This is a genomic window from Roseateles sp. FW305-36, assembly GCF_058787015.1.
This window is the reverse complement of record NZ_JBYSZK010000008.1, coordinates 179,641-234,382: the sequence shown is the minus strand read 5'-3', so window position 1 is coordinate 234,382 and position 54,742 is coordinate 179,641. Positions and strand designations below refer to the sequence as shown.

General features: G+C 69.0%; 55 protein-coding genes and 1 pseudogene (2 of these 56 running past the window's edge). 32 read left to right on the top strand and 24 right to left on the bottom strand.

Annotated elements, in window-relative coordinates:
- The 7 genes from AC3WOE_RS16865 to AC3WOE_RS16835 all read left to right on the top strand — a co-directional run.
- Positions 1–513, top strand: the final stretch of a protein-coding gene (locus tag AC3WOE_RS16865) for an alpha-galactosidase (protein WP_492692014.1). Its footprint begins 1,632 nt before the window's first position; 513 of the gene's 2,145 nt are visible here — the last part of the coding sequence; the start codon falls outside the window, past its left edge; it ends in the stop codon at positions 511–513.
- A complete protein-coding gene (locus AC3WOE_RS16860; RefSeq protein WP_492692013.1) occupies positions 510–1,544 on the top strand; it encodes a UDP-glucose--hexose-1-phosphate uridylyltransferase in 1,035 nt (344 codons plus the stop codon). Before AC3WOE_RS16865 ends, AC3WOE_RS16860 begins: the two co-directional genes overlap by 4 nt.
- Positions 1,541–2,689 (top strand): galactokinase, encoded by a 1,149-nt coding sequence (galK, locus tag AC3WOE_RS16855; RefSeq protein WP_492692012.1) that lies wholly within the window; start codon positions 1,541–1,543, stop codon positions 2,687–2,689. The genes AC3WOE_RS16860 and galK overlap by 4 nt, the downstream gene beginning before the upstream one ends.
- Before the next feature lie 120 nt (positions 2,690–2,809).
- Entirely contained in the window at positions 2,810–3,733 is a 924-nt protein-coding gene (locus AC3WOE_RS16850) for a carbohydrate kinase family protein (RefSeq protein WP_492692011.1), read from the top strand.
- On the top strand, positions 3,730–5,061 hold the full coding sequence (locus tag AC3WOE_RS16845) for an MFS transporter (protein ID WP_492692010.1): 1,332 nt from the start codon (positions 3,730–3,732) through the stop codon (positions 5,059–5,061). The genes AC3WOE_RS16850 and AC3WOE_RS16845 overlap by 4 nt, the downstream gene beginning before the upstream one ends.
- Entirely contained in the window at positions 5,058–6,554 is a 1,497-nt protein-coding gene (gtfA, locus tag AC3WOE_RS16840; protein WP_492692008.1) for a sucrose phosphorylase, read from the top strand. The genes AC3WOE_RS16845 and gtfA overlap by 4 nt, the downstream gene beginning before the upstream one ends.
- A gap of 55 nt (positions 6,555–6,609) precedes the next feature.
- Positions 6,610–6,810, top strand: a complete 201-nt coding sequence (locus AC3WOE_RS16835; protein ID WP_492692007.1) for a hypothetical protein — start codon at positions 6,610–6,612, stop codon at positions 6,808–6,810.
- On the opposite strand, the gene AC3WOE_RS16830 is transcribed toward AC3WOE_RS16835, so the two are convergent.
- Positions 6,804–8,438 carry a sensor histidine kinase gene (locus AC3WOE_RS16830; RefSeq protein ID WP_492692005.1) on the bottom strand — a complete coding sequence of 545 codons (1,635 nt, stop codon included), beginning with the start codon at positions 8,436–8,438 and terminating at the stop codon, positions 6,804–6,806. The genes AC3WOE_RS16835 and AC3WOE_RS16830 overlap by 7 nt on opposite strands.
- A 190-nt stretch (positions 8,439–8,628) precedes the next feature.
- Between AC3WOE_RS16830 and AC3WOE_RS16825 the strand changes: the two genes are divergently transcribed.
- The 6 genes from AC3WOE_RS16825 (at position 8,629) to AC3WOE_RS16800 (ending at position 15,091) form a co-directional block, all read left to right on the top strand.
- Positions 8,629–9,741, top strand: coding sequence for an ABC transporter substrate-binding protein (locus AC3WOE_RS16825; RefSeq protein ID WP_492692003.1), 1,113 nt, complete (start codon positions 8,629–8,631; stop codon positions 9,739–9,741).
- A gap of 76 nt (positions 9,742–9,817) precedes the next feature.
- Positions 9,818–10,606: an SDR family oxidoreductase gene (locus AC3WOE_RS16820; protein ID WP_492692001.1), complete on the top strand. Its 789-nt coding sequence runs from the start codon at positions 9,818–9,820 to the stop codon at positions 10,604–10,606.
- Entirely contained in the window at positions 10,606–12,966 is a 2,361-nt protein-coding gene (locus AC3WOE_RS16815; RefSeq protein ID WP_492691999.1) for a penicillin acylase family protein, read from the top strand. Before AC3WOE_RS16820 ends, AC3WOE_RS16815 begins: the two co-directional genes overlap by 1 nt.
- A gap of 95 nt (positions 12,967–13,061) precedes the next feature.
- On the top strand, positions 13,062–14,018 hold the full coding sequence (locus AC3WOE_RS16810) for a CsgG/HfaB family protein (RefSeq protein WP_492691998.1): 957 nt from the start codon (positions 13,062–13,064) through the stop codon (positions 14,016–14,018).
- Positions 14,018–14,746 (top strand): SDR family oxidoreductase, encoded by a 729-nt coding sequence (locus tag AC3WOE_RS16805; protein WP_492691996.1) that lies wholly within the window; start codon positions 14,018–14,020, stop codon positions 14,744–14,746. The genes AC3WOE_RS16810 and AC3WOE_RS16805 overlap by 1 nt, the downstream gene beginning before the upstream one ends.
- Before the next feature lie 84 nt (positions 14,747–14,830).
- On the top strand, positions 14,831–15,091 hold the full coding sequence (locus tag AC3WOE_RS16800; RefSeq protein ID WP_492691995.1) for a hypothetical protein: 261 nt from the start codon (positions 14,831–14,833) through the stop codon (positions 15,089–15,091).
- 1 nt (position 15,092) lies between these two features.
- Here the strand turns inward: AC3WOE_RS16800 and AC3WOE_RS16795 are convergent, their stop codons facing one another.
- Genes AC3WOE_RS16795 through AC3WOE_RS16780 form a run of 4 tightly spaced genes read right to left on the bottom strand, consistent with a single transcriptional unit; the run spans position 15,093 to position 18,284 of the window.
- Positions 15,093–15,785, bottom strand: coding sequence for a DUF3047 domain-containing protein (locus tag AC3WOE_RS16795; RefSeq protein ID WP_492691993.1), 693 nt, complete (start codon positions 15,783–15,785; stop codon positions 15,093–15,095).
- Positions 15,782–16,684, bottom strand: coding sequence for a ribosome small subunit-dependent GTPase A (gene rsgA, locus AC3WOE_RS16790; protein ID WP_492691991.1), 903 nt, complete (start codon positions 16,682–16,684; stop codon positions 15,782–15,784). Before rsgA ends, AC3WOE_RS16795 begins: the two co-directional genes overlap by 4 nt.
- Entirely contained in the window at positions 16,681–17,016 is a 336-nt protein-coding gene (locus AC3WOE_RS16785; RefSeq protein WP_492691990.1) for a 4a-hydroxytetrahydrobiopterin dehydratase, read from the bottom strand. The genes rsgA and AC3WOE_RS16785 overlap by 4 nt, the downstream gene beginning before the upstream one ends.
- On the bottom strand, positions 17,013–18,284 hold the full coding sequence (locus AC3WOE_RS16780) for a M48 family metallopeptidase (protein WP_492691988.1): 1,272 nt from the start codon (positions 18,282–18,284) through the stop codon (positions 17,013–17,015). Before AC3WOE_RS16780 ends, AC3WOE_RS16785 begins: the two co-directional genes overlap by 4 nt.
- A 49-nt stretch (positions 18,285–18,333) precedes the next feature.
- Here AC3WOE_RS16780 and orn point away from each other — a divergent pair, with 49 nt between their 5' ends.
- From orn to AC3WOE_RS16755, 5 genes are all read left to right on the top strand, one after another.
- On the top strand, positions 18,334–18,894 hold the full coding sequence (gene orn, locus AC3WOE_RS16775; RefSeq protein WP_492691987.1) for an oligoribonuclease: 561 nt from the start codon (positions 18,334–18,336) through the stop codon (positions 18,892–18,894).
- Positions 18,891–19,271, top strand: coding sequence for a hypothetical protein (locus AC3WOE_RS16770; protein WP_492691985.1), 381 nt, complete (start codon positions 18,891–18,893; stop codon positions 19,269–19,271). Before orn ends, AC3WOE_RS16770 begins: the two co-directional genes overlap by 4 nt.
- A gap of 11 nt (positions 19,272–19,282) precedes the next feature.
- Complete coding sequence (locus AC3WOE_RS16765; RefSeq protein ID WP_492691983.1) at positions 19,283–21,037, top strand: chorismate-binding protein; 1,755 nt, start codon at positions 19,283–19,285, stop codon at positions 21,035–21,037.
- Between the two features lie 353 nt (positions 21,038–21,390).
- Positions 21,391–23,058: a DEAD/DEAH box helicase gene (locus AC3WOE_RS16760; RefSeq protein ID WP_492691981.1), complete on the top strand. Its 1,668-nt coding sequence runs from the start codon at positions 21,391–21,393 to the stop codon at positions 23,056–23,058.
- 64 nt (positions 23,059–23,122) lie between these two features.
- Positions 23,123–23,719 carry a DUF1294 domain-containing protein gene (locus tag AC3WOE_RS16755; RefSeq protein ID WP_492691979.1) on the top strand — a complete coding sequence of 199 codons (597 nt, stop codon included), beginning with the start codon at positions 23,123–23,125 and terminating at the stop codon, positions 23,717–23,719.
- Here AC3WOE_RS16755 and AC3WOE_RS16750 read toward each other — a convergent pair.
- The 3 genes from AC3WOE_RS16750 to AC3WOE_RS16740 are packed head-to-tail and all read right to left on the bottom strand — an operon-like array spanning position 23,697 to position 25,343.
- Entirely contained in the window at positions 23,697–24,371 is a 675-nt protein-coding gene (locus AC3WOE_RS16750; protein WP_492691977.1) for a 2-keto-4-pentenoate hydratase, read from the bottom strand. The genes AC3WOE_RS16755 and AC3WOE_RS16750 overlap by 23 nt on opposite strands.
- A gap of 31 nt (positions 24,372–24,402) precedes the next feature.
- Positions 24,403–24,933: a MerR family transcriptional regulator gene (locus AC3WOE_RS16745; RefSeq protein ID WP_492691975.1), complete on the bottom strand. Its 531-nt coding sequence runs from the start codon at positions 24,931–24,933 to the stop codon at positions 24,403–24,405.
- The gene (locus AC3WOE_RS16740; protein WP_492691974.1) at positions 24,930–25,343 is read right to left on the bottom strand and encodes a hypothetical protein; all 414 of its coding nucleotides are present in this window, start codon (positions 25,341–25,343) and stop codon (positions 24,930–24,932) included. Before AC3WOE_RS16740 ends, AC3WOE_RS16745 begins: the two co-directional genes overlap by 4 nt.
- 300 nt (positions 25,344–25,643) lie before the next feature.
- On the opposite strand from AC3WOE_RS16740, the gene AC3WOE_RS16735 reads away from it, so the two are divergent.
- The 3 genes from AC3WOE_RS16735 to AC3WOE_RS16725 all read left to right on the top strand — a co-directional run bounded on the left by AC3WOE_RS16735 (position 25,644) and on the right by AC3WOE_RS16725 (position 27,569).
- Positions 25,644–26,495 (top strand): hypothetical protein, encoded by an 852-nt coding sequence (locus AC3WOE_RS16735; protein ID WP_492691973.1) that lies wholly within the window; start codon positions 25,644–25,646, stop codon positions 26,493–26,495.
- Between the two features lie 12 nt (positions 26,496–26,507).
- A complete protein-coding gene (locus AC3WOE_RS16730) occupies positions 26,508–27,035 on the top strand; it encodes a hypothetical protein (protein ID WP_492691972.1) in 528 nt (175 codons plus the stop codon).
- 117 nt (positions 27,036–27,152) lie between these two features.
- Positions 27,153–27,569 carry a hypothetical protein gene (locus tag AC3WOE_RS16725; protein WP_492691971.1) on the top strand — a complete coding sequence of 139 codons (417 nt, stop codon included), beginning with the start codon at positions 27,153–27,155 and terminating at the stop codon, positions 27,567–27,569.
- Between the two features lie 5 nt (positions 27,570–27,574).
- On the opposite strand, the gene AC3WOE_RS16720 is transcribed toward AC3WOE_RS16725, so the two are convergent.
- A complete protein-coding gene (locus AC3WOE_RS16720) occupies positions 27,575–28,375 on the bottom strand; it encodes a DODA-type extradiol aromatic ring-opening family dioxygenase (protein WP_492691969.1) in 801 nt (266 codons plus the stop codon).
- A gap of 78 nt (positions 28,376–28,453) precedes the next feature.
- Positions 28,454–29,326: an L-type lectin-domain containing protein gene (locus AC3WOE_RS16715; RefSeq protein ID WP_492691967.1), complete on the bottom strand. Its 873-nt coding sequence runs from the start codon at positions 29,324–29,326 to the stop codon at positions 28,454–28,456.
- 165 nt (positions 29,327–29,491) lie between these two features.
- Here AC3WOE_RS16715 and AC3WOE_RS16710 point away from each other — a divergent pair, with 165 nt between their 5' ends.
- The 4 genes from AC3WOE_RS16710 to AC3WOE_RS16695 are packed head-to-tail and all read left to right on the top strand — an operon-like array spanning position 29,492 to position 34,728.
- Entirely contained in the window at positions 29,492–30,793 is a 1,302-nt protein-coding gene (locus AC3WOE_RS16710) for a hypothetical protein (RefSeq protein WP_492691965.1), read from the top strand.
- Complete coding sequence (locus AC3WOE_RS16705; protein ID WP_492691964.1) at positions 30,790–31,473, top strand: hypothetical protein; 684 nt, start codon at positions 30,790–30,792, stop codon at positions 31,471–31,473. Before AC3WOE_RS16710 ends, AC3WOE_RS16705 begins: the two co-directional genes overlap by 4 nt.
- On the top strand, positions 31,473–34,289 hold the full coding sequence (locus tag AC3WOE_RS16700; protein WP_492691962.1) for an ATP-binding protein: 2,817 nt from the start codon (positions 31,473–31,475) through the stop codon (positions 34,287–34,289). The genes AC3WOE_RS16705 and AC3WOE_RS16700 overlap by 1 nt, the downstream gene beginning before the upstream one ends.
- Positions 34,282–34,728, top strand: a complete 447-nt coding sequence (locus AC3WOE_RS16695; protein WP_492691961.1) for an acyl-CoA thioesterase — start codon at positions 34,282–34,284, stop codon at positions 34,726–34,728. The genes AC3WOE_RS16700 and AC3WOE_RS16695 overlap by 8 nt, the downstream gene beginning before the upstream one ends.
- A gap of 38 nt (positions 34,729–34,766) precedes the next feature.
- On the opposite strand, the gene AC3WOE_RS16690 is transcribed toward AC3WOE_RS16695, so the two are convergent.
- Entirely contained in the window at positions 34,767–35,576 is an 810-nt protein-coding gene (locus tag AC3WOE_RS16690; RefSeq protein ID WP_492691959.1) for an endo alpha-1,4 polygalactosaminidase, read from the bottom strand.
- Positions 35,577–35,646: 70 nt separating this feature from the next.
- The gene (locus AC3WOE_RS16685; RefSeq protein WP_492691958.1) at positions 35,647–38,406 is read right to left on the bottom strand and encodes a TonB-dependent receptor; all 2,760 of its coding nucleotides are present in this window, start codon (positions 38,404–38,406) and stop codon (positions 35,647–35,649) included.
- Positions 38,407–38,760: 354 nt separating this feature from the next.
- Here AC3WOE_RS16685 and AC3WOE_RS16680 point away from each other — a divergent pair, with 354 nt between their 5' ends.
- The 3 genes from AC3WOE_RS16680 to AC3WOE_RS16670 are packed head-to-tail and all read left to right on the top strand — an operon-like array spanning position 38,761 to position 40,311.
- Complete coding sequence (locus tag AC3WOE_RS16680) at positions 38,761–39,009, top strand: ParD-like family protein (RefSeq protein WP_492691956.1); 249 nt, start codon at positions 38,761–38,763, stop codon at positions 39,007–39,009.
- Positions 39,006–39,797, top strand: coding sequence for a type I methionyl aminopeptidase (map, locus tag AC3WOE_RS16675; protein WP_492691955.1), 792 nt, complete (start codon positions 39,006–39,008; stop codon positions 39,795–39,797). The genes AC3WOE_RS16680 and map overlap by 4 nt, the downstream gene beginning before the upstream one ends.
- A gap of 13 nt (positions 39,798–39,810) precedes the next feature.
- Positions 39,811–40,311, top strand: a complete 501-nt coding sequence (locus AC3WOE_RS16670) for an endonuclease V (RefSeq protein ID WP_492691953.1) — start codon at positions 39,811–39,813, stop codon at positions 40,309–40,311.
- Between the two features lie 28 nt (positions 40,312–40,339).
- On the opposite strand, the gene metE is transcribed toward AC3WOE_RS16670, so the two are convergent.
- Complete coding sequence (gene metE / locus AC3WOE_RS16665) at positions 40,340–42,667, bottom strand: 5-methyltetrahydropteroyltriglutamate--homocysteine S-methyltransferase (protein WP_492691952.1); 2,328 nt, start codon at positions 42,665–42,667, stop codon at positions 40,340–40,342.
- A 96-nt stretch (positions 42,668–42,763) separates the two neighbouring features.
- Here metE and AC3WOE_RS16660 point away from each other — a divergent pair, with 96 nt between their 5' ends.
- Positions 42,764–43,687: a LysR family transcriptional regulator gene (locus AC3WOE_RS16660; RefSeq protein WP_492691950.1), complete on the top strand. Its 924-nt coding sequence runs from the start codon at positions 42,764–42,766 to the stop codon at positions 43,685–43,687.
- On the opposite strand, the gene AC3WOE_RS16655 is transcribed toward AC3WOE_RS16660, so the two are convergent.
- The 5 genes and pseudogenes from AC3WOE_RS16655 to AC3WOE_RS16635 form a co-directional block, all read right to left on the bottom strand.
- Positions 43,684–44,436 carry an MgtC/SapB family protein gene (locus AC3WOE_RS16655; protein ID WP_492691949.1) on the bottom strand — a complete coding sequence of 251 codons (753 nt, stop codon included), beginning with the start codon at positions 44,434–44,436 and terminating at the stop codon, positions 43,684–43,686. The two genes, AC3WOE_RS16660 and AC3WOE_RS16655, sit on opposite strands and share 4 nt — an antisense overlap.
- Positions 44,437–44,521: 85 nt before the next feature.
- Positions 44,522–45,430, bottom strand: coding sequence for a S1/P1 nuclease (locus AC3WOE_RS16650; RefSeq protein ID WP_492691948.1), 909 nt, complete (start codon positions 45,428–45,430; stop codon positions 44,522–44,524).
- Between the two features lie 101 nt (positions 45,431–45,531).
- A complete protein-coding gene (locus tag AC3WOE_RS16645; protein ID WP_492691946.1) occupies positions 45,532–45,948 on the bottom strand; it encodes a PilZ domain-containing protein in 417 nt (138 codons plus the stop codon).
- 93 nt (positions 45,949–46,041) lie between these two features.
- Complete coding sequence (locus AC3WOE_RS16640; RefSeq protein ID WP_492692120.1) at positions 46,042–46,389, bottom strand: FKBP-type peptidyl-prolyl cis-trans isomerase; 348 nt, start codon at positions 46,387–46,389, stop codon at positions 46,042–46,044.
- Between the two features lie 30 nt (positions 46,390–46,419).
- Positions 46,420–46,764, bottom strand: a pseudogene (locus AC3WOE_RS16635) (FKBP-type peptidyl-prolyl cis-trans isomerase); the annotation flags it as partial.
- Between the two features lie 146 nt (positions 46,765–46,910).
- Here AC3WOE_RS16635 and AC3WOE_RS16630 point away from each other — a divergent pair.
- A complete protein-coding gene (locus AC3WOE_RS16630) occupies positions 46,911–47,321 on the top strand; it encodes a hypothetical protein (RefSeq protein ID WP_492691944.1) in 411 nt (136 codons plus the stop codon).
- A gap of 16 nt (positions 47,322–47,337) precedes the next feature.
- Here AC3WOE_RS16630 and gluQRS read toward each other — a convergent pair whose 3' ends face one another.
- Together gluQRS and AC3WOE_RS16620 are read right to left on the bottom strand one after the other, a co-directional pair.
- Positions 47,338–48,222, bottom strand: coding sequence for a tRNA glutamyl-Q(34) synthetase GluQRS (gluQRS, locus tag AC3WOE_RS16625; protein ID WP_492691942.1), 885 nt, complete (start codon positions 48,220–48,222; stop codon positions 47,338–47,340).
- The gene (locus AC3WOE_RS16620) at positions 48,222–49,190 is read right to left on the bottom strand and encodes a LysR family transcriptional regulator (RefSeq protein WP_492691941.1); all 969 of its coding nucleotides are present in this window, start codon (positions 49,188–49,190) and stop codon (positions 48,222–48,224) included. Before AC3WOE_RS16620 ends, gluQRS begins: the two co-directional genes overlap by 1 nt.
- A 100-nt stretch (positions 49,191–49,290) precedes the next feature.
- Here AC3WOE_RS16620 and AC3WOE_RS16615 point away from each other — a divergent pair, with 100 nt between their 5' ends.
- Both AC3WOE_RS16615 and AC3WOE_RS16610 read left to right on the top strand, forming a co-directional pair.
- Positions 49,291–50,028, top strand: coding sequence for a pirin family protein (locus AC3WOE_RS16615; RefSeq protein ID WP_492691940.1), 738 nt, complete (start codon positions 49,291–49,293; stop codon positions 50,026–50,028).
- Between the two features lie 39 nt (positions 50,029–50,067).
- Entirely contained in the window at positions 50,068–50,628 is a 561-nt protein-coding gene (locus tag AC3WOE_RS16610; protein ID WP_492691939.1) for a flavodoxin family protein, read from the top strand.
- Between the two features lie 10 nt (positions 50,629–50,638).
- On the opposite strand, the gene AC3WOE_RS16605 is transcribed toward AC3WOE_RS16610, so the two are convergent.
- The 4 genes from AC3WOE_RS16605 to AC3WOE_RS16590 all read right to left on the bottom strand — a co-directional run.
- Entirely contained in the window at positions 50,639–51,817 is a 1,179-nt protein-coding gene (locus AC3WOE_RS16605) for a DUF1501 domain-containing protein (RefSeq protein WP_492691937.1), read from the bottom strand.
- 4 nt (positions 51,818–51,821) lie between these two features.
- Positions 51,822–53,345, bottom strand: coding sequence for a DUF1800 domain-containing protein (locus tag AC3WOE_RS16600; RefSeq protein ID WP_492691936.1), 1,524 nt, complete (start codon positions 53,343–53,345; stop codon positions 51,822–51,824).
- A gap of 234 nt (positions 53,346–53,579) precedes the next feature.
- The gene (locus tag AC3WOE_RS16595) at positions 53,580–54,572 is read right to left on the bottom strand and encodes a sulfate ABC transporter substrate-binding protein (RefSeq protein WP_492691934.1); all 993 of its coding nucleotides are present in this window, start codon (positions 54,570–54,572) and stop codon (positions 53,580–53,582) included.
- A 75-nt stretch (positions 54,573–54,647) separates the two neighbouring features.
- Positions 54,648–54,742, bottom strand: the 3' portion of a protein-coding gene (locus AC3WOE_RS16590) for a CysB family HTH-type transcriptional regulator (protein ID WP_492691933.1). It continues 871 nt past the right edge of the window; only the last 95 of its 966 coding nucleotides appear in the window; the start codon falls outside the window, past its right edge; it ends in the stop codon at positions 54,648–54,650.

The following is a 54,742-nucleotide window of genomic DNA, read 5'->3' as shown; positions in this document are numbered from 1 at the left end:
CCGGCCCACACGACCGGCCGCACGCAGAGCATGGCCTTCCGCGCCGCCGTCGCGCTGCCGGGCCACCTCGGCGTCGAGCTGGACGCGCGTCTCTTCGACGACGCCACGCGCACCGAGGTGTCGCAGTGGATCGCGCTCTACAAGCGCTGGCGCGAGCGCCTGCACCACGGCCGCGTATGGCTGGGCGAGGCTGGCGACGGGCTGGTGTGGCAGGCCCATGGCGACGAGGCGGCCGATGAGCTGCTGCTGATGGTCTACCGCACCGAGCCGAGCAGCTTCAAGTACAACCCCGCCGCCCGCCTGCCCATGCTGGACGCCGGCGCCCGCTACCGCGTCACGCGCGTGCGCCAGGCACCGCCCACCGGCCACGACGGTTTCGGCCCTTCGGCGCCTTTCTTCGACGCGCTGGAGCAGGGCGTCGAGCTCGACGGCGCCTGGCTGGCCCAGGCCGGCCTGCCGCTGCCGCGCTCGGTCGCCGAGACCTGCTTCGTCGTGCACCTGGAACGGCTATGAGCTTCGACCCCGCCGAGCATTCCCACCGCCGCCGCAACCCGCTGACTGGCCAGTGGGTGCTCGTCTCGCCCCATCGCGCCAAGCGGCCCTGGCAGGGGCGGGAAGAGGCCCGCTCGGACGTCCAGCTGCCGCGCCATGACCCGGCCTGCTACCTCTGTGCCGGCAACACCCGCGTCAATGGCCAAGTCAACCCGGACTACCGTGGCACCTTCGTCTTCACGAACGACCATGCGGCGCTGATGCCCGAGGTGCCCGAGGCGCCGGCCGGCGACGCACTGTTGCAGACCCAGGCCGCGCGCGGCACCAGCCGCGTCATCTGCTTCTCGCCCGACCACTCGCGCACCCTGCCCGAGCTGTCGCAGGCCGAGATCGTCGCCGTCGTCGACACCTGGTGCGCCCAGAGCTCCGAGCTCGGCCGCGACCACGCCTGGGTGCAGGTGTTCGAGAACAAGGGCGAGATCATGGGCTGCTCCCAGCCCCATCCGCACGGTCAGATCTGGGCCACCGGCTTCCTGCCCAACGAGGCGGCCACCGAGGACGTCCACCAGCGCGGCTATTTCGCCGCCGAGGGGCGCCCGCTGTTGCTCGACGTGGCCGAGCGCGAGGCCGGCGGCGAGCGCGTGGTGGTGCAGAACGAGGACTGGCTGGCGGTGGTGCCCTTCTGGGCCACCTGGCCCTTCGAGACCCTGTTGCTGCCGCGCTTCGCCGTGCAGTGCCTGCCGCAGCTCACGCCGGCGCAGCGCACCAGCCTCGCCGATGCGCTCAAGCGCCTGACCTCGCGCTACGACAACCTGTTCCGCTGCGCCTTCCCGTACTCGATGGGCTGGCACGGCGCACCCTTCGACACCGGCGATGCACGACCCTGGCAGTTGCACGCCCACTTCTACCCGCCGCTGCTGCGCTCGGCCACGGTGCGCAAGTTCATGGTCGGCTTCGAGATGCTGGCCGAGGCCCAGCGCGACCTGACGCCCGAGCAGGCGGCCGAGCGGCTGCGGGCTGTCAGCGATGTCCACTATCGGGAGCTGGCATGACACCCCGCGAACGCGCGGACGAGGCCTTCCGTGCCGCCTTTGGCGTCGAGCCCACGCTGCGCGTGCAGGCGCCGGGTCGGGTCAACCTGATCGGCGAGCACACCGACTACAACGATGGCTTCGTGCTGCCCTGCGCCATCGATTTCGGCACCCGCATCGCCGCGCGGCCGCGCAAGGACGACCAGGTGCAGATCGTCGCGGCCGACTATGACGGCGCCATCGACCGCTTCCGCATCGGCACGGCCATCCCGCACCGCGAGGACGCCGCCTGGGCCAACTACGCCCGTGGCATGGTGCAGATGCTGGCAGCCCGCGGCCTGCCGCTGCGCGGGGCCGACCTCGCCGTGGCCGGCGACGTGCCGCAGGGGGCAGGCCTGTCCTCGTCGGCCTCCTTCGAGGTGGCCGTCGGCCAGGCTTTCAAGTCGCTGCACGGCCTGGACCTCGACCCGACGACGCTGGCTTTGACCGCCCAGCGCGCCGAGAACGAATTCGTCGGCTGCAACTGCGGCATCATGGACCAGCTCATCTCCGCCCGCGGCGAGGCCGGCCACGCACTGCTGATCGACTGCCGCAGCCTGGCCGCCGTTTCCGTGCCGCTGCCGCCCGATCTGGCCGTCATGATCGTGCACTCGCGCGTCCAGCGCGGCTTGGTGGAGAGCGAATACAACACCCGCCGCCGCCAGTGCGAGGCCGCCGCGCGGCACTACGGCGTGGCGGCGCTGCGGGACGTCGACCTGCAGCGGCTGCAAGCCGGCGCCGCGGGCCTGGACGACGTGGTCTACCGTCGCGCCCGGCATATCGTCACCGAGAACGCCCGCACCCAGGCGGCGGCCCAGGCCCTGGCCGCCGGCGACCTGACGGCGCTGGGCCGGCTGATGGCGGCCTCGCACGTGTCCATGCGCGACGATTTCGAGATCACCGTGCCCGCCGTCGACCGGCTCGTCGAGATCCTGCAGCAGGCCATCGGCCCGGAGGGTGGGGCGCGCATGACGGGCGGCGGCTTCGGTGGTTGCGTGGTGGGCCTGATGCCCAGCGGGCGCGTCGGCGCGGCGCGGGCGGCGGTCGAGGCCGGCTACCGCTCGCCCGGTGGCGAAGCGCCCACCGTCTGGGTCTGTCGGGCCAGTGCCGGCGCCGGCGCGTGCTGAGCTCGCGCGCTGGTTTTCCCTGATTTGCAATCGATTGCAATCGAGTCTCCAAAGATCCACAATCCGGCCATGCGCCAGTCCCCCTGGGAGAAGGCGCGGCGACAACGACAGGAGACAGCAATGCAATCGGCGCAGCCGGCAGACCGGGCCGTCCTCGTGCTTGGCGAGGCCTTGGTCGACGAGTTCAGGGACGGCGCCGTGCCGGGCGGCGCGCCCTTCAACGTGGCGCGGTCGCTGTCCTGGCTGGGCGCACCGGTGCGTTTCGTCAGCCGCATCGGTGCTGACGACGCCGCTGGCCGGCTGCTGCTGGACAGCGCCCGCCGCTACGGCCTGGACACGGCCGGCCTGCAACGCGACGCCAGCCACGCGACCGGTCGCGTCAGCGTGCATGAACAGGCCGACGGCGGCCACAGTTTCGAGATCCACGCCGACGCGGCCTGGGACCACATCGAAGCGCCGGGCGGGGTGCGCGAGGACGTCATCGTCTACTTCGGCACGCTGGCCCAGCGCAGCGCGACATCGCGGGCCAGCCTGCGGGCGGCGGTCAAGCAGGCGCGCGGCCTGGCCTTCCTCGACCTGAACCTGCGTCCGGGGCTGGAACTGCGGGAGCTGGCCGCCGAGTCGCTGATGCTGGCCGACTGGGTCAAGGTCAACGAGGACGAACTGGCCGTGCTGCTGGACTGGTTTGCCCCCGAGGGCATCGCGGCGCTGATGGGTCGCTTTGCGCTGCAGCGTCTGGTGCTGACGCGCGGCGCGGCCGGCTATGCACTGCTGGGCCCGACGGGTGACACGCTGGCGGCGGGCGAGGGCGCGGCCCTGCCGCGGCTGGTGGACACGGTCGGCGCCGGTGATGCCTTCACGGCCATGCTGCTGGCGGGCCTGGCGCTGCGGCGGCCGCTGGCCGTCACGCTGGGCCTGGCCAACCGCTACGCCGGGGCGATCTGCGGGCTGCGCGGGCCCCTGCCGGCCGATCCGGCCGCGCTGCAACCCTGGCGCGAGGCCTTGCAGGCCCTGCGCATCGAGCCCGAGGAGGCCCTGACATGAGCACCCCCTTCGTCGACAAGCCGCGCCTGTCGGTTGGCCAGATCGTCAACATGAATGTCGGCTTCCTCGGCATCCAGTTCAGCTTCGGCCTGCAGCAGGCCAGCATGAGCCCGATCTACCAGATGCTCGGCGCCGAGGGCAAGGACCTGCCCTATCTGTGGCTGGCCGGTCCCATCACGGGGCTGCTGGTGCAGCCCGTCATCGGCGCGATGAGCGACCGCACGACCCACCGCATGGGCCGGCGCACGCCTTACTTCCTGATCGGTGCGCTGCTCTGTTCCCTCGGCCTGCTGCTGATGCCCTTCAGCCCGACGCTGTGGTTCGCCGCCGGCCTGCTGTGGATCCTGGACGCCGCCAACAACGTGACGATGGAGCCCTACCGCGCCTACGTCAGCGACCGCCTGCGCGAGGAGCAGCATGCCAGCGGCTTCCTGACCCAGGCCTCCTTCACCGGCCTGGCCCAGACCCTGGCGTATCTGACGCCCAGCATCCTCGTCGGACTGGGCATGAACAAGGACGCCCTGGGCGCCAACGGCATTCCGGTGGTCACGACGCTGGCCTTCGTGGTCGGCGCGCTGCTGTCCTTCACGACGGTGTACTGGTCCATCCGCCGCGTGCCCGAGTTGCCGCTGCCGCCCGAGGAAGTGGCACGCCTGCGGGCGCTGCCGCGCGGCTTGGGGCCGGCGCTGGCCGAGATCTGGCAGGCGCTGCGCGAGATGCCGCCGACGATGCGCCGGCTGTGGTGGATGGCCCTGTTCCAGTGGTACGGCATGGTCTGCTACTGGATCTACATCGTGCCGACGCTGGCGGCCACCATCTTCGGCACCGACGACGCCAAGAGCGCCGGCTTTCGCGACGCGGCCCTGCTGAACGGCCAGGTCGGCGGCTTCTACAACGTCATTGCCTTCGTCGCCGCCTTCGCGATGGTGCCCTTCACCAAGCGCCTCGGCGCGAAATGGGTGCATGCCTTTGCCCTGGCCTGTGCGGCCGTCGGCATGTGGATGCTGCCCGGCATCCACGGGGCCGAGAACAAGGCCTGGCTCTTCCTGCCCATGGTGGGCATCGGCCTGGCCTGGGGTTCCATCATGGGCAACCCCTATGTGCTGCTGGCCGGCAGCATCCCGCCCGAGCGCGCCGGGGTCTACATGGGCATCTTCAACATGTTCATCGTGATCCCGATGCTCATCCAGTCCCTGACGCTGCCGCTGCTCTATGACGGCCTGCTCGGCGGCCGCCCCGAGAACGTCATCCGCCTGGCCGGCGTGCTGCTCGCCCTGGCCGCCCTGTGCGTGCTGCGCGTGAAAACTTCTGACTCCAACGCGAAATGAAGAACCAAGTCCAGCTCATCACCTATGTCGACCGCCTGGGTGGCCGTCGCGACGGCGCCGACCTGGCGCGGCTGAAGAACCTGCTCGGCCAGCCCGGCTCGCCGCTTGCGGGTGTGTTCGGCGGCGTGCACCTGCTGCCCTTCTTCCATGCCATCGATGGCGCGGATGCCGGCTTCGATCCCATCGACCACAGGCAAGTCGACCCGCGCCTGGGCGACTGGAGCGACATCAAGGCGCTGACCGAGGACCTGGACGTGATGGCCGACGTCATCGTCAACCACATGTCTGCTGAGTCGCCGCAGTTCCAGGACTACTCCGAGAAGGGTGAGGCGTCGGCCTATGCCGGCCTGTTCCTGACGCTGGATGCCGTCTTCCCCGAGGGCGCCGGCGAGCGCGACCTGCTGGCCGTCTACCGGCCGCGGCCCGGCCTGCCGCTGACCTATGCCACGCTGAAGCATGGTGAGCGCCGCATCCTGTGGACCACCTTCACGGCGGCGCAGATCGACATCGCCGTGCGGCATCCGCAGGGTCGTGCCTACCTCAGCAGCATCCTGAGCCGCTTTGCCGACAACGGCATCCGCATGGTTCGCCTCGACGCGGTCGGCTATGCCATCAAGAAGGCCGGCGCCAGCTGCTTCATGATGCCGGAGACCTTCGACTTCATCGCCGAGTTCGCCGGGGAGGCGAGGGCGCTGGGCATCGAGGTGCTGGTCGAGATCCATGCCTATCACCAGCGCCAGATCGAGATCGCCCGCCAGGTCGACTGGGTCTACGACTTCGCCCTGCCGCCGCTGGTGCTGCATGCCTTCAGCTTCGGCACCGCCACGGCGTTGAAGCGCTGGATCAACATCCGCCCGACCAATGCGCTGACCGTGCTCGACACCCACGACGGCATCGGCATCATCGATATCGGTGCCGATGCCGGCGACCGCATGGCCTACCCCGGCCTCGTGCCGCCCGAGGAACTGGACGCACTGGTCGACCGCATCCACGATGCCAACCAGGGCCAGAGCCGCAAGGCCACCGGGGCGGCGGCCAGCAACCTCGACCTCTACCAGGTCAACTGCAGCTTCTTCGACGCCATGGGTCGCGACGAGACCCGCTATCTGCTGGCCCGGGCCCTGCAGTTCTTCCTGCCCGGCGTGCCCCAGGTCTACTACGTCGGTCTGCTGGCCGGCCACAACGACATGGAGCTGCTGGCCCGCACCCAGGTCGGCCGCGACATCAATCGCCACTTCTACGGCGAGGACGAGATCGCCCGCGACTGCGAGCGCCCCGTCGTGCGACGTCTCATCGATCTGATCAAGCTGCGCAACCGCCACCCGGCCTTTGGCGGCAGCTTCCAACTGCTCGAGAGCGGCGCCGACGAACTGCGGCTGCGCTGGCAGCAGGGCGGCGACTGGGCGACCTTGTGCGTGAATTTCGTCACCGGGGCCCACGAGCTCAGCCACAGCGCCGAGGATGGCGGCGTCGAATGCTTCGCCTTCAGTTGAGCGTCAGCCTCGCGACCCACAATCACCGCAGTTCAACGACATCGGAGTGATGGTCATGTGGAAGATGGTGGTCGGCTTTGCCGTGTTTGCCGCGCTGGCGCTGTTCATCCTGATGAAGGGCGGCGGCAACATCGACATGGGGGGCGAGAAGCATGACGTGACGGCCGGCGCCCATGAGCCGGCGGCTTCTGCCGCATCGGCCGCCGTGGCTGCCGTCGACGCGCCCCCGGCGCCGGCTTCCGCCGCTTCTCAGTGAATCTGGGCTTCTGAGGCCGGCGTGGCGCGCTGAGGCGCCAGCAGCGGCAGCTTCATCAGCATCTGCGTGCCATGGCCGAGCGAGGAGCGCACCTCGATCTGGCCGCCCAGCACATTGGTGACGATGCTGTGCACGATGTGCATGCCCAGGCCCGAGCCGCCGGTGCCGAGCTTGGTCGTGAAGAAGGGGTCGAAGATGCGCCGCCGCACCGACTCGTCCATGCCGCGGCCATCGTCGGTCACGCTGAGCTCGACGTGCTGGTCGTCCAGCGCCGCGCAGTGGACCCGGACGCGCCCCTGCTCGGCGCCTTCGAAGCCGTGCAGCAGCGCGTTCATCAGCAGATTGGTCAACACCTGGCCCAGGGCGCCCGGATAGCTGTTCATGACCAGGCCGTGGCGCAGCTCGGTGTCGATGACGAAGGGCGTGTGCTTGAAGCTGGGCTCGACCATCACCATGACGTCCTCGACCACCTTGGCGAGGTCGAAATCGCGCCGCAGGTCGGCGGTCTGGTCGATGGCCACCTGCTTGAAGTCGCGCACCAGGTCGGCGGCCTTCTGCACATTGCGCTGCAGGATGTCCTGGCCGCGCCGCGTGTCGCGGGCCAGTTCCTCCAGCGTGCTGCGGCGCAGCTGCGTCGAACCCGACAGCATGGCCTCGAGCTGCTTGTAGCGGTCGTCGAGGGCCGACACGACGGTCAGCGCATTGCCCAGCGGCGTGTTCAGCTCGTGGGCGACGCCGGCCACCAGCCGGCCCAGTGAAGCCAGCTTTTCCGACTCGACCAGCTCGCGCTGGGCCTTCTGCAGCGTCTCGAGCGCTTCCGACAGCTCGGCATTGCTGGCCGTCAGCTCGGCCGTGCGCTGGGTCACCGTCTCTTCCAGATTCAGGTTGTGCTGGCGCAGGGCCTCGAAGGCCGACAGCAGGGCCTGGCGCATGCGCTCCATGGCCGCGCCCACGCGCGCGATCTCGTCGGCGCCTTCCACGCGCAGCGGCTGGTCCAGCCGGCCGGCCGCCAGGGCCTCGGCCGCACTGGTCAGGTCGGTCATGGGCCGCATCACGTAGCGCTGCAACACCCACAGCATCAGCACCAGGGACAGCGTCAGCGTCAGCACGCTGCGCCAGACCGTGCGCCAGACCTCGGCCTGCTTGGCCTGCAGCAGCGGGGCTGCGCTCATGCTGACCGTCAGCTTGGCGATCTCGCGGCCGTCGCGCTGGATGGGGCGGGTCTGACTCAGCACCAGGTCGGCATCGGGCTTGTCGCCGGCGCGCTGTTGCGACAGGAAGGGCGCCGAGGAAGCCGGCTCGACGACCTGCACGGACACGAAGCGTGGGTCGTCCATCTGGGCCTTGACCATGGGGTCGGCCAGGTCGGGCGACACCTGCCAGACCGGCTCGGCCAGCGACAGCGCCATCACCTCGGTGGCGCGCGACAGGTCGCGCTTGAGGTCTTCCATCGCCGTGGCGCGCGTTTTCTGCCCGTCGTAGAGCAGCACGGCCGTCGTCGGCAGCAGCAGGCCCAGCAGCAGGGCCAGCACGACGGCGAAGGTCAGGGAACTGCGCTGCCAGCCGAACGCGGGGGCAGGCGCGCGGGGCAGGGCGATGGGCGGCGGGGGCAGGGGGCTTTCCGGCATGGGCGCGTGCGGCCGGGTGGTCGCGGCGGCGGCCTGAGTGTAGGCCGGGCAAAAGCGGTGCAAATGCGCATTCGGACCCGGTGAGGGCCGGGTTTTTCCTGGGGGAGAGGGGCTGCTGGGGGGAGGGGGGCTGGCCGCACAATCCGCCGCCATAAACGCGCCCTAACGGCGCTTGTCCTGGAGAAAAACAGTGAAGCGTTGGGTTGGCCTGGCGGCCTTTTTCGCTGCCTGCATCGGAACATCGAACGTCGCTTTCGCGCAGCTGCGCATTGGCATGGTGGCCGGGTTTACCGGTCCCGTCGCCAGCGTGGTGCAGGAAAGCGCCGAGGGCGCGAAGCTCTATTTCGACTCGATCAATGCCCAGGGCGGCATCAAGGGTCAGAACATCGAGCTCGTCACGCAGGACGACAAATACGACAACGCGACCGCCGTCGCGGGTGCCAAGGCCTTGGCCAGCCAGGGCGTGCTGGCCCTGATGCTGAGCCGCGGCACCGGGACGACCGAGGCCATGCTGCCGGTGCTGAAGGAAAACAAGCTGCCGCTGCTGGCGCCTGCCACCGGCGCCGCCAGCCTGCGTGACCCCGTGCAGCCCTGGGTCTACCACCTGCGTGCCAGCTACCAGAAGGAAGCCGAGAAGGCGGTCAAGAACCTGGCCAGCATCGGCGTCAAGCGCATGACCATCGTGCAGGTCAACGATCCCTTCGGCAACGACGCCGGCAAGGGCGCCATCAAGGGCCTGGACGACATCAAGCTGCGGGCGCTGTCCAACCTGCGCTTCGACCGCAACAAGCCCGACCTGGCGCCGACCATGCAGGCCATCGCCAAGGCCGGCATCGAAGCCGTCGTGCTGATCGGCCCCGCCTACGCCGTCGTGGAAGGCGTGCAGGCGCTGCGCGCCGCCGGCTCGACGGCCCACGTGGCGACACTGTCCAACAACGCCTCGGCCGATTTCGTGAAGTCCCTGGGCAACGAAGGCCGTGGCGTCATCGTCACCCAGCTTTTCCCCTACGAGCGCTCGACCGCCAACCTGATGGTGCGGGAAGCGCTGCTGCTGGCCAAGTCCGCCGGCCGCAACGAGCTGACGCCGGCCCACATCGAGGGCTATGCCGCCGCCAAGCTCGTGGTCGAGGCGCTCAAGCGCTCACAGGGCAAGGAGATCACCCGCGAGAGCCTGGTCAAGGCGCTGGACGGTGCCCGCATCGACCTCGGCGGCCTGCAGGTGCACTACACCGACAAGGACCACAACGGCCTGGAATACACCGACGTGTCCATCATCGGCGAGGAAGGCAAGTTCAAGCGTTGAGCTTGGGGCGAAGCGCCTGCGACCGCGCGATGATGCGGGCCTGTTCAGGCCGCGCATGGCGGCCGGGGGAGCTGACATGGATCTGGGTTTGAAGGGCCATTGGGCCCTGGTCTGCGCGGCGAGCAAGGGCCTGGGGCGCGGTTGCGCCGAGGCCCTGGTGGCCGAGGGTGTCAACGTCGTCATCACGGCACGCGGCGAGGCCGACCTGCTGGCCACGGCCGAGGCGCTGCGGGCGCTGAATCCTGACGTCGAGGTGCGCGCCGTCGCCGGTGACATCGCCACCCCCGAAGGCCGCGCCGCGGCGCTGGCGGCCTGCCCGCGGGTCGACATCCTGATCAACAACGCCGGTGGTCCGCCGCCGGGCGACTTTCGCGACTGGGGTCGCGAGCAGTGGATCGCGGCGCTGGACGCCAACATGCTGGCTCCCATCGAGCTCATCAAGGCCACCGTCGACGGCATGGCCGCGCGCGGCTTCGGTCGCGTCGTCAACATCACCTCGGGCGCCGTCAAGGCGCCGATCGACGTGCTTGGCCTGTCCAACGGCGCGCGCTCGGGCCTGACCGGTTTCGTCGCCGGCCTGGCCCGCCAGCCCCGCCTGGCAGGTGCCAACGTGACCATCAACAACCTGCTGCCCGGCGCCTTCGACACCGATCGCCTGAAGAAGACCATGGCCGCCGGCGCGGCCAAGACCGGGCAGTCGGTGGATGAGGTCGCCGCCAGGCGCCGCGCCACCATCCCGGCCCAGCGCTTCGGCACGGCGGCCGAGTTCGGCGCCCTCTGCGCCATGCTGTGCAGCGCCCAGGCGGGCTATCTGACTGGCCAGAACATCCTGCTGGACGGCGGGAACTACCCGGGAAGCTTCTGATGAAGTGGCTCAAGCGAATCCTCATCGGCCTGCTGCTGCTCGTGCTGCTGCTCGGCCTCGCCCTGTGGCTGACGCTACGCAGCAGCCTCGCTCAACTCGACGGAGAGCGCGCCCTCGCCGCGCTGAGCGCGCCGGCCGAGCTGCAACGCGATGCGCGCGGCTACCTGACCATCACGGCCGAGAACCGCCTGGACGTGGCCCGGGCCCTGGGCTTCGTGCACGCCCAGGAGCGCTTCTTCCAGATGGACCTGATGCGCCGCAACGCCGCGGGTGAGCTGTCGGCCCTGGTCGGGGCCAAGGCCCTGCCGCTGGACAAGTCGCGCCGCCTGCACCGCTTCCGCCATCGCGCCGAGGTCGGCATCGCGGCCCTGCCAGCAGACGAACGGGCGCTGCTGGACGCTTATGTGAGCGGCGTCAATGCGGGCCTCCAGTCGCTGTCCGCCCGTCCGCCCGAATACCTGCTGCTGCGCCAGCAGCCCCAGCCCTGGGTGGCCGCCGACACGGTTCTCGTCGCCTACGGCATGTATCTCGACCTGCAGGGCTCGCAAGGCCGCGACGACGTTGCCACCGGCCTGCTGCACGACGCCGTGCCGGCCGACTGGTATGCCTTCCTGACCCAGCACAGCGCCGACTGGCAGGCCGCCATGGACGACAGCCGCATGACGGCCGTGCCGCTGCCGGCCAGCCCGCTGCCCGACGCCTTGCGCGCCGCCAAGACAGCCTGCAGCGACTGCAGCCTGCGCGATGCGCGCGACATCGGCAGCAACAACTTCGCCGTTGCCGCCGCCCATGGTGCCGCCGGGCGGGCCATCCTGGCGGACGACATGCATCTGGGCCTGCGCAGCCCCGGCACCTGGTTCAAGGCGCGCATGAAATGGAAGGACGGGGCCGGCAGCCATGACGTTGCCGGCGTGACCCTGCCGGGCGCGCCGCTGTTGGTCGTCGGCAGCAACGGCCATGTGGCCTGGGGTTTCACGAACACGACGTCCGACTGGGCCGATGTCGTCACCCTCAAGCTCAATGCGGCCGGTACCCACTACCTGGCTGGCGACGTCGAAAAGCCGCTGCAGAAGGCGGTCGAGCGCATCGAGGTCGCCGGCGAGCCCGCGGTCGACCATGTGGTGCTGGAAAGCGAATGGGGCCCCGTCATGCCCCAGAAAGCGCCGACGGGCCAGGCCTTCGTGCTGCGCTGGGTGGCCCACGACCCCGAAGGCATGAATCTGCGCCTGATGCATATGGAGGCGGCGACCAACGTCGACGAGGCCGTGCAGCTCGCGGCTGGTGCCGGCATGCCCGCCCAGAACCTGCTGGTGGCCGACGCCGGCGGGCGCATCGCCTGGACCGTCATCGGTGCCATGCCCAAGCGCGTCGGCAACGACGACATGGACCGTCCGCAGGACTGGAGCGACGGCCGTTCGCGCTGGCAGGGTTGGCTGACGGCGGCCGAGCAGCCGCGCATCGTCGACCCAGCCGACGGCCGGCTGTGGACGGCCAACTCGCGCATGGTGGGCGGCGAAGCCATGAAGCGCGTCGGCAACGGCGGTTGGGACCTCGGCGCCCGCGCGATGCAGATCCGCGATGGCCTGCGCGCCCAGGACAAGTTCGACGAGGCCGGCCTGCACGCCATCCAGCTCGACCACCGCGCACTCTTCCACCAGCACTGGCGCAAGCTGCTGCTCGACCAGGTGCTGACGCCCGATTTCGTTGCCGCCAACGGCCTGGCGGACTACCGAGCCGAAGTGGAGAAGAGTGCCGATGCGGCGCGGCCGGACGCGGTCGGCTATCTGCTGGTGCGTTCCTTCCGCCTGCAGGCCCTGAAGCACATCTTCGACCCGCTGGCCGGCCTGCTCGAAGCCCAGGGTGCCAAGCTCTCCGACCTCAAGATGGTGCCCGAGACGCCCGGCTGGGCGCTGATCCAGGCCGCCCGGCCCGACACCCTGCCGGCGGCCTTCAAGAGCTGGCCCGAGTTGCTGCAACGCGCGGTGCTGGACAGCCGCCAGGAACTGGTCGGCAAACACGGCAGCCTGGCCGCAGCCACCTGGGGGGCGGACAACACCACCAGCATGCGCCACCCCCTGAGCATGGCCGTGCCGGCCCTGTCCGGCTGGCTGGACCAGGCCTCGCAGGGCATGGCGGGCGACAGCCACATGCCGCGGGTGCACAACCACGGCCATGGCCAGAGCGAGCGCATGGTGGTCTCGCCCGGCCATGAGGAGAGCGGCATCCTCGTCATCCCCGGTGGTCAGAGCGGCCATCCGATGTCACCCTTCTACCGCGGCGACCACGCCGCCTGGCTGGCCGGCGAACCCTTGCCGTTCCTGCCCGGCGAGACGGCGCACCGCCTGGTGTTGCGCCCCTGATCCAGGCGACCCCGTTCCAGCGGAATGGGGACGCCGGCCAGGGCGCGTGCTGGGCACAATCCTGGCCATCCGACAACGACGACGCGAGGTTCATCATGAACAACAAGACTCTCAGCATGGCCGTGCTGGCCCTGGCCGCCGTGGCCGCCCAGGCCCAGGAGGCGGGCTCCAACGTCGAGAAGTGCCCCAAGAAGCTTGGCGTGCTGGCCGTGGCAGAGCCGCAGAACGGCTGGAACCACCTGTCGCACTACGGCCTGGGCTCGCCCGCGGCGCTGTTGCGCATGATGGTGCAGCAATCGGGCTGCTTCGACGTCGTCGAACGCGGCCAGGCCATGCAGAACATCCAGCAGGAGCGCAACCTGGCGGCGGCTGGCGAGATGCGCCAGGAATCCAATATCGGCAAGGGCCAGATGCAGGCCGCCGACTTCGTCATGACGCCCAATGTGTTGATCCCTGCCAGCAACACCGGCGGCGTCGGCGGCGCCTTGGGCGGCCTGCTCGGCGGCAAGCTGGGCGCCATCAGCTCCATCGCCGGTGGCCTGAAGTTCAAGGAAGCCACCACCAGCCTGCTGCTCGCCGACGTGCGCTCCAGCATCCAGGTCGCCGCCGCCGAAGGCAAGGCCACCAAGACCGACTTCTCCATCGGTGGCTGGGGCTATGGCGGCGGCCTGGTCGGCGCCGCGGGCGGCTACACCAGCACGCCCGAAGGCAAGCTGATCGCCGCCAGCCTGCTCGACAACTACAACAAGATCGTGCTGACCATCCGCGACCAGCAAAGCCTGATCCGCACCAGCAGCGCCGCGGGCGACGCCAATGCCGGCGCATCCACCCAGGCCGGCGCGCCCATCCCGGCGGGCCAGATGCTGATCGCCAAGATCTCCAATGTGAAGGCCTATGCCGCGCCGTCGCGCGACGCCAAGGTCGTCGCCACGCTGAACCGCAGCGACGAGCTGGTCGCCACCGGCGAGGTCAAGGACGGCTTCGTCAAGGTCGACGCCGCCAACTTCAGCGGCTGGGTGCAGCGCAGCCTGGTCTCGCCTTCGGGTCGCTGATGGCCAAGGTCGCCCTCGTCACCGGCGCCGGCTCCGGCATCGGCCGGGCCGTCGCCCGCGCCCTGGCCGCCGAGGGCTGGACACTGGCCCTGATGGGTCGCCGCGAGGAAACGCTGCGCGAGACCCTGGCCGACGCCCTGGTGCTGCCCACCGACGTCTGTGACGAAGCCCAGGTCGACGCCGCCTTTGCCAGGCTGCGCGAAAGCCATGGCCGGCTCGACCTGCTCTTCAACAACGCCGGCATCGGCGCGCCGCCCGTGCCCATCGACGAGCTGTCGGTGGCGCAATGGCGCGCCGTGGTCGACACCAACCTGACCGGCAGCTTCCTCTGCGCCCGCGCCGCCTTCGCGCTGATGAAGTCGCAGTCGCCGCGCGGTGGCCGCATCATCAACAACGGCTCCATCTCGGCCTATGCGCCGCGGCCCTTCTCGGCGCCCTACACGTCCACCAAGCACGCCATCACGGGCCTGACCAAGGCCCTGAGCCTCGATGGCCGGGCCTTCGACATCGCCTGCGGCCAGATCGACATCGGCAATGCCGCCACCGACATGACCGAGAAGATGACGCGCGGCGTGCCTCAGGCCAACGGCAGCATGGCCGTGGAGCCGCGCATGGACGTCGAGGACGTGGCGCGCGCCGTCGTCTACATGGCCGGCCTGCCGCTGTCGGCCAATGTGCAGAGCATGACGGTCATGGCGACGACCATGCCGTTTGTCGGGCGCGGTTGAGGCTGAGGGACCCTCAGGCGCGGCATGCGCCATGGGTGACCATCGTCACAGCCCGGCAATTTCGGCAGGGTTCAGAATAGACGCATGTCGCTGTTCCGTTCGCTTCTTCGCCTGCTGATCATTGCCGCCGGTGCCCTCATCGGCCTGGGCCTCTTCCTGATCGCCGTGCTGGGCTTCGTGGTCTTCCTGGTGTTCAGCCTGCTGACCGGCCGCAGGCCCAATCTGCAGTTCCGCGTCAACAAGAACCCCTGGGCCCAGCGTCGCGAACCGGCGGGCGATGTGGTGGACGTCGAAGTGCGGGAAGTGCATGACGCGACGCCGCTTCCGCCGCCGCGCCAGGGCTGAACTACTTCAGTTCCACCGGGCCGTACCAGGTGTGAGCGGATGAGCGGTTGTTGTCGCTGTCGGTCATGACCGCCATGGAGGTCAGCGCGCCCGGCGCTTCGCCGAAGGCCAGGCGGAAGTCATCGGCCAGGTTGCGGCGGTGGTCGCGCCAGCGGCGCAGTTCGGCCGGACCGGAGTCGACGACGATCTTGCGGATGCGGTCGCTGCGCGGGTTGATGACGACGGTGCCGACGGGCAGCTTGCTGTCCCAGACATACATCAGCGTCGCATAGGGCGGCGCCTCGCCGGTCAGGGCCTGGGCCAGCTCGAACTTCATGCGCGTGCGCAGCGGCAGTTTGTCGACGTCGCCGGCGAAGCCGAAGATGACGCGGGCGACGGCGTCCTCATGGTCGATGTCGGCCACGTTGGCGCCGGCGATGAGGCCCTGCGTCCACCAGGAAAAGCTGACCTCGCCGATGTTGACGAGGGCCGGGTCCAGGCGCTTGCGCCAGATGCTGGCCGAGCGCTCCGATGACGCTTCCAGGGCCTGGCGGCCGTCCTTCTCGGTCCAGTGATAGAGGGTCGGCTTCTTGCCCGGCAGGGCCAGCGCCTGCCAGCCTTCGGCGGCGGGCGGCGGGCTTACTGGAGCGGAGGCGCAGCCGGCCAGCAGGGCCAGGGCGCACAGGGCCAAAAATGTCGAGAAGGCGGTCTTCACCAGGTCTTGCGTTGCAGCTCTTCGAGGATCTCGCCGTAGATTCGGTATCGGCTCGCGCTGATCAAGCCCGCGTCGACCGCCGCGCGCACGCCGCAGCCGGGTTCGTGAATATGTGAACAGTTGGCGAAGCGGCAGTCGGCGTGCTCGCGCAGATCGGGCATGAAGCGCCAGAGGTCGGCGGCGGCGATCTGGCGCAGGCCGAACTCCTGGAAGCCGGGCGAGTCGATCAGCGCCGTCGTGCGGGTCTCGTCGGTCCAGTACCATTGCGTGGTGGTCGTCGTGTGGCGGCCGGAGTTCAGGGCCTGGGAGATCTCGCCGACCTGGGCCTGGGCATCCTTCACCAGCAGATTGATCAGCGTGCTCTTGCCCGTGCCGCTGGGGCCGAGCACGAAGCTGCGCTGATCCGCCAGCCACGGGTCCAGCGTCGCGCGCGAACCCTCGCGGTCGGCCTTCAGCGCCACCTCGAACATCTTCAGGCCCATGGCGCGGTAGGGCGCCAGGCGCTCGCGGGCCGAATCGGTGCCGGGCAGATCGGTCTTGTTCAGCGCGATGGCCATGCGGATGCCGGCGGACTCGGCAGCGATCAGCGAGCGCGCGAGCTGGCTCTCGCTGAAGACGGGCTCGACGGCCACCAGCACCAGCAGCTGGTCGAGGTTGGCGGCAAAGCTCTTGGTCTTCCACTCGTCCTGGCGGAACAGCAGATTGCGCCGCGGCTCGACGGCCTCGATGACGCCTTCGTCGCCGGTTTCGGCAAAGCGCACCTGGTCGCCGACGACGGCGTCGCTCTTCTTGCCGCGCGGGTGGCAGACGAGGCGCTTGCCGTCAGCGTCCTCGACGATGTAGTGGCGGCCATGGCCGCGCACGACAAGTCCCAGGTCCAGCGCCTGGAATTTGCTCATGCAGCGGACGCTTCGGACAGGGCGCTCACTTGTGCTGCGCAGATGGCGTCGTTCAGCGTCAGCCCGCCACGCGAATGCGTCGAGAAGCTGACGGTGCAGGCGTCATAGCCGACCAGCATCTCGGGATGGTGGTCCTGGGCATGCGCGATCTCGGCGACCGCGTCGACGAAGGCCATGGTCTGATAGAAGTTCGCGAAGCCGAAGCGGCGGCCTATGACCTTGTTCTCGGCGTCGGCTTGCCAGCCGGGCAGGGCAGCCAGCACGCGGCCGCGCGTGTCGGCGTCCATCAGCGGGGCCTTGGGGTCACATTGGGCGAGCAGCAGATCGTTCATGAGGCGAGCGCTGCGAGCCGTTCGGCAGCGGGTGGGTGGGAGTAGTAGAAGCGGGCGTAGACCGGGTCGGGCGTCAGCGTGCCGGCATTGTCCTCGTGCAGTTTCAGCAAGGCCGATGACAGATCGACACCACTGGCCTGGGCGCGGGCATAGGCGTCGGCCTGGAACTCGTCGCGGCGCGAGAAATGGCTGGCCAGCGGCGTGACGAAGAAGCCGAACACCGGGCCGGCCAGCAGGAAGAGGATCAGCGCCAGCGCGTCATTGGGCGCGCCGAGATTGGGCTGTGCGCCCAGGCCCAGGTAGAAGGCCGGTTGCTGCATCAGCCAGCCGAGCAGGGCGAAGCCGGCCAGGCTCATGGCGAACATCAGGGCGATGCGCTTGGTGATGTGCCTGTGCTTGAAATGGCCCAGCTCATGGGCCAGCACGGCCTCCACCTCGCCGCCGTCGAGCTTGTTCAGCAGGGTGTCGAAGAAGACGACGCGCTTGGCCGGGCCGAAGCCGCTGAAATACGCATTGCCGTGGGCCGAGCGGCGGCTGCCGTCCATGACGAAGAGCCCTTTGGCGGCGAAGCCGCAGCGCGTCATCAGCCGCTCGACGCGCTCCTTCAGCGCCACGTCGGTCAGCGGCTCGAACTTGTTGAACAGCGGCGCGATGACGGTCGGGTAGATGACCATGACCAGCAGGTTGAAGCCCATCCAGGCGCCCCAGGCCCACAGCCACCATCGCGGGCCCATGGCACCCATCAGCCACAGGATCAGCGCGACGATGGGCAGGCCCAGCAGGGCGCCTACACCCAAGCCCTTGGCCATGTCGACGAAGAAGAGCTTCAGCGTCGTGCGGTTGAAGCCGAAGGCCTGCTCGATCTTGAAGGTCGACCACAGCTCCCAGGGCAGGTCCAGCAGGGAGCCGATCAGCACGAAGACGGCCATCAGGCCGAGCTGGTAGCCCATGGGCTGCCAGGCCTCGGGCAGGGCGGCGCTGGCGGACAGCACCCAGGTGTTCAGCGCACCCAGGCCGCCCAGCAGCGTCCAGCCCAGCAGAACGGCGGCATTGAAGGCCAGGGCCAGCAGGCCGAAGCGGCTGCGGGCGACGGTGTAGTCGGCTGCCTTCTGGTGGGCGGCCAGCGTGACGCTGGCTTCGAAGGCCGCCGGCACCTGGCCGCGGTGGGCGGCGACATGGCGGATCTGGCGCGACGACAGCCAGAACTTGACGAGCGTCGAGGCCGCCAGGGCGACCGCAAACGCGAGGGACAACAGCAGGGGAGACATTCACAAATTTTAGGCTGCGAGAATTCACCATCCCCCGAGTGAGCCCACCATGTCCGACACCCTTGCCCCCAGCGACAACAACCTGATCTGGATCGACCTCGAGATGACGGGTCTGTATCCCGACACCGACCGCATCATCGAGATCGCCGTCGTCGTCACCGATGCCAATCTCGAGAACCGCGTCGAAGGCCCGGTCTTTGCCGTGCACCAGACCGACGAGACCCTGGACAAGATGGATGCCTGGAACAAGGGTACCCACGGCAGGAGCGGCCTCATCGACCGCGTCAAGGCCTCGACCATCAGCGAGGCCGAGGCCTCGGCCCAGACCATCGCCTTCCTGAAGCAATACATCGGCAAGGGCAAGAGCCCGATGTGCGGCAACAGCATCTGCCAGGACCGCCGTTTCCTCGCCAACTACATGCCGGAGCTGGAGAGCTTCTTTCACTACCGCAACCTCGACGTGTCCACGCTGAAGGAACTGGCCAAGCGCTGGAAGCCCGCCGCGCTGGAAGGCTTCAAGAAGGCCCAGGCCCACACCGCCCTGGCCGACATCCACGAGTCCATCGACGAACTCGTCCACTACCGCACCCACTTCCTGAACCTGGCATGAAGGCGCTGCTGCTTCTCGCCCTGCTGCTGGTCAGCGCCAGCCAGGCCGCCGAACCGGCAGCCAGCGCACCCCGCCTGGTGCAGAAGATCGTGCGCAGTGCCGACACGCGGCGCGACTGGGAGCTGTCCTACACGCTGGTCGACCACAAGCTCAGCCTGCGCTGCGTGAAGTCCATGACCGGCCGCTGCGGCGTGCGCGTCGTGGATGCCCCGCGCGCCGAAGCGGCCGAGGCGGACCTGCATGTCGAGTGGATAGGCGTGCCGGCCGGCAGCACGGTGGATCGTGTGTTCAAGGGCCAGGCCTATGGGCTGTGCTTCAGGCCCGACGTGGGCGACGACAAGGCCTGCGAGCCGCTGTCCGCGCTGACGGCTTTCTGAACCGGCGCCGCGTGCTGCACGCCGCCTTCGACTTTCCCCGCCATCCGCTGGCTCGCGAGGACGGCGAGCGCGTGCGTGGCTGCTGGAGCAATCCGCCGGCGCGCTGGCTGAGGGCAGGGCGGCTGGACGAGGTCCGGGCCGTCATCGCCCAGGCCGAAACCGCCGCGCGGGCGGGCGCCTGGGTGCTGGGTGGCTTGCGCTACGAGGCGGCCGCCGCCTTCGACAAGGCCCTGGCCACCCATGCGGCCGCCGCGCCGCTGGCCGAGTTCGCCGTCTACGACACCGCGCCCGATCCCTGGCCCGAGCTGCCGCCGGCCTACACCGGCCTGCTGGGCTGGCAGGACACCGAGCCCGACGCGACGGCCGCCATCGAGCGTATCCGCGACTACATCCGCGCGGGCGACTGCTACCAGATCAACCTCACGACGCGGCTGCGCGCCACCGCCGCGGCGCTTGATGCCGAGCAGGTCTTCCTCGCCCTGCATGCCAGCCAGCCCGGCGGATTCAGCCTTTTCCTGCGCGAGGCCGGCGCGGCCAGCGTGTCGCCGGAACTCTTCTTCGACTGGCGCCCCGTGCCCGGCGCCAAGGCCAGCTGGCTGCTGGCCGCCCAGCCCATGAAGGGCACGGCGCCGCGGGGGCGTGACCGTGTCGACGACGAGGCCGCTCAACAGCATCTGCGCACCAGCGAGAAGGAGCGCGCCGAGAACCTGATGATCGTGGACCTGCTGCGCAACGACCTCAGCCGCGTCGCCCAGCTCGGTACGGTCCGTGTGCCGCGGCTGTTCGAGCTGCATGCGCTGCCGACGGTCTGGCAGATGACGTCCACCGTCACGGTGGTCAGCCGCAGCGGCCTGGCGCTGGCCGATGCCTTTGCCGCGCTCTTCCCCTGCGGTTCGGTGACCGGCGCCCCCAAGATCCGCGCCATGCAGATCATTCGCGAGCTGGAGTCGACCGCGCGTGGCTGGTATTGCGGCGCTCTGGGGCTGATCCAGCCCGGCGGTGTCGCCACCTTCAATGTGCCCATCCGCACCGTCGAGTTCAGCCAGGGACGGCTGGGCTGCGGCATCGGCAGCGCCATCACGCTGGACAGCGAACCCGCCGCCGAGATCGCCGAGTGGCGGGCCAAGTCGCGCTTTCTCGCGCGGGCCGAGGCGCCGGTCGAAGCGCTGGAGACGCTGCGGCTGGAGGAGGGCGTCGCCCTGCGCGGCGAAGCCCATCTGGCCCGCATGCAGCGCACGGCGCGTCACTTCGGCCTGCGCTTCTCACTCGCTGAAGCGCGAGCTCATTTGAAGGCCGTTGCGGCGGCGCAGCCGGCCGGCCGCTGGCGGCTGCGCCTGACCTGCGATGCCGAGGGCCGTCTTACCCACACGCTGGCCCCCTTCGCGCCCACACCCGAGCCCGTTCGCCTGGCGCTGGCCGATCACGCGATGCCGACGCTGGGCCCTCGCGCCGAATATCTGGCCCACAAGACCACGCGCCGCGAGCTCTATGCCTTCGACAAGCCCGCTGAGGCCTTCGACCTCATCCTGTGGAACGAGTCCGGCGAGCTGACCGAATGCAGCTTCGGCAACCTGGCCCTGCAGATTGACGGCCAATGGTTGACACCGCCACTGGCCGCCGGCCTGCTGCCCGGCGTGCTGCGCGCCGAACTGCTGGCCCAGGGGCGCATCAAGGAAGTCCGGCTGACCCGCGAAGACCTGGGACGCGCCGAAGGCCTGGCCTTCTTCAACAGTCTGCGGGGCTGGCTGCCCGCCCGGTTGATGTAGCGCGGCGAGCGTGCGCTATCGCACACCCCCGGCTCTGGGGAGGGTTGGGTAAAAACCCTTATCCATGCTACAGTCGCAGCTTCGCCTGGGGTCCGCTCCAGGTGTTCCACGTCTCCTCTGACCTCGTTTGATCATTCGCATCAAACTCCGAACACGGATCGGTCGGCGGCGATGAAGCCGTCGCTTTGACTGACTGTTCCCCCGCGCCGCACCCGGGCTGCTGTAACAAGCCCGAGCCGCACGACGCGAGCTGATCTATCTCCCAGCGACTTATGTGATTCCGAAGGGCCTTGTGATGCCCCTCGGCGCCGCGCGTTTGCCTGTGCGGTGTGAATGAACGAAAGAACGAAGTAATGAGTTTCGAGACCCTGGGCCTGAGCCCCGCCGTGCTGCAAGCCGTCAAGGATTCCGGCTACGAGAACGCCACCGACGTGCAGGCCCAAGCCATTCCCATGGCCATCGCGAACAAGGACCTGATGGTCTCCTCGCGCACCGGCTCGGGCAAGACCGCCGCCTTCATCCTGCCGGCGCTGGAAAAGATCCTGGCCGCCCGCGGCGACAACACCAAGCGCCGTGAAAAGGGCGTCATCTACGGCCCGCGCGTCCTCGTGCTGGCCCCCACCCGCGAACTGGCCATGCAGGTCAGCAAGGCCGCCCAGACCTATGGCCGCCACATCCCCGGCCTGAAGGTCGCGACGGTGCTGGGCGGCATGCCCTATCCGCTGCAGATCCGCCAGCTGACCGGCCCCCTGGACATCCTGATCGCCACACCCGGCCGCCTGCTGGACCACCTGGCCAGCGGCAAGTGCGTGCTGAACAACGTCGAGATGCTCGTCCTGGACGAAGCCGACCGCATGCTGGACATGGGCTTCATCGACGACATCAACGTCGTGACCAGCCACACGCCCGACACCAAGCAGACGGTGATGTTCAGCGCCACCTTCGCCGGCCATGTCGGCCGCCTGGCCCAGCAACTCCTGAAGGACCCGCAGCGCATCGAGGTCGCGTCGCACACCGACACGCACGAGAACATCGAGCAGCGCCTGCACTGGGCCGACAACCCCCACCACAAGGACCAGCTGCTGGAAGCCATCCTGGCCCAGCCCGAGCTGGATCAGGCCGTCGTCTTCACCAGCACCCAGCGCGACGCCGACTGGTTGGCCGAGCGCCTGGCCGAGATCGGCCACGCTGTCGCCCCGCTGCACGGTGCCATGCCCCAGGGCAAGCGCAACCGCGTGCTGATGGGCCTGCGCCGTGGTGACCTGAAGGTGCTGGTCGCCACCGACGTCGCCGCCCGCGGCATCGACGTGCCCACCATCAGCCACGTCATCAACTACGGCCTGCCGATGAAGGCCGAGGACTATGTGCACCGCATCGGCCGCACCGGCCGCGCCGGCCGCCAGGGCCTGGCCATCACGCTGGGCCTGCGCGACGACGTGTCCATGATCCGCCGCATCCAGCAGTTCACGACGCAGACGATTCCGGTCCAGCACATCGCCGGTCTCGAGCCCAAGACGCAAGAGCCGCGCATCTTCCCGCCGCGTCCGGCCGGTTCCTTCGACGACCGTGGCCCGCGTGGCAATTTCGGTGGTGGCCGTCCCGGCTTCGGCAACAAGCCTTTCCGTCGTGAAGAGGGCGGCCGCCCCTTCCATGGCGGCGGCAAGCCTTTCGGCCACGGCCACCATGGCCAGGACCGCGGCTTTGCGCCCCGTGACGACCGTGGCTTCGCGCCGCGTGGTGACCAGCGTGGCTTTGCGCCGCGTGGCGACGATCGTGGCTTCCAGCAGCGCGACGAGCGCGGCTTCCAACCGCGTGAAGACCGCGGCTTTGCGCCCCGTGAAGACCGTGGTTTCCAACCGCGTGAAGAGCGCAGCTTCCAGCCGCGCGAAGATCGTGGTTTCGCACCGCGCGGCGAGCAGCGCTCCTTCCAGCCGGGCGGCAAGCCCAGCTTCGGCGCCAAGCCGGCCTTCGGCGACCGCCGTCCGCCGAGCGGCCCGCGCAAGGGTGGCTTCGGCCGCTGATGCTTTGGCGGCAACCGCCGCCCGGCGATGATGAGGGCCCGCTTGCGGGCCCTTTTTCTTTGCAATGAGTTCCAGCGACCGACAGACCGGCACCCTCGTCCAATGGGACGACGCCAAGGGCTATGGCTTCATCGCGCCCGACGGCGGCGCGGCCCGCCTCTTCGTGCATATCAAGGCCTTCGCCGCGCGTGCGCAGCGGCCGGTCGTGGGCGAGCGTCTTAGCTTCGAGCCCGGCCGCGATGCCCAGGGCAAGCCGCGGGCGCTGGCCGTGCGGGCCCTCATGGCGCCACCGCCGCCCGCACCGCAGAAAGACCGCGGCCGCGTGTTGCTGCTGGTGCCCGCCTTCGCCGGCCTGGTGCTGGCCTGCCACCTGGTCTGGGGCCTGCCCAACTGGCTGTGGGGCGTCTACACCGGGATGAGCATGGCGACCTTCATCGTCTACGCGCTGGACAAGCGTGCCGCCCGGCGCGGCGACTGGCGAGTGGGCGAGAACACGCTGCACGGCCTGTCCCTGGCCTGCGGCTGGCCGGGCGCCTTGCTGGCCCAGCAGCTGCTGCGCCACAAGAACGTCAAGCCGGCCTTCCGGCGCGTCTACTGGCTGACGGTGGTCGTCAACGTCGCGGCCTTCGTCGCCCTCTTCACGCCGCTGCTGAAAAACTGAACTTGCCCAGGCCCTCGATGGCCAGGCTGCCGCGGGCCGGGCCGCTCAAGGCGTGCAGGCCGCCCCAGGCACCCGTCGTCACGACGGTGCCTGCAGCGACCTTGGCGCCGTTTCGCATCGCATGCTGGAGCCAGGCCGGCAGCACGCCCGCCGGGTTGGCCAGCGAGTGGCCGCCGCGGCGGACGATATCGGGCTGGCCCTCGAGCTTCAGCCGCCATTCGAGCTGGGCCCAGTCGAGCGCGCGATAGGGCTGCCAGGGGCCGAGCAGCAGGCCAGAGTTTGATTGGTGATCGGCCATGCGCAGCAGGGCCGGCGCGTCCAGCCCTTCTTCCCAGCGCGAGGCGACCAGTTCGACGGCGATGCACATGGCTTCGGGGGCGCCGTTCGCATCGACTCGCAGCGCCACTTCTGCCTCGACGCCCAACAGCGCCTTGCCCGCGGTCGGGTTCACCGGTGAATGGCTGAACGGCCCCTGCGGGCCGGCGCCACCGGACTTCCAGCGGTCGAAGCGCCAGCCCAGGGCCTGGGCGACGCCGTCCTGCACGGCATAGGCGTCGGCCTCATCGCGCACTGCGTCCAGCCAGTCGGCGGCCGTCAGGCGGGTGCCGTTGCGGTGGCAGGCGGCGAGGGCTTCGATCAGCTGGGTTTTCATGCCCGCAGTGTCGCGGACGCCGCGAGCCGAATCACGCAGCCGCTTGACGAATCGCGGCCACTTCGGCGGGCGACAGGCCCAGCGACTTCAGGAAGGCCTGGTGCTGTTCAGGCGCCGTCGCCTCGAAACCGGCGTGCCAGCGGCGCATGTCGTCGTCGCTGAAGCCGGCCTGGCGCAGCAGGGCGACCCAGTCGGCCTTGCCGCGGGCGCGGCGCAGCGCGTGGAACTCGGGCATGGCGAGCAGGCGGGCCAGCTCCTGCTGCTGCTCGCGCAGGCGCTGAACCTCGTCGCTGAGGGCCAGCAGGCGCTGCTCCAGCAAGGCGGCCGGGCCGTCGACCTGAGGCCGCGACAGCAGCTGCTGGATGGCCTCGAGCGACAGTCCGGCTTCGCGGTAGCGGCGAATGAGCTGCAACTGCCGCACCTCGGGCTCGCCATAGAGCCGATAGCCCGCGTCGCTGCGTGCCAGAGGGACCAGCAGCCCCAGCGCCTCGTAGTGCAGCAGGGAGGAACGCGCCAGGCCGGTGGTGCGGGCCAGGCGACCGAGGGTCAGCGGCGGGCTCATGCGGGCAGGGGCAGAAGGTCAGGTTGGACGAAGCGAAGTCGCGCCTCGGGGCTGGCCAGCAGTGTCGGCGAATAGTGGCGGGCCAGCAGGCTGCGCGCGTCGGTCAGCAGGGCGGCGTTGCGCTGCTGGAAACCAGTCCAATCCAGGTCCGGCTCGGCCGCGCCGCCTTTGACCATCAGCCGCAGCAGGGCCTCGGTCACCGTGCGATGGAACTTGCCGTCAGCACCGTGATGGGCGGCGAAGTGGGCGATGTCCTCGCAGGTCTGGGCGATGGCCGCATCCAGCGGCGCACGCCGCAGATGCAGCCAGGCCAGCCGCAGGTGTTGCCGATGATCGAAGTCGACCGCAGGCAGGGTGCGGCGAGTGATGCTTGCCAGAAAAGTGTCGTCGTCGGGTTCGAGGTTGCTCATGGCTTGTCTACGCGGGAAAAGCCATGAGCTTCAGGGTGACGGCAGCCGTCAGGTCAAGCGCAGCCGGAGTGAGGACTCGACGCGGGATGGCGTGTCCCCGGAAGTCGTCTCAAAACCCCCGCTCGGGGCGGGGCGCGTCGGTAGCCTTGAGGAGGCGCGCTGGCGCCGGCAGGCGAATACTGGGTGCCGTTGGCAGCCGGGAGGGCACGGATGACGACTTTGGCTCGATGGATTCCCGCCGGCATTCGGCTTTGCACGGATGCGTTGCGGCGAAGCGCCTGGCATTGGTTGGGCGGGATCTTGGCAAGCGTCGCCATGCTGTTGCCGGTGCCCGCGCTGGCCGCGTTGGTGGCGGTCGGGCCCGATGCCAGCTTCGTGCCGCGCAGCTTGAGCGGCGTCTCCCCGACGGCGCCGATCGCCGAGCTCGGCAACGGCAGCCTGGCATTCAACGGCGGGCTGGTGTACGACGCCGGCAGCGCCCGGCTGTTCGGTATCGCCAACGACTCGGCCGGCAACTCCCAGCTCTACAGCTTCACCGCCGCCGGCGGCGGGCTGACCGTGGTGGGCGGCGGCCTGGGTCAGGGCTTCTACGGCGGCCTGGCCGAGGATCCGTCGACGGGCCAGCTCTATGCCATCGCCGACGACACCTTCGGCGGTGCCACGCTGTATGCCATCTCTTCGGCTGGCGTCGCGACGTCGCTCGGGACCATCGGCAGCGGCTTCTACGGCGGCTTGGCCTGGGCCGGCAAAAAGCTCTACGCCGTGGCGGGCGATTCGTTCGGCGTGCAGCGCGACGTCTATGCCATCGACCCCCTCGCCGCCACGGCGTCGCTGCTGCTGTCGCTCGGCGATGGCAGCCTGGGCTTCAACGGCGGCCTGGCCTACGACGGCGTGAGCGACCTGTTCTATGTGATCGGCAACGACGGCTTCGGCACCTCGACGCTGTTCTCGTTCACGGCCGGCGGCGCCGGCACCGACCTCACGGCGCTCGGCGGCCCCTTCGGCCAGGGCTTCATGAATGCGGGCCTCGCCATCGTTCCGGGTGGCGTCGTCACGCAACCCTTGCCCGAGCCCGCGACACCGGCCTTGGCCGTGCTTGCCCTGGGACTCGTCTGCCTGCGCCGGGCCAAGCGGCGCGCCAACTCCATTTGAAGAGGAGAAGCCATGTCCGCTGCCCAAGCCTTCTTGGCGAGGTTATCGCTGCTGCTGTTGGCCGCCTGCGCCGGCCCTGCCGCTGCCCAGTATTCGACGCCGATGCGCGACGTCGACAACCCCGACCGCGCGCCCTACCAAGAGAGCGTGTCCTTCACGCTGGACCCGCCCTTCGTGAATGGCTTCGGGAACTTCCCGACGCCGACCGGCAAGCGCTACGTGATCGAGTATGTGTCGATTTCCTGCACCAGCACGGCAGGCGGCGACAGCTTTCCTCAGGCCTTTCTCGGCGTGCGCAAGATTCTGTCGGCCTCGTCGACGAGCGGTGTGTCGCTGGCGCTCACGCCGCTGGCGTTCCGTGGGCCGTCGCCGTTCGGCGGCAACGTCTACCAGGGCGCGACGCAACTGAAGGCCTACAGCGACTGGGATCCATTCACCGCCGGGGGCGGGACGGCGATTTCGCTGAACGTGTTCCACACGGCGGCGAGCGTGGGGGCTTCCTGCTTCGCCACGATCACCGGCCATACGATCGTTCCCTGAAGCGGGGCCGGCATGAACGCGAACCCTCTTCCGCGAAGCCACCCGCCGCCAGCCTGGCGATTGTGGGCGGCCTGTCTGGCAGGCGTGCTGGCCTGCGGCGCCGCATGGGCGCAGCAGGTGGCCACACTGCCGGGTAGCGCCGGCCCGCTGGACGCGCCGCGGTCGCCCGCGGCGCCGGTGCGGCCGGTCCAACTGCCCCAAGGCGGCCTGATGCTGGAGCGAACCGACGTGGTGTTGCCCGTGCCCGGCATGCCGGCGCCGGCCGCCAGCGCGCCGGTAGCGAAGTCCAGCCTTGCCAGTGCGACGGGTCTAGCGCCAGCCAGTGCCATCACGCCGCCCAGGAGTGCGCCCGTGCCGGCGGAGCGGCTGGCCCAGCGTGCCGGCGTCGGCGGGAACGTCGTCCTCGTGCGCACCGACGAGTTGCCGCCCGCAGGCGCGGCGTCGGCCCCGCGGCGGCGGGTGGTCACCCTGCCGTCGGGCGAGCTGCCGATCTCGCCGGAGCCGGATGTGCTCTACCGCCTGCCCGAGCGCTAGCGCGCTCAGCCGAACCGGAAGCTCGACGCCGTCACGCCACCCAGGAATTCTGTCTCGTGATAGTTGCAGGTGGCCGCGTCGCCCTCGGCCGCACCTGCAGCCACCATCAGCGGCAGCAGATGCTCCTCGCGCGGATGCGCCAGCCGGGCGGCCGGTGCCTGGGCCCAGGCCTGCAGGCGCTCGTCACGCCCGTTCGGCGAAGGCAGGGCGTCCTGCAGCCAGGCGTCGAAGGCGACGGAGGGCTGGCGGCCGGCCTCCCCGTAGAGGCGCAGATTGTGGAAGCTGAAGCCGCTGCCGAGGATGAGGACGCCCTCGTCGCGCAGCGGTGCCAGCGCCCGGCCCAGGGCCAGGTGCTCGGCCGGGTCCAGGCCGCGCTTGAGCGACAGCTGCACGACGGGGATGTCGGCATCCGGATACATCGGCGCCAGCGTGCAGAAGGCGCCGTGGTCGAAGCCGCGCTTGTCGTCCCTGGCGGTGGGCAGACCGGCCGCCTGGATCAGCGCCACGACGCGTTCCGCCAGCACCGGGTCACCCTTGGCCGGGTAGACCACCTGGTAGGTGTGGGCCGGGAAGCCGCCGTAGTCGTAGAGCATGCCCGGCGCGGGCGAGGTCATGACCGTGAAGGCCGATTCCTCCCAGTGCGCCGACAGCATCAGGATGGCTTTGGGCTTGGCCGGCAGCGTGGCCGGCAGGGCTTGCAGCGAGGCTTCCAGCTGGGCGTGGGCGCGGCGGTAGTCGCCGTCCATATACGGCCAGGGGCCGCCGCCGTGGGACAGGAAGAAGGTGGGCAGGCGATGGTTTTGCATGTCCACAAGACTAGGCCCGCTGGCGCGGGCCTGGTTTCAGCCGGCTTGACGCCGGCATTCGCAAAACTCGAACGCAGCTCAGAACGAGCGGCGACGGCGGCCAGCGGCCAGGGCCGCCACGCCGGCCAGGCTCAGCAGGGCCAGGCTGGCCGGCTCGGGCAGGCGGTTGCCGGGACCGACGATGGAGGTGTCGTTGGCCAGTTGCCAGTTCAGGATGTCGTGGTTCTCGATGCCGGAGCCGGTGGCGGCCGTGAAGCCGACGAAGGCGTCGTTGGTGCCCAGGGCGCCGGCGATGTCGATGCTGAAGTCGGTGATGAGCTGGATCAGCGCGGAACCCGATTCCTGCACGCTGACATTGAGCTTCTGTGTCGTGCCGTCGTAGTTGACGAAGGCCGACCAGATCTTGCCATTGCTCATGCAGCCGGCCGCCAGGTGGTTGCCGAGGTGGCAGTTGCTGTTGCCGTAGGGCGATGCCGTCACCAGGCTGGCCAGCGAGCCGTTGACGTCCACGGCGACATGGTTGCTGCCGCCGACCTCGCCGTTGTCATAGGTGTCGAATTCGACGGCAACGCTGTTGGCGACACCCTGGTAGCCCAGGCCTCCGCCCGCGCCACCCAGGCCCGATGAGGCCTTGGACAGCACGAAGGTGAAGCCGTCCGCCGGGTCGATGCCGCCGGCCTGGTCCATGCGGAACTGGAAGCTGGTGCTGAAGGTCGCGCCGGCGCCCAGGCTGATGGCCGTCTTGCTGAAACCGGCGCCGGCCGTGTTGAAGCTGGAGGGCGTGAGCCGCAGATCACCCGCGTTGACGGCGGTCGAGCCCACGCAGGTCAGCGTGCTGCCGCAGGCGCCGGTGAAGTTGGCGTAGTCGATGACCAGGGCGGCCTGGGCCTGGGGCGCCAGGGCTGCGAGAGCGAGAGCGGCGGCGGCGGCGAACAGCGTGCGACGGGTCATTGCTTGGCTCCTCCGTATGAATGGAGTCAGCTATGCAAATCCAGTGCCAAGGCCGTCCGTTCATGGGGGATGAGCCCGCTCGCGACGTTCCAGCGCCCGTGGCTGTCAAAGCGCCCGACACCCCGTAATTTCCCGACTCCGGGGGGCGTCGATAATCCGCGCCCCATGCTGACCACTCCCCAGGACACCGACGACGCCCTGCGCCCCGACCGCGTCGAGGACTATTTCCGCGACGGCGCCGCCCCGGTGGAGGCGCTGCTGTGGTGGCAGCTCGAGCGCCAGGACGCCCTGCAGATCGCGTTGCGGGCGTTGTTCCAGGGGCCGGCAGGCGTCACGCGGCTGCGGCTGTGGGTGTTCTTCGAGCTGATGGCGCTGCGCGAGTCGCGCCTGACCCGCGAGGCGCTCAACCAGGCCTTCCACGTGCTGCGCGACGAGGTGCTGGACAGCGTGCTCAAGCGCCTGCGTGAGGCGGAGCTGCTGGCCTGGGACGCTACCGCCCAGACCTATGCCGTCACGCCGCTGGCCCAGCAACTGGTGGGCCTGCTGCAGCCGCTGACCCAGGAAGAGGCGCCTGACGGCGACCTGGCCTCGCTGCTGGCGGGCGTGGCCGGCGCCCACCAGCTCGGTACCTTGCAGCCGGCCCAGCTGCAGCACTTGCTGGCCCAGCTCTCGCGTCTGTACGACGAGTTCGCCGACGCCATCGCCAGCGGCAGCGAGTTCGCCCTGCGCCGCGCGCGCACCCGCTTCGAGAAGGCGCTGACCTTGGTGGACCGTGCCGGCGAGGCGCTGGGCGCCATCATTGCGCAGGCCGAATCGGCCGGCGAGGCGCGGCTGGAGCGGCTGGCCCGCGAGCTGGGCCTGGCCCAGGCGCGGCTGCTGGCGATGGCCAGCCAGTTCAACCGCGCGTTGCAGCAGGCCGACCGCCAGCGCGTGACCCTGGGCTCCACCGGCATCACGACGACCGATGTGCGCCGCTGGCTGCAGAGCCAGGGTGATCTGGCCACGCTGCTGAACGGCGCCTGGGAGCGGCCGGTGCATCCGGTGCTGGTCGCCCAGCGCGACCTCGTCGACACGGCCGAGGCCGAGTTCGAACGCGACCGACCCAAGCCTTCCGAAGCCGCCGCACTGCCGCAAGGCCAGGCTGCACCGACGGGCGAGCTGGCCGTCATGCAATTGCCGCCCGACATGGACCAGATGCAGGCCCTGCTGACGGCCTGGGCCGGCGATCCTGTTGAACGTGATCTGACACCCGCCATCCTGGGTGGCAGTTACGCCCGCGCCGCCTACCGTGCCCAGTTGCTGCCGCTGCTGGGCGACGCCCAGGCGCGCCACCTCAAGGGCGCCACCGGTGACATGGCCCGCCAGCCTTGGTCTGTGCGCTGGTCCGCCGAGCAAGGTCCCGTCGACGACGAGTTCGTCAAATGGATGAGCCGCGGCGTCCTCACCCCTGAATCTCCTGCGACATGAGCCCTCTAGACGATTCCGCGCAACTCGCGGCCCAGTTGCTGGCCCGCCGCTGGCTGCCGCGTAGCCATCCCCTCGTGAAGCGCGCGCTGATCGACACCGAACTGTGGAACCAGCTCGGTGCCCGCCTGGCCGGTGTCGGCCTGCAACTGGTGGACAACGTGCACGCCGACCACATCGCCGTCGCCTTGATGCGCCCGGCCGAGAGCGCCGTGTTCGGCGAGACCGGCCTGGCTGCCAACAACAACCTCGACATCCCGCGCGACGGCGTGGCCTTGCTGGTGGTGCTGTGGTCGCTGATCGTGCTGCCCAAGCGCCAGCGCCAGGTGGCCCGCAGCGACGCCATCCACGCCGGCCAGGGCGAGTTCTTCGCCACCGACAAGCCCATGCCTCAGGCCGCGTCCGTCGCACCGCTGATCAGCTATCGCAGCCTGCTGGCCGACTTCGGCGACCAGCTCGGCAAGAAGCTGCGCCTGGACACCAACCTCAAGCTGCTGGAGCGCCACGGCTTCATCGCGCGTCGCGGCGAAGACATCGCCGAGGGCCCGCTGCTGGACCTGCTGATCGACTACGACCTGCTGGGGCCGCGCATCCTCGACGGCGCCCTGGGCGACGTGCTGGCGCGGGCCGGCCACCCGCTGCCGCGCCCCGAAGAAGCCGAACAACAAGAACTCGACGACTGATGTTCCACCTGCAATCGCTTGAACTGCTGCACTGGGACTACTGCCAGCGCGTCACGCTGCCGCTGGACGGCGCCATCATCACCATCGCCGGCCCCAACGGCTCGGGCAAGACCACGCTGCTCGACGCCATGCGCACCCTGCTGGGCCTGGAATGCTCGGGCGGCCGCACGTACAAGACCTATGCTCGCCACGCCAATGCCGAGACGGCCTGGCTGCGCGCACTCGTCGACAACCGCCCGCGCTCGCGCCAGAACAGCAGCCGGCCCTTCGCCTCCTCTCTGCTCTACGCCGACCAGGTGACCCTGGCCTGCCGCATCGAGCGCCATGGCGGCGACTGGGTGCGCCGCTACGTCATCCTCGACGGCGTGCACGAGATCGAGCAACTGGCCGAGAAGGGCGACCGCGACTGGCTGGGCATCGAGGCCTGGAAGAAGCGCCTCGAAGCGGCCGGCCTGACGCGCGCCATCGGCCGCGTGCTGGCGCTGGAACAAGGCCAGACCGACCGCCTCTGCGAGCTTTCTCCGAAGGAACTGCTGCGCCTGGTCTTCGAGGTCTTCGGCGACCAGGAAGTGCTGGACCGCTACGAGCAGGCGCGCAGCCACCAGCAGCAGTTGGGCAAGGAAGTCGAGCAGGCCGGCGCCGAGCTGGCCCACACCCAGGCGCAGCTTTCCGACCTGGCCAACCGCGTCAACAGCCACCGCCAGTACCAACTCAAGATCCAGGAGCGCGAGCGCCTGGCCACCGAGGTGCTGCCGGTGCTGCGCTGGAGCGAGGCCCGCGAGCGCATCACCCGCGACGCGCGCGAACTGCATCGCCAGCGTCTGTTCGCCTCGGGCGACGTCAAGGCGCTGAGCGAGAAGCGCGCGGCCCTGCATGGCCTGTTCACGGCCCAGGAAGCCGCCAAGGAGCGCTTGAAGGCGCTGGACGGCGAACGTCGTGAGGCCCGCGCGGCCTTCGATGCCGCCCGTGAGGCCGAGCGACCCGCCGAGGCCCTGGTCAAGCGCGAGGACGAGCTGAAGGCCCTGGCCGACGTCGAGACCGACGCCGCCGCGTTGACCGCCAAGATGCAGGAGCTGGCCGGCGAGCGCGACCGCCTGCGCGCCGACTACACGCGCGCCAGCGACAAGGCCTCGCGGGCCCAGGCGCAGCTGGGTGAGCTGAGCGGCAAGCGCCTGCCTCCGCCGCCGCCCGAGGTGGCGCCGATGAAGCGCGCCCTGGACGACGCCGGCATCGCCCACTACCTGGTCGCCGACAGCATCGACATCGCCGACGAGACCTGGCGCGCCGCCGCCGAAGGCCTGCTGCGTCCGTCGCGCTGGGTGGTCGTGCTCAAGCACCGCAGCGATGAAGGTCGCGCCTTCGACATCGCGGCCAAGCAGCGTTACCGCCACTACGTCGTCGCCGACACCTCGCCCGTCACGCAGGCGCCTGCGGGCACGCTGCTGGCCGCGCTGAACGTCAGCGCGCCGCTGCCGGCCTGGCTGGCGCGACAGCTCGGCGGCATCCGCTGCGTCACGTCGACGGAAGAGGGTGCCCAGGTCGGCGGCGAATGGATCACGACGGACGCTTACTACCGTGACGGCCGTGGTGGCCGCAGCGTTTTCGTCGAGCCGCGCGACCATCAGTTCGGTGCCTCCGCGGTGGACTCACGCCGCGGCGCGCTGGAAGCCGAGCTGGCCCGCTGGGACGGCGAGCTGAGCCGCATTGCCAAGGCGCAGGCGGAGGTGGAGCGCCAGTTCAAGGACGTGCAGCGCGCGGCCGTGGGCCACAAGGCGGCTCAGGAGTTGAGCGAGCGCGCCGACGAGTTCGCCGAGGCGCGCAACCGCCTGCCGGTGCTGCGCCAGGCGCGCGCCGAGGCATCCACGCGAATGAGCCAGCTCGACAGCGAACACGACCGCGTCGTGCGTGACTCCACGCGCAGCGAGCAAGCCTACGAAGGCGCGCAGATCGCGCTGAAGGATGGCGAGGGCTCCGCTGCCGGCCGCCTGCGCGAGCATGAAGCCAAGCGCGAGGCGCTGCGCACCGCCTCACGCCAGTCGCGCACGCAGAAGGCCCAGTTCCCCAAGTCCTGGGTCACGCCCGCCGCGCTGGCCGCTGCGCGCGACGAATTCGAGAACGCCCGCCAGGCCGAGATCCGCGCCCATCACGTCGACCAGGAGCTGGAAGGCGGGCACTGGGAGGTGGATGCCAGCGTGGTGGATCGCCACGCCCGCATGGCCGCGCAGGTGCATGAGCAGGACACCCAGCTCAACGACCGCCGCGCCAGCAACGAGCTGGCCCGCATCGCCGCCTTCAACGCCCGCGAGCGCTACATCGACGTGATGCGCGCCACCGTGCGCCGCTACAAGAAGAACGTCGCCGAGCTGGGCGAACTGGCCGGCACGACGGCCGAGGCCGTATTGCCGCATCTGGACAACGACGACACCGTGCTGTCGCAGGCCGGCCTGCAGGTCAAGTTCAACTTCGACGGCAAGGGTGAGGTGGGCCTCAACGATGGCGAGGCCTCCGGCGGTCAGCAGGTGCTGAAGAGCCTGATCCTGCTGGTCGGCCTGATGAAGGACGACGAGACGCCGGGCGGCTTCGTCTTCATCGACGAGCCCTTCGCCCACCTGGACGTGCGCAACATCCAGCTCGTCGGCCACTTCCTGCGCAGCACGCGGGCCCAGTACCTGCTGACGACGCCGATCACCCACAACGTCGAGGTCTTCGAGCCCAGCGAGATCACGCTGGTGACGAGCAAGAAGCCCCGTGGTGAACGCTGGGCGCCGCCCATCGCCGTGCTGGCACGGCGGCCGGAAGTCTCGGCCTATGAGTGACTGGGACTACCCGTCGCCGTTCACGCTGGCGCTGACGCCCGCGCGGGAACACATCGACGGGCTGGACCACACCAACAACGCCGTCTACGTGCAGTGGTGCGAGCAGGCGGGCTGGGCGCACTCCGAGGCGCTGGGCCTGTCGCTCGACGACTACCGGCGCCTGGACCGCGCCATGGCCATCCGCGAAGGGCACTACGAGTACCTGCTGCCGTCCTTCGAGGGCGAGGCCCTGGTGCTGGGCACCTGGCTCACAGCCAGTGATGGCAAGCTGACCATGGAGCGGCGCTTCCAGCTGAAGCGCGCCGGCGATGGCGTCACGCTGATGCGCGGGCGCTGGGCCTTGATCTGCATCGAGATCAGCAGTGGCAGACCCAAGCGCATGCCGCCCGAATTCCTGAGCATCTACGACGCCGCGGTGGTGCCGGGCGCCGCGTCATGAAAAAGCCCGGCGAGCGGGCGCCGGGCTTTGCGAGGTGATCAGAAGCAGGAGTAGCGGTAGGTGTCGTCCAGGTCCAGGGCCAGCACCAGCGTGCGGATCTTGGCTGCGTTCATCGCGGCGCAGAGCTTGTCGCGTGCGCCCTTGGTGTTCTTGCGGTATTTGCTGGCGTATTCCGCATTCAGCACGGGCTTGCCCTTGCCGGTGAACACCGAGTAGCCGCCGCACTCGCTGTATTCATTGCACTGCTCGTTGAGCGCGAAGTCGTAGAAAGGCTCCAGCGCCGTGAGCTGGTCCACGTCGTTCTTCAGGCCCACCGCCAGACCGCGCGCATGGGCGGCGCTGGCGATGTACTTGTTGTAGTCGATCTGGGTGGCGGCGGTCAGCGGGAAGCCGGTGCCGTTGGTGTAGCCGTCGACGTTGTCGGGTTCGACGCCGTCACAGCCCTTGGAGCGGGCCAGGTCGAGGCGGCTCAGCATGATGGCGCGCACATTGGTCGAGCGCGTGTCCAGCCACTTCTCGCCGGGCCAGCCATCCAGGTCGTTGCCCTTGTCCGCGGCCTGGAAGCGGCTGTAGTCGGGGCGCCAGTCTTCCGAGCTGCCGGCCGAGAAATAGCAGATCACCTTGCGGCCCTGGGTGTGGAGAGCGTTGATGGTCGATTGGGGCGTGTCGAACAGGTCGATGTCGTAGGCGGCGACGTTGTAGCCGGTATTGACCGTGCCTTTGAGCTGCCATTGCCAGCTGAGATTGACGGGCGGTTTCCACCACGTCTGGGCCTGCGCCGCCGACAGCAGCGACAGTCCCAGCGCCAGGGCGGCGCCGCGTTTGATCCAGGAAGTTGCCTTCTTCATCCGTGCTTCTCCAGGGGTAGGGGCCCGGCGTCAGGCCGGGCGGGTGAGGGGCGCCTTGGCACCCCGGGGATCAGTAGGCGTAGGAGGCGCCGACCGTGATCGAACGGCCATAGGCCGAGTAAGCGAGCGGCGGGCGATAGCCGATGTCGAGATCGGTGCGCTCGACGCTGTTGCCCAGGTTGCGGCCCTCGAGGCTGAGCTTGAAGCCCTTGGAGACCTCATAGGACAGCTGGGCCGTGATCCATGTGAGCGGCCGCGCGATGGAGCGCAGGTTCAGGCCCGCGGCGTCGTTGGCCACCACCGTGGCCTGGCTGCGGTCCCAGGCGAGGTTGGTGCTCCAGGGGCCGCGCTCGTAGAGCACGCCGAGCGAGGTGGTGGCCGGTGCCACGTTCTCCAGCGGGCCGGCGTAGGCGCCGTTGACGACGGAGCGCGAGCGGTTGTGGGTGTACTGGGCGCGCACGCCGAAGCCGTTGTCCCACAGCTGCTGCCAGCCCAGCTCCAGGCCGTTCACGCTGGCGCGGTCACCGTTGACCGGGTGGATGACGGTGAACAGCACCGGGTGGCCCTGGTCGTCCTTGGTGCCGAGGTCGAGGTCGCGGTCGGAGATCTGGGTGACGAAATTGCGGATGCGTTTGGAGAAGACCGCCAGCGTGAGGGCCGAGCGCGGTTGGTAGTACCACTCCAGCGACGCGTCGAACTGCCGCGCGCTGTAGGGCTTGAGCTTGGGGTCGCCCGAGACGGTGATGACGTTGACGCCGCCGGCCGCGCCGTCGGAGCGTGTCGGCGCGAGCTGATCCACGCCCGGGCGGGCCATGGTCTTGGCCGCGCCGGCGCGCAGCTGCCAGCCGTGGGCGAACTGCCAGGAGACGTTGGCCGAGGGCAGGGCCTGCGTGTAGTGGCCGCTGTCGGAGACCGGCTGCGGGTCGCTGTATTTCACGATGAAGGCGCTGGTGGGCACCGTCGGGTCGACCTGGTAGGCCACGAGGATGTTGCTCGTGGCGCTCTGCGCCTGGGTGCGCGTGCGCACGAGGCGCAGGCCGAAGTCGGCATTCCAGTCGTCGCCCGACAGGTCGGCCTGCACGAAGGCGGCGCTGGTGTTCTCCTGCACCCGGTAGCTCTGCATCGGGTTGAGGATGGGCAGGGTCTTGTTCACGTCGAAGGGCGTGCCGTCGGCCGGGTTGATGCGGCCGTCGAGCTTCTTGAGCGCATCCAGGTAGGCCTGCACATCGAAGGCCAGGAAGCTGGTGGGTACCTGGCCGCCGGCCTTGGGCATGAAATTGGGCAGCGTGAACTGGCGCTGCAGCACGTTCGCGCCCAGCGAGCCGAAACTGGTGGCCTCGCTGCCCGAGTACTGCACCGAGCCGTTGGTGAAGTCGTTGTCGTAGGTGTCGCGCGACTTCTGGCGGCGCGTGGCCGAGATGCCGAAGTTCAGCGCATCCCAGCTCACGCCACCCCAGCGCGTGTCGAGCGCCAGCTTGCCCGCCAAGTTCAGGCCGGTGACGCGGTCCTTCAGGTTGTCGCCGCGCAGCCCGACGTAGTGCGGGCCGAAGTCGGCATTGCCGAGCTTGCCCTGGGCCAGGGCCGAAGCGAGGTCACCGCCGCCCGGCAGCGTGACCGAGAGCCGGGGCAGGGCATCGCTGTCGGCCTTCCAGGTGGCGGAGGCCGGGGCCGTGAGGTCGGCCACCACATAGGTGTCGTTGCCGCCGCTGGTGCGGCGCGACGTGGAGACGTAGAGGTCGCTGTTCAGCGTCAGTCTGTCGCTGGGCTTCCACTCGCTGGACCAGCCCAGCATGCGGGTGCGCACGCGCCGGTCGGTCGTGATGTTGGCGAGCTCGGGCACGAGGTCGTCCATCGCCATGCCCGTGACCATGCCCGCGGCATTCACCTGCACGTCATGCCAGCGGCCCTCGGCGTAGTCGGGGTAGTAGGCCTGGCGGTAGCCGATTTGGGGCGACTTGAGCTCGGTGGCCAGCAGGTCGATGCTGCTGCGCAAGCTGTTCGACGGCCTCCACTCGAGCGTGCCCGACAGCGCGCTGCGGCGCTTGTCTTCCATGATGGCGCCGAAGGTCATGCAACAGGTCGTGAAGAGCTTCCGCTCGGCCGCGTCGATCTGGCCATTGCCGTTCACGTCGATGTCGTAGTCGCGAAAGTAGGTGTACTCGGCCATGTCCGTGCGCACCTTGCGGTGCTGCACCACCGCGCCGAGCAGCACGCCGACGGTGTCGCCGGCGAAGCTGTTGCTCCACACGCCGCTGAACTTGCTGCCGTTGAGGCGAGACATCTGGTTGCGGTCCGCGTCGAGGCGCACCATGCCGCGCTGACCCTTCTGGTCCAGCGGGCGGGCGGTGCGCAGGGCGATCAGGCCGCCGATGGCGCCCTCGGTGTTGGAGGCCTGCGCGGACTTGAGCACGTCGGCGCCGCTGAGGATCTCGGCGGGCAGCACGTCGAAGGCGAAGTCGCGGCCCACGCCATCGGTGGCGAGGATGCGGCCGTTCAGCGTCGTCAGCGAATAGCCCGGCCCAAGCCCGCGCACGCTCACCGACAAGCCTTCGCCGCCCGGCGCCCGCCGGATGGCCACGCCGGTGATGTGGCTCAGCGAGTCGGCCACGTTGTCGTCGGGGAAGCGGCCCAGCTCCGTCGCGCTGATGCTGTCCTGCACACCCGCCGCATTGCGCTTGAGTGTCAGGGAGCGTTCCAGGCTGGCGCGGGTGCCGACCACCTCGACGCGGGTCAGCGACTGGTCGCTCTCCTTGGCGTCGGCCGGTGCGTCGGCTGGCACCACCTGGGCCAGGGCCGGGATGGCCCAGGCCACGGAAATCAGGGCCGCCACCTTCGATGGCCGGGGTGCAAGTCGGCGCGCACCAGGAATTCGCCTCAGGCTCAAACGCATCAAACAGCTCCTTGTCTTGCCAGCCGAGGCCATCGCGCCGGTCCGTGCGGGAAGGCGAAAAGCGCCTGCTTCAACGCAAGACCGGATGCCGCTGGGCTGGTGAGCTGCAGTCTATGGATATTGCCGTTTTCTTTCGTATATCGTTTTTACTCGATTAAATTCTTTCGATTTCGAGATTTTCGGAAGAGAAAGTAATTTAAAACGAAAACAACAAGTTACAAACGCGGAGGGCGCCTGGCAGCAGCTTCGTCGGGTGCTTATACGTTTCGTATACGAAGCGTATATAGTCGCGACATGGGAATCGTCAAAATCTCCGATCCGCTGCACGAGAGCCTGCGCCTTGCCAGCCAGGCCTTGTCGCGTTCCATCAATGCCCAGGCCGAGCACTGGATGCGCATCGGCATGCTGGCCGAGTTGCATCCCCAGCTGAGCCACAGCGAGATCTGCCAGCTGCTGATTCGCGCCGAGCAGGAGGGTGGGTTGGACCTGGCGCGCGTCGCCGGCTGGGCCCAGCCGAGCAAAGCCAAGGGGGCGCAGGCATGAAGAGTCTCAAGCTGCGCACGCCCGACGAGGTGGCCAAGGCCCGCGAGGCCGGGCATCTGATCGCCGAAGTGCTGGCCATGCTGAAGCCCCATGTCGTGCCTGGCGTGTCGACGGAGGAACTGGACGCCATCTGCCACGACTACATCGTCGGCACCTTGAAGTGCATCCCGTCCAATGTCGGCTATCACGGCTATCCCAAGACGGCCTGCATCTCGCCCAACCATGTGGTCTGCCACGGCATCCCGTCCAAGGACAAGAAGCTGAAGAAGGGCGACATCGTCAATGTCGACGTCACGCTGACCAAGGACGGCTGGTTCGGCGACAGCAGCCGCATGTTCATCGTCGGCGAAGCCAATGTGCTGGCGCGCCGCCTGGTCATGACGACCTACGAAGCCTTGCGCGCCGGCATCCGCCAGGTGCGCCCGGGAGCGACCTTAGGCGACGTGGGCCACGCCATCCAGAAGGTGGCCCACGCGGCCGGCTTCAGCGTCGTGCGCGAGTACGGCGGCCATGGCATCGGCGACGTCTATCACGACGATCCCCACGTCAACCACTTCGGCCGTCCCGGCGAAGGCCTGAAGCTGCAGGAGGGCATGATCTTCACGATCGAGCCCATGATCAACGCGGGCGGCGCGGCCATCCGCGAGCTGAACGACGGCTGGACCGTGGTCACGCGCGATCACTCGCTGTCGGCGCAGTGGGAGCACATGGTCACCGTGACCAAGGACGGCTTCGAGATCCTGACGCCGTGGCCGGATGGGGTGGGCGACTACCCGGCGATCGACTGACCGACCTGGCCTCATGAAACTCGCATTGGCTGTCCATATCGATGGCGCGCAGGCGAATGCCGCGGCCGTCGCCTTCGACGCCTGGGACTCACCCGAAGCGACGAAGGCTTACGTGACGCACGTCGCCCATGTCGAGAAGGCGGCACGGGGAGAGCTCGACCTGCGCGAACTCTCCTGCGTGATGCAACTGTTGCGCGAGCACAGGCTGGAGCCCGAACTCATCCTCATCGACGGGTTCGTCCATCTGGACGTCAATGAAACGCCGGGCCTGGGCCAGCACCTGTTTCAGGCCCTGGGTGGCATGACGCCTGTCATCGGCGTGTCGAAGACGAGCCGGCCCAGCCTGTCGGAGCAATTCGAAGTGATGCGCGAAGAGGAAACGAGGCCGCTGACCGTCACCTGCGCTGGCATCGACATCGGCGCGGCCAAGGCGCGCCTGCGCGCGATGCATGGCAGGAAGCGTGTCCCCACGCTGCTCAAACTCGTGGCTCGCCTGGCGAAGAACGCGGACTGAAAGGCCCGCAAGGATGCCAAGCGTCTGTTCAGGCCGGTGACGACGCCTGGCGCAGCGCGCGTGCGGCCTCGACCATCCGCGCCAATGCCGCCTCGGTCTCCGCCCAGCCCCGCGTCTTCAACCCGCAGTCCGGGTTGACCCACAGCAACTCCGGCGGAATGACCTCGGCCGCCTTCTTCAGCAGCCGCAGCATCTCGGCCGTGTCGGGCACACGCGGCGAGTGGATGTCGTAGACGCCGGGGCCGATCTCGTTGGGGTAGCGGAAGTCGCCGAAACCGCGCAGAAGCTCCATGTCGGAGCGGCTGGTCTCGATGGTGATGACGTCGGCATCCATGGCGGCGATCTCGGGCAGGATGTCGTTGAACTCCGAGTAGCACATATGCGTGTGGATCTGGGTGTCGTCGCGCACGGCGCTGGCCGACACGCGGAAGGCGCGCGTGGCCCAGGCGAGGTAGGCACCCCAGGCGGCGCGTCGCAGCGGCAGGCCCTCGCGGATGGCGGGCTCGTCGATCTGGATGACGGCGATGCCGGCGGCCTCCAGGTCGGCGACCTCGTCGCGGATGGCCAGAGCGATCTGCAGGGCGGTGTCGGCGCGCGGCTGGTCGTCGCGCACAAAGGACCATTGCAGGATGGTGATGGGGCCGGTCAGCATGCCCTTCATGGGCTTGTCGGTCAGGCTCTGCGCGAACACGGTCCAGTCCACCGTCATGGCCTTGGGGCGTGACACGTCACCGAACAGCACCGGTGGCTTCACACAGCGTGAGCCATAGCTCTGCACCCAGCCGTTGGCCGTGAAGGTGAAGCCCGACAGCTGCTCGCCGAAATACTCGACCATGTCATTGCGCTCGGCTTCGCCGTGCACCAGCACGTCCAGGCCTAACGACTCTTGCTTGATGACCGCCAGTTCGATCTCGCGCTGCATGGCCTCGCGGTAGGCGGTCTCGGCCAGCGTGCCGCGCTTGAAGGCGGCGCGGGCGGCGCGGATCTCGGGCGTCTGCGGGAAGGAGCCGATGGTCGTCGTCGGGAAGGCCGGCAGGCGCAGGCGCAGGCGTTGCGCGGCCTGGCGGGCAGGGAAGGGCGATCGGCGCCGGTCGGCGTCGGCCGGCAGGGCCTTGAGGCGGGCGGCGACGCTGCCGTTGCGCACACGCCGGCTGGCGATTCGGTTGGCGCGGGCGATGCGGGACTCGGCCAGCTCGCGGGCCACGCTGGACTCATCCCCCCACAGCGCACGCTTGAGCACACGCAGCTCGTCCAGCTTCTCGAGGGCACCGGCCAGCCAGCCCTGCAACTCGGTGTCCAGCGCGCTGTCGTGGCGCAGGCTGAAGGGCACATGCAGCAGCGAGCAGGAGGCTGCCACCCAGAGGCGCCCGCCGCGCAGCTCACGCACCTTGCGCAACTGGGCCAGGGCCTGATCGAGGTCGCTGCGCCAGATGTTGCGGCCGTCGACGATGCCGACCGACAGCTCGCGGTCCAGCGGCAGGCGCAGGGCGACCGTCAGCAGCTCCTCGGGCGCGCGCACGGCGTCGACATGCAAGCCGGCCACCGGCAGCTCGCAGGCCAGATCGAGGTTGTCGCCCAGCGGCGAGAAGTAGCTGGCGAGCAGCAGGGGCTGGCCGACCACGCCCAGGCGCGCATAGGCCTGGCGCAGCGCGTCCTGCCAGGCCGGGCTCAAATCCAGGCCGAGAATGGGTTCGTCCAGTTGCACCCAGGTCACGCCGCGGGCGGCCAGGCGGGTCAGCAACTGCTCGTAGACGGGCAGCAGGCGCTTCAGCAGCGCGAGGCGGTCGAAACCCTCCTGCTTGCTCTTGCCGAGGTAGAGGAAGCTGACCGGGCCCAGCAGGGCGACCTTGGGACTGGCGGGCAGGGCGATGGCCTCGTCAACCTCGGCCAGCAGGCGCTCGGCATGGAGGCTGAACTCGGTGGCGCTGTCGAACTCGGGCACGAGGTAGTGGTAGTTGGTGTCGAACCACTTGGTCATCTCCAGTGCAGGCACGCCTTCGACATGGGCGCCGCTGCGGCCGCAAGCCTCGGTGTGGGCATGGGTGGTCGCGAGGCCGCGGGCCATCGCGAAATAGCGCTGCAGCGGGGTTTCCTGGCCCGTGAAGCCGAAGCGTGCCGGCTCGCAGCCGAACAGCTGGATCAGGTGGGCCACATGGTCGTAGAGGGCGAAGTCACCGACGGTGACGTGGTCCAGCCCGGCGTCCTGCTGCAGGGTCCAATGCCGGGCCCGCAGCGCGGCGGCCTGGGCTTCAAGCTCGGCAGCCGGCAACTCGCCGCGCCAGTGGCGCTCCAGGGCCGTCTTCAGTTCGCGGTGCTCGCCCATGCGCGGGAAGCCGAGGATATGAGTCTTGATCATGATGAATCGAGTAATGCTGAATTCGATTCGTGATACTCGCCCCTCGGGCACAATGAATCAAACGAAATGTTTTTGGGTTAATCAACAGTTCCGCTCATGCAAACGCCCCTCGAACTGCGCCATCTGCGCACCCTTGTCGCCCTGCGCGAGGCGGGCAATCTGTCTCGCGCGGCGCAGTTGCTGAACCTGACGCAGTCGGCCCTGTCCCACCAGCTCAAGGGCCTGGAGGAGCATTACGGCGCCGAGCTGTTCGCGCGCAAGAGCAACCCGCTGGTGTTCGGCGTGGCGGGCCAGCGGCTGCTGAAGCTGGCCGACGCCGTGCTGCCCCAGGTCGACGAGGCCGACCGCGACGTGCGCCGGCTGGTGGATGGCTCGGCGGGCCAACTGCGCATCGCCGTGGAATGCCACACCTGCTTCGACTGGCTGATGCCGGCCATGGACGCTTTCCGCGAGCGCTGGCCCGAGGTGGAGCTGGACATCGTGTCCGGCTTCCAGGCCGACCCGGTGGGACTGCTGCACCAGGACCGCGCCGAACTGGCCATCGTGTCGGACGTGGATGCCGACGAGACCGGCGTCGTCGTGCATCCGCTTTTCAGCTTCGAGATCGTCGCCCTGTTGCCTAAGGGGCACGTCTTGCTCGGCAAGCCCTGGCTGCAGGCGGCCGACTTTGCCGACCACACCCTCATCACCTACCCGGTGCCCGACGAGATGCTGGACCTGGTGCGCCGCGTGCTGCAGCCGGCCGGCATCACGCCGCCGCGCCGCACCAGCGAGCTGACGGTGGCCATGCTGCAACTGGTGGCCAGCGGCCGGGGCATCGCGGCCCTGCCGCTGTGGGCCGTGGAGAACTATCTGGCGCGCGGTTATGTGGCGCGCCAGCGCATCGGCGAGGCCGGGCTGACGGGGCGGCTCTATGCCGTCAGTACGGCGGGCCTGGCGGCCAAGCCCTTTTTGGCCGACTTCGTGAAGCTGATGCGCGAGACCTCGCTGCTCAACCTGGCTGCGGTCAGCCTGCTCTAGTTGCGAGCATGGGTGACGCGATAGCCGGCCACGCCCTGCAGCTCATGCAGGCGGCCGGTGAAGCGGCACAGGGTCTGGCCCTTGAAGTTCTGCTTGGCGGTGCAGACGAAGCGCCACTCCTCGTGGTCGCCCTGCTTCTCGATGCTGAGCGAACCCGGGGCGAAGCGATAGCCCAGGTTGTTGGCGAACTCGGCGATCTCGGCCTGCGTGAAGCGCCGGCCCGATTCCCCGCGCAGCGTCACCGCGATGGCCGGGTGGGAGGGCAGGCGGCTCTCCAGCTTGGCGCCCCACATCATCAGCGTGGCGCACAGCAGGGTCAGCGCGATGGCGGCGAAATAGAAGCCCATGCCCAGCACGATGCCGATGGCCGAGGCCGCCCACATCGAGGCCGCCGTCGTCAGCCCCGAGATGTTCATGCCCTCGCGCATGATGACGCCGGCGCACAGGAAGCCTATGCCCGTCACCACGCCCTGGATGACCCGCGTCGGGTCGGTGAACTGCGGCAGGGAGCCGCCGGCCATGTGGCCGCCGAACCACTGGTCGGGGTAGCCGACCAGGATGGTCACGGCGCAGGAGGCCATGCAGACCAGGGCATAGGTGCGCATGCCCGCCGCCCGGCCGTGATAGGCCCGCTCATAGCCGAGCAACAGGCCCAGCCCCATGGCGCCCAGCAGATGCATCAGCATCAGCACATTGGCGGCCCATTGGCTGTCGGTCCAGTAGCGCAGCAGATGGTCGGCTTCGAGCATGGAGGTCAGGTCTCGCGAGTGACGGGGCTCGCAAGACCGTATCCGAGTTCAGCCCCCCGCGCCAGCCGGGCTGCTGCCGGGGGGGCTAGTGAAAGGCTGCGTTGAGCAGATTGGCCAGGCGCACGGCCGCCTTGGCCAGGGCCTCGCGGGCCACCGGCAAGGCTCGGGCTTCGTACGCCGCGTCGAGCAGTTCTCCCTGGCCGCCGTGGTCGTCGACAAAGGTTTTTTCGCCGCTGAAGTTGTAGGCCACCTGCTTGGCGCTGGCGCTGGACTCCGCGGCCCAGTCGTCGATGGAGCCGGTCGACCACAGCGTCACATGGGCCGGCGTGATGAGCTTGGCCACGTTGGCGGCCGCAGTGGGGACGGTGCTGCCGAGCTTCTGCACGAGCTGGCTGTCCCAGTAGGAATGCAGATTGCTCTGCTTGTTGGTGGGCGCGATCTCGACGGATACCGAGTTGCCGCCGCTGTCGTGATGATCGGCCGCATGCAGCGGTTGGTGGATGTCACCGACGAAATGCAGGATGAATTTCAGGGCCAGCGTCCTCTCCGCTGCCGGGGTCGCTGGGGCGGCGAGTTCGTCCCTGAACTGCGCCAGCTTGTCGGCTACGCAGGCATTGGCAGGTCCGTCACTCGCCGCAGTCCCTGCGGGCAGGGGCGGGCGGCCGTCGCAGGCCGTTGCCAGGTCGCCCCCATCGATCTCGATGTCGACGAAATGCCATTTGTGCGTGGCGTTGTAGTGCGTCTTCTGGGGCGTGTTGCGGTCGGAGTCGCGGAACTTGTCGGCCCAGGTGGCGCGGCTGACGAAATCGGGCGCGGTCAGCTTGTCCTTGTCCTGGGCCAGCAGTGCATCGACGGCCTTGCGGGCCTTGGGCGTGAGACGCTTGTAGGCCAGCGAGGCGACGACTTCGTGGCCCTGGTCGCCCCAGGCGAAGCTCGTGGAGGGCAGTGCCAGCGCCAGGGCGGCCAGCAAGGCATGAGGGACGATGGGACGCATGGCGGCTTCTCCTGAGGCGGTTCGGGCAACGCGAGTGTTGCGGCCCGCGGCCGCCGTGGGAAGCCTTGCCGCCGGCCGGCCTCAGCAGAGTTGAGGAGGCTTCAGGCCAGCGCCGTCATGCGCTCGACGAGCACGCAGCGCACCCATTTGCGTGCCGTGATCTGCGCCGTCTGGGCGAGCAGGAATTCCTCGGCCTGGGAGTTGGCCGTCTCGAACTCGAAGCCGCAGAGCTGCACGATGCGGCTCAGCGGCCGGGTCCAGACGCGGCGCACGTCGGCGCTGAAGAGAGGCACGCCCTCGTCCTCGCCGAGCAGCAGGCGCAGCTCGTAGTGCTGGGCGTCCAGCGGCGGCTCGGCAGCGGCCAGGATCTGCAGCCCGGCCTCACTGAGGTTGACGACGACGCCGCCGCGCGCCTCGGACAGGCCTTCGGGCTTGATGACCCAGACCGGCAGTTGCTCGTGCTGGTCAGGCACCAGGAAGAACTCGACCCGGGGGAAGCGGCGCTGGTCAATCGACATGGTGTGATCTGGGTGCGTGAACGAACTGGATCAAAGCATCTGCGAATGACAGGCGCTTGTCAGCAGCGCCGCCGTCCCCTGATTTGAGGACGGTCAAACCGCCAGCAGGTCGACCTCGAAGAGCAGGGTGGCGTTCGGCGGGATGACGCCACCGGCACCATGGGCGCCGTAGCCGAGTTCGGGCGGCAGCACCAGCATGCGCGTGCCGCCGACCTTCATGCCCTGCACGCCCTCGTCCCAGCCGGCAATGACTTCGCCGCCGCCGAGGCGGAACTTGAAGGGCTGGCCACGGTCCTTGCTGGAGTCGAACTTCTTGCCCTTCATGCCGTCCTTGAACAGCCAGCCGGTGTAGTGCACCGACACGCGCTGGCCCTTGGCGGCTTCGGCACCTTCGCCGACGACGCGGTCCTCGTACTGCAGGCCGGTGGAGGTGGTGTGCAGATTGAGCTCAACGGGCTCGGGGCCGCCGGCGACGCCGAGCAACTCGACCTCGAAGCACAGCGTCGCGTTGGGCGGGATGACGCCGCCGGCACCGCGCGCGCCGTAGCCGAGGCCGGCCGGGATGATCAGCGTGCGCTTGCCGCCGATCTTCATGCTCTGCACGCCCTCGTCCCAGCCCTTGATGACCATGCCGGCGCCGAGTTCGAACTCGAACGGGTCGCCGCGATCCTTGCTGGAGTCGAACTTGGTGGTCTTGGCGCCGTCGACCCAGAGCCAGCCCGTGTAGTGGACGGTGACGTCATGGCCGGCCGACGCCTGCTTGCCGTCGCCTTCGACGGTGTCTTCAAACTGCAGGCCGGAGGGCGTGGTGTTCATGGGGTGTCCTTCAAGATGGGGGGGAATGCAGCCATTGTCGCTGCGCAGTCCGAGCCAACCGAAACCAGCGGTCATGAACGCGGTGGCCGCGCGAAGCGAGTCGGTGGGCGCCGCAATAATGGCTGCCCACCCGACCGGTACGCCACATGCCACCCCTGCCCAGCGCGCCCATCGTCCTGCCCATCTGGCAGGGGCGCCGCGGATGGATCAATGCGATCGCGTGTGCCCTGTTGGGCACGCTTTGCGCCCTGGGATTGATGCTGGCTGTCGAGCGCACCGTCGTCGCTCCCGTGTGCGGCAAGCACGCCGCAGCCCGCGGCATGACTTACCAAGAGTTCACCCTCGTCGGCAGAAAGCAGCTCAACACGGTCGTGTGCATCCTGCGCAGGCCCGACGGCAGGACCGAGGACGTCTATCTCAAGTCCCTGCTGCCGTTCTTCGCCGACATGCTCGTCGGGTTGGCGATGGGGCTGGAACTGACGGTGCCGTCCTTCATCCTTCTGCTGGCCATCGCGCGCAGCGCGCCCTATTTGCGCAGGATGTGCAGCACCACCTGACTGACGAAGCTCGCGCCTACGGAGTGAGTGGGAGGCGCGTCGAGCGCCACTGCGCGACTGCCTCGGCGAGCACGTCGCCCGGTGGGCGGCAATCCGTCGCTGGCGTCTGCAGGGGCGCAAGGCCCAGGTGTGCCGCAGCTTCCCGCAAACGTGCCGCCGGGTCAGCAAGTTGGAGCGCCGCGGCGCCGTTCTGCTTGGACAGCTTGTGCCCATCGGCCGCCAGCACCAGTGGCGTGTGCAGATAGCGCGGCGTGGGCAGGCCCAGGGCCCGTTGCAGTGCGATCTGGCGCGGCGTGTTGTCGGCCAGGTCCTCGCCGCGCACGATGTCGGTGATGCCCTGTTCGCCGTCGTCGACGACGACGGCGAGCTGGTAGGCCCAGAGGCCGTCGGCGCGCTTCAAGACGAAGTCACCGACCTCGGCCTCCAGGTCCTGCGACTGTGAGCCCAGGCGGCGGTCCTGCCAGTCGACGCGGCCCTGGACTTGATACCGCCAGGCGCGCACGGGGCGACCGTTCGTGCCGTGGCGGCAGGTGCCGGGATAGACCAGCTCGCCATGCTTGGGCCGGGGGCCGGCCGCGGCGGCGATCTCGGCGCGGGTGCAGGCGCAGCCATAGGCCTGGCCGGACGCGATCAGCCGGTCCAGCGCGGCCTGGTAGAGCTCGCCGCGGCGCGACTGCCAGGTGGGCGGCTCATCCGGCACCAAACCCAGCGCGGCGAGCTGGCCGAGGATGACCTCGTCCATGCCCGGCGGGCAGCGCGGGCCGTCGACGTCCTCGATGCGCAGCAGCCACTGGCCGCCCTGGGCACGGGCGTCCAGCCAGCTGGCCAGGGCCGCGACCAGCGAGCCGGCGTGCAGCGGGCCGGTGGGGGAGGGCGCGAACCGGCCTCGGTAGGGGCTCATCAGAGCAGCAGGCCTTCGTGCTGTTCCAGCAGGGCCTTGCGCGTGGTCTCGTTGCGCAGCTTGTCCAGCCACCAGGCCAGGGCCTTGCCCGGCGCATGGCCGGCGTCGCGCCAAGCGTAGTGCATCTTGCCGGTGCGTCGGCCCTCGTAGGTGGTCTTGCGCACCAGGCGGCCGGCCTCGATGTGGCGGCGCACGATGGGCACCGGCAGGGAGCCGCAGCCCAGGCCGCGCATCATGACTTCGAGCTTGGTGGCCAGCGACGGCACGGTCAGCACGTCCTGGCCCGGCAGCAGGCCGACGGTCAGCGGCGCCAGCAGCCGGGCGCTGTCGGCCACGGCAATGATGCGGTGCTCGGCGATCTGGGCCGCTGTCAGCGGCTCGGGCAGGCTGGCCAGCGGGTGGTGGGGGGCGATGCAGAAGGCGAACTCCAGCTCGCCGCCGAACTCGCAATGGATGCTGCTGTTCTGCAATTGGGCCGGTACGCCGATTGCCATGTCGGCCTGGCCATGCAGCAAGGCCTCCCAGGTGCCGGCCAGCACCTCCACGCGCAGCTTGAGCCGGGTCGGCGGCGGGCCGCCGCCCTCGATCTTCTCGGCGTAGAAGGCCTCCATCAGGTCGAAGACGGCACGGCGGGCGATGGCATCGTCGATGGCCAGGGTCAGCTCGCTCTCCCAGCCGGTGGAGATGCGGCGCACCCGGTTGGCCACGGCGTCCAGCTCCTGCAGCAGGCGCCGGCCTTCGTGCAGCAGCTCCTGGCCGGCCGACGTCAGCACGGCCTGGCGGGAGCTGCGGTCGAAAAGCAGCACGTCCAGCGCGTCTTCCAGCTGGCGCACCGAATAGGTCAGGGCCGACGGCACCCGGCCCATCTCGCGGGCGGCGGCGGCAAAGCTGCCGGTGCGCGCGATGGTGTCCATCATGGACAGGGCCTCGGGCGTCAGGGCGCGGCGTTTGTCTTGGGACGGTGACATCAGTTCAGTCTATTTGAATGATGTCCTCAAGGTTGGCTGGGTGGTCATTGCCCGGTCGCCTCCTACATTGACTCCATCGTCAACAAGCAAGGAGAACACCATGAAGACCCAACTCATCAAGTCCAGTGATCGCGGCTATGCCGACCACGGCTGGTTGAAGTCCTTCCACAGCTTCTCCTTCGCCGACTACTACGACCCGGCCCGCATGGGCTTCGGGCCGTTGCGCGTCATCAACGAGGACAAGATCGCCCCGGGCACCGGCTTTGGCACCCATGGCCACCGCGACATGGAGATCATCAGCTATGTGCTGTCGGGCGAACTGGCCCACAAGGACAGCATGGGCAATGGCGAAAGCGGCGCGGCGCAAAACGGCAAGGAGGCCGGCGTCATCCGTCCCGGCGATGTGCAGCGGATGAGCGCGGGCACCGGCGTGCTGCACAGCGAGTTCAATCATGCCAAGGACCAGACGACCCATTTCCTGCAGATCTGGATCCAGCCGGATGCGCGCGGCATCGCGCCCAGCTATGAGCAGAAGCATTTCGACGCCGGCTCCAAGCGCGGCCAGCTGCGCCTGGTGGCGGCCAACGACGGTGCGGACGGCTCGGTGACCATCCACGCCGACGCCAGGCTGTACGCTGGCCTGTTCGACGGCAACGAAGCCGCCGAGCTGGACCTGGCGCCGGGCCGCATCGCCTATGTGCATGTCATCCGCGGCGCGCTTACCGCAAACGGCCAAGACCTGACGACTGGTGATGCCTTGCAGCTTCGCGAAACATCGCGCCTCGCCCTGACGGCCGGCCGTGATGCCGAGGTTCTCGTCTTCGACCTGGCCGCCTGAGTTTTTTCTGATTCCCCCCACCCACAGAGGAAGTCCTCCATGAGCAAGATCGTCGTTCTCTACCATTCCGGCTACGGCCACACCAAGAAGGTCGCCGAGGCCGTCGCCGGCGCGGCCGGTGCTGAAGCAATCGCCATCGACGCCGAGGGCAATATCTCCGAAGCCAACTGGGCCTCGCTGGCCGCCGCCGATGGCGTCATCTTCGGCACACCGACCTATATGGGCGGCCCGAGCTGGCAGTTCAAGAAGGTCGCCGACGCCAGCAGCAAGCCCTGGTATGCCCAGCTGTGGAAGGACAAGATCGCCGCGGGCTTCACCAACTCGGCCACGCTGAACGGTGACAAGCAGGGCACGATGCAGTATCTGCACACCCTGAGCCAGCAGCACGGCATGATCTGGGTGGGCATGGGCCTGAAGGCGCCCAACCACAAGGCCGCCACGCGCGACGACGTCAACAACCTGGGCGGCTATGCCGGCCTGATCACGCAGACGCCGAGCGACGCCTCCGCCGAAGAGATGGTGCCGGGCGACCTCGCCACGGCCAGGCACTTCGGCGAGCGCGTGAAGGCGGTCGTCGACCGCTGGACCAAGGCGGCTTGAACCCGGGCGCTCAAACCAGTCCGATATCGCGTGCGCTGGCCCCGGGGAAGACCGTGGCCAGCTGCGTGTCGTTCAGGCCGTACATGCGTTTGAACAGACCGCCGAACAGGGCCCGGTACTCGTTGAGTACCGGCCAGTCGCGGTTCTGGAACAGGGTGGCGGCCTTGACCTCCACCTGTTCGCCGGCAATGCGGCCGCCCTTCACGCCACCGCCCAGCACCCAGTAGGCGCTGCCGTGGCCGTGGTCGGTGCCGCGGTTGCCGTTCTCGCGGAAGGTGCGACCGAACTCGCTGACAACGACGACCACGGTGTTGTTCCACTGCGGTCCCATCTCGTCGGCGAACAGGGCCAGGCCCTTGCCGAGTTCGCCCAGGCGATTGGCCAGCTGGCCCGTCGCGCCGCCTTCGCCGACATGGGTGTCCCAGCCGCCGACGTCAATGAAGCCGAGCGTGACGCGCTCGCGCATCAGCTTGGCGATGCGGCGCGCCTCCAGCGCAAAGCCCTTGGCGGCGATGGCGCCGCGGCTGGCGGCCTCCATCTCGCCGGCCATCTCGCGCGAGACCTCGTCCCGCACCTCGAAGCCGCCGCTGACCGTGCCGGCCAGCCGGGTGTTGGCATACATGCCGGCAATGGTCTGGGCCTGGGCCGCATTGATGGCCGGCTTGCCGAGGTCACGCAGGGCCTGGTTGGCTACCGGCAGGTTGCCGCGCAGGATCAGCGGCACCTGGTCGGTGAAGGCCATGGCCTCCAGCCGCGAGCCGGCGCCCAGCACACCGGCCAGGCGGTTCATGAAGCCGCTGCGGAAGTCGCGGCCGCCTTCGTCGGGCTGTCCCAGCTCGATGTGGTCCTGCGTCTCGAAGTGGCTGCGCGTGGTGTCGTTGGTGCCGGCGAAGGGCACGAAGGCGGCCTGGCCCTTGCCCCACAGCGGGTGGATGCTGTCGGCCACGGCGGGCGCCAGGCCCCAGTTGGCGTCCAGCGGCAGGGCGGCCGACTTGGCGATGGCGATGTTCGGGCGGGACTCGTAATAGAAGCTCGACGAGGTTGGCACCAGCAGGTTGGCCGCGTCATAGGCGCCGCGCAGGAAGACGACGAGCAGACGCGGCGCGTCCGGTGCGGCTGCCCACAGCTGGGTCGGCAGCAGCGTGGCACCCAGGCCGAGTTGGAGCAGAAGGCGTCGGTTGTTGTTCATCGCATCACCTGTGCATGAAGTCGGGGGAGGCCAGCAGATAGGTGTTCCATTCCTGCGGCGAGGTGGCTTGGGCGAGGGCCTGCTGCGTGGCCGCGGCCAGGCGCGGCGCGATGCCTTCGTAGTAGAGCGGATGGGCGATCTGCGGGAAGGCCGGCCTGTCCTTGGGCTCGCCCTCGACCTTGAAGAGGCCGGCGCTGCCGCTGCCGATGGCGCGGGCGATCTCGAAGCGGGTCGTCATCTGGCCGGGGCCGGCCCAGGCGCTCTCGTCCATGGCATAGCCGTCGGGCGTCTGGCGGTTGTAGGGCGCCTGGCCGAGTCGGTAGAGCCAGCCCAGCATGGGCCCGGTGTTCAGCACCACCTTGTCGGCATAGGCCAGGCGCACGGCGGAGACGACGTAATGGGTCGGGTCCTTGAACTTGCGGCCCAGCGACGCCTCGAACTCGGGCGAGCCGACCATGGCGCGCAGCACTTCGGAAATGCGGCCATCGCTCTGCTGCCAGCGCTCGGCCATACGCTCGACCAGGGCCGGCGGCGGCTCGTCGGCGACGAAATACTGGGCCAGCTTGCGTGACACGAAGCGCGCGGTGCTCGGATGCCTGGCCAGCAGGTCCAGCACCTCGTCCAGCTCGGCCTCGCCGCGGCCCTTGACGGTGATGCCCAGCAGTTGCTTGTCGCCGAAGTCGTGGCGGGCCGGGTTGAACTCCATCAGGCCGTCGCGGCGGTACTGGGCCTCGAGCGCCGGCTTGAGCTTGGGCTTGTTGTCCGTCAGGTTCACACCCAGGCCGGTCAGCACGCGGGCCAGCTCCTGCACATCGCGCTGGCTGTAGCCGCCGCCCACGCCCAGGGTGTGCAGCTCCAGCAGCTCGCGGGCGTAGTTCTCGTTGATGCGGTTGGCGGCGTTCTGCTCGTTGTCGAGGTAGCGCAGCATGGCCGGGTGGTGGGCCGTGTAGCCCAGCAGGTCGCGGAAGCGACCCAGGGACCGCTCGCGCAGGCCCTGCTCGTAGTCGCCCACCATGACGCGCAGATTGTTCTTGTACTGGTGGACGTTGAAGTGGTTGAACCAGAACCAGGTCAGCTGTTCCTGCACCTGGTTGGGCGAGTAGAGCGCGTTCAGCAGCTGGCGCGTCGAGGCCTCGCGGGCCAGCCTGGTCAGGGCCTGCTGGTAGTTCTTCTGCGCCTCGGCCTTGGCCATGTCGTCGGTCAGCGCGTCGGCGGCCTTGCGCTGGGATTCCATCTGCTGCACCAGGGGCATGAGGGCTTGCTGGGAGACGCCGAGGGCCTGGACCTGGGTCTTGGCGGCGTCGGGCAATGCCGCTGGGTTGGCCGGTTTGAGCTGGGCATCCAGCCAGGCCTCGCGGCCCCTGGCGCGCACGGCGGCCAGGTCGGCGCTGCTGGCGCCCCAGGTGAGACGGTCCAGCCAGAGCGTGTCTTGGGCTGGACCGTGCGTCGATGTCGTCGATGGCGGTGCCGTGGCGCAGCCGACGAGGGCGAGGAGGAGGGCGGTACTGAGCGCGAGTTTTTTTCTCATGGCGGCCTCATGATGAGGCCGCCTAACGAGGCTTGTCGAGACGGGGTTGACCGCGCAACAAGACTTCACATCTCGGCGTGGCCGTCGTGCTTTTCTCGGGCCGAGCGCCGGGCCGTTCCCTAGCCGGCCCGTTTGGCGATGTGCTTGTGGCTCAATGCCGCAAGCATCGCCGTCCCCTCGGGGGACCGGCCAGCTCCGCCCGCGTACAGCGTGGCGGACTGGACGAGGGGCACCTTACTTCGCTCCCGGCGTGTAGATCTGGTCGAACACGCCACCATCGTCGAAATGGGCCTTCTGCGCCTGGCGCCAGTTGCCGAACAGCTCGTCGATGGTGAAGAGCTTGACCGGCGCGAAGGTCTTGGCGTACTTGGCGGCGACCTTGGTGTCACGCGGGCGGTAGTAGTTCTTGGCCGCGATCTCCTGGCCCTCGGGGCTGTAGAGGTAGTCCAGATAGGCCTGGGCGGTCTTCCTCGTGCCGCGCTTGTCGACCACCTTGTCGACGATGGCCACCGGCGGTTCGGCCAGGATGGAAACGCTGGGGGTGACGATCTCGAACTTGTCCGGGCCGAGCTCCTTGACGGCCAGATAGGCCTCGTTCTCCCAGGCGATCAGCACGTCGCCGATGCCGCGCTCGACGAAGGTCGTCGTCGCGCCGCGGGCGCCCGAATCCAGCACCTTGGTGTTGGCATAGATGCGCTTGACGAAGTCCTTGGCCGAAGCCGGCGTGCCGCCGTTCTTCAGCGCATAGCCCCAGGCGGCCAGGTAGTTCCAGCGGGCGCCGCCGCTGGTCTTGGGGTTGGGTGTGACGACGTCGACACCGCTGCGGGCCAGATCGGGCCAGTTGGCGATGTGCTTGGGGTTGCCCTTGCGTACCAGGAAGACGATGGTCGACGTGTAGGGGCTGGCGTTCTGGGGCAGCTTCTTCTGCCAGTCCTGGGCCAGCAGACCCTTGTCGGCCAGCGCGTCGATGTCGTAGGCCAGGGCCAGCGTCACGACATCGGCCTCCAGGCCGTCGATGACCGAGCGGGCCTGCTTGCCCGAGCCGCCATGCGAGGCCTTGATGCTGACCGTCTCGCCGGTCTTGGCCTTCCATTGCGCGGCGAAGGCCTTGTTGAAGTCCTGATACAGCTCGCGGGTGGGGTCGTAGGAGACGTTGAGCAGCGAGGTCTGGGCAAAGGCACCGGTAGCGGCAACGGCGAGGGAGAGGGCGGTGAGAAAGCGGCGCATGACTTTGGAGTTAGGGAGGGAGACCTCACTCTAGGGAGGCATCGGCGAGCGGGCAAAGAAGAAGTTCGAGCTAGCTCATGCAGCTTTCGACCAGGCCAGTACGGGCTCTGCCGCGGTGGCGGGCAGCTCGTGGCGGGCGGCATCCACCACCTCGCGCTTGAGCGGCGAGG

Bases quoted from the DNA above. Each gene is read 5' to 3' on its own strand.
- rsgA (WP_492691991.1), bottom strand. From the start codon at position 16,684: ATGAGCAAATTCCAGGCGCTGGACCTGGGACTTGTCGTGCGCGGCCAT.
- AC3WOE_RS16785 (WP_492691990.1), bottom strand. From the start codon at position 17,016: ATGAACGATCTGCTGCTCGCCCAATGTGACCCCAAGGCCCCGCTGATG.
- AC3WOE_RS16600 (WP_492691936.1), bottom strand. From the start codon at position 53,345: ATGAGAAAAAAACTCGCGCTCAGTACCGCCCTCCTCCTCGCCCTCGTC.
- AC3WOE_RS16605 (WP_492691937.1), bottom strand. From the start codon at position 51,817: ATGAACAACAACCGACGCCTTCTGCTCCAACTCGGCCTGGGTGCCACG.
- AC3WOE_RS16805 (WP_492691996.1), top strand. From the start codon at position 14,018: ATGGCCAAGGTCGCCCTCGTCACCGGCGCCGGCTCCGGCATCGGCCGG.
- AC3WOE_RS16780 (WP_492691988.1), bottom strand. From the start codon at position 18,284: ATGTCTCCCCTGCTGTTGTCCCTCGCGTTTGCGGTCGCCCTGGCGGCC.
- AC3WOE_RS16645 (WP_492691946.1), bottom strand. From the start codon at position 45,948: ATGTCGATTGACCAGCGCCGCTTCCCCCGGGTCGAGTTCTTCCTGGTG.
- AC3WOE_RS16660 (WP_492691950.1), top strand. From the start codon at position 42,764: ATGCAAACGCCCCTCGAACTGCGCCATCTGCGCACCCTTGTCGCCCTG.
- AC3WOE_RS16820 (WP_492692001.1), top strand. From the start codon at position 9,818: ATGGATCTGGGTTTGAAGGGCCATTGGGCCCTGGTCTGCGCGGCGAGC.
- AC3WOE_RS16655 (WP_492691949.1), bottom strand. From the start codon at position 44,436: ATGCTCGAAGCCGACCATCTGCTGCGCTACTGGACCGACAGCCAATGG.
- AC3WOE_RS16620 (WP_492691941.1), bottom strand. From the start codon at position 49,190: ATGTCACCGTCCCAAGACAAACGCCGCGCCCTGACGCCCGAGGCCCTG.
- AC3WOE_RS16815 (WP_492691999.1), top strand. From the start codon at position 10,606: ATGAAGTGGCTCAAGCGAATCCTCATCGGCCTGCTGCTGCTCGTGCTG.
- AC3WOE_RS16800 (WP_492691995.1), top strand. From the start codon at position 14,831: ATGTCGCTGTTCCGTTCGCTTCTTCGCCTGCTGATCATTGCCGCCGGT.
- galK (WP_492692012.1), top strand. From the start codon at position 1,541: ATGACACCCCGCGAACGCGCGGACGAGGCCTTCCGTGCCGCCTTTGGC.
- gtfA (WP_492692008.1), top strand. From the start codon at position 5,058: ATGAAGAACCAAGTCCAGCTCATCACCTATGTCGACCGCCTGGGTGGC.
- AC3WOE_RS16750 (WP_492691977.1), bottom strand. From the start codon at position 24,371: ATGAAAACCCAGCTGATCGAAGCCCTCGCCGCCTGCCACCGCAACGGC.
- AC3WOE_RS16830 (WP_492692005.1), bottom strand. From the start codon at position 8,438: ATGCCGGAAAGCCCCCTGCCCCCGCCGCCCATCGCCCTGCCCCGCGCG.
- AC3WOE_RS16715 (WP_492691967.1), bottom strand. From the start codon at position 29,326: ATGACCCGTCGCACGCTGTTCGCCGCCGCCGCCGCTCTCGCTCTCGCA.
- AC3WOE_RS16630 (WP_492691944.1), top strand. From the start codon at position 46,911: ATGCCACCCCTGCCCAGCGCGCCCATCGTCCTGCCCATCTGGCAGGGG.
- AC3WOE_RS16720 (WP_492691969.1), bottom strand. From the start codon at position 28,375: ATGCAAAACCATCGCCTGCCCACCTTCTTCCTGTCCCACGGCGGCGGC.
- AC3WOE_RS16845 (WP_492692010.1), top strand. From the start codon at position 3,730: ATGAGCACCCCCTTCGTCGACAAGCCGCGCCTGTCGGTTGGCCAGATC.
- orn (WP_492691987.1), top strand. From the start codon at position 18,334: ATGTCCGACACCCTTGCCCCCAGCGACAACAACCTGATCTGGATCGAC.
- AC3WOE_RS16745 (WP_492691975.1), bottom strand. From the start codon at position 24,933: ATGAGCCCGCCGCTGACCCTCGGTCGCCTGGCCCGCACCACCGGCCTG.
- AC3WOE_RS16650 (WP_492691948.1), bottom strand. From the start codon at position 45,430: ATGCGTCCCATCGTCCCTCATGCCTTGCTGGCCGCCCTGGCGCTGGCA.
- AC3WOE_RS16730 (WP_492691972.1), top strand. From the start codon at position 26,508: ATGTCCGCTGCCCAAGCCTTCTTGGCGAGGTTATCGCTGCTGCTGTTG.
- AC3WOE_RS16835 (WP_492692007.1), top strand. From the start codon at position 6,610: ATGTGGAAGATGGTGGTCGGCTTTGCCGTGTTTGCCGCGCTGGCGCTG.
- metE (WP_492691952.1), bottom strand. From the start codon at position 42,667: ATGATCAAGACTCATATCCTCGGCTTCCCGCGCATGGGCGAGCACCGC.
- AC3WOE_RS16615 (WP_492691940.1), top strand. From the start codon at position 49,291: ATGAAGACCCAACTCATCAAGTCCAGTGATCGCGGCTATGCCGACCAC.
- AC3WOE_RS16700 (WP_492691962.1), top strand. From the start codon at position 31,473: ATGTTCCACCTGCAATCGCTTGAACTGCTGCACTGGGACTACTGCCAG.
- AC3WOE_RS16755 (WP_492691979.1), top strand. From the start codon at position 23,123: ATGAGTTCCAGCGACCGACAGACCGGCACCCTCGTCCAATGGGACGAC.
- AC3WOE_RS16690 (WP_492691959.1), bottom strand. From the start codon at position 35,576: ATGAAGAAGGCAACTTCCTGGATCAAACGCGGCGCCGCCCTGGCGCTG.
- AC3WOE_RS16710 (WP_492691965.1), top strand. From the start codon at position 29,492: ATGCTGACCACTCCCCAGGACACCGACGACGCCCTGCGCCCCGACCGC.
- AC3WOE_RS16595 (WP_492691934.1), bottom strand. From the start codon at position 54,572: ATGCGCCGCTTTCTCACCGCCCTCTCCCTCGCCGTTGCCGCTACCGGT.
- map (WP_492691955.1), top strand. From the start codon at position 39,006: ATGAAGAGTCTCAAGCTGCGCACGCCCGACGAGGTGGCCAAGGCCCGC.
- gluQRS (WP_492691942.1), bottom strand. From the start codon at position 48,222: ATGAGCCCCTACCGAGGCCGGTTCGCGCCCTCCCCCACCGGCCCGCTG.
- AC3WOE_RS16770 (WP_492691985.1), top strand. From the start codon at position 18,891: ATGAAGGCGCTGCTGCTTCTCGCCCTGCTGCTGGTCAGCGCCAGCCAG.
- AC3WOE_RS16860 (WP_492692013.1), top strand. From the start codon at position 510: ATGAGCTTCGACCCCGCCGAGCATTCCCACCGCCGCCGCAACCCGCTG.
- AC3WOE_RS16810 (WP_492691998.1), top strand. From the start codon at position 13,062: ATGAACAACAAGACTCTCAGCATGGCCGTGCTGGCCCTGGCCGCCGTG.
- AC3WOE_RS16670 (WP_492691953.1), top strand. From the start codon at position 39,811: ATGAAACTCGCATTGGCTGTCCATATCGATGGCGCGCAGGCGAATGCC.
- AC3WOE_RS16705 (WP_492691964.1), top strand. From the start codon at position 30,790: ATGAGCCCTCTAGACGATTCCGCGCAACTCGCGGCCCAGTTGCTGGCC.
- AC3WOE_RS16610 (WP_492691939.1), top strand. From the start codon at position 50,068: ATGAGCAAGATCGTCGTTCTCTACCATTCCGGCTACGGCCACACCAAG.
- AC3WOE_RS16760 (WP_492691981.1), top strand. From the start codon at position 21,391: ATGAGTTTCGAGACCCTGGGCCTGAGCCCCGCCGTGCTGCAAGCCGTC.
- AC3WOE_RS16680 (WP_492691956.1), top strand. From the start codon at position 38,761: ATGGGAATCGTCAAAATCTCCGATCCGCTGCACGAGAGCCTGCGCCTT.
- AC3WOE_RS16850 (WP_492692011.1), top strand. From the start codon at position 2,810: ATGCAATCGGCGCAGCCGGCAGACCGGGCCGTCCTCGTGCTTGGCGAG.
- AC3WOE_RS16695 (WP_492691961.1), top strand. From the start codon at position 34,282: ATGAGTGACTGGGACTACCCGTCGCCGTTCACGCTGGCGCTGACGCCC.
- AC3WOE_RS16740 (WP_492691974.1), bottom strand. From the start codon at position 25,343: ATGAGCAACCTCGAACCCGACGACGACACTTTTCTGGCAAGCATCACT.